The organism is Bacillus sp. LSHTCR4 (assembly GCF_057197025.1).
Genome location: NZ_JBXUNO010000002.1, coordinates 515,364 through 573,034, shown reverse-complemented (window position 1 = coordinate 573,034; position 57,671 = coordinate 515,364). Strand labels below are relative to the sequence as shown.

63 protein-coding genes and 1 tRNA gene are annotated in these 57,671 nt (G+C 36.5%); 10 read left to right on the top strand and 54 right to left on the bottom strand.

What is annotated here, in order from left to right; translation table 11 throughout:
* Positions 1-76: 76 nt before the first annotated feature.
* From AC2CGR_RS16655 to AC2CGR_RS16645, 3 genes are all read right to left on the bottom strand, one after another.
* Entirely contained in the window at positions 77-1,354 is a 1,278-nt protein-coding gene (locus tag AC2CGR_RS16655; RefSeq protein WP_087965967.1) for an MFS transporter, read from the bottom strand.
* 115 nt (positions 1,355-1,469) lie between these two features.
* A complete protein-coding gene (gene sodA, locus AC2CGR_RS16650; protein WP_001052031.1) occupies positions 1,470-2,081 on the bottom strand; it encodes a superoxide dismutase [Mn] in 612 nt (203 codons plus the stop codon).
* 221 nt (positions 2,082-2,302) lie between these two features.
* Positions 2,303-2,376, bottom strand: a tRNA-Ile gene (locus tag AC2CGR_RS16645).
* A 242-nt stretch (positions 2,377-2,618) separates the two neighbouring features.
* Between AC2CGR_RS16645 and AC2CGR_RS16640 the strand changes: the two genes are divergently transcribed.
* The 3 genes from AC2CGR_RS16640 (at position 2,619) to ispG (ending at position 5,082) form a co-directional block, all read left to right on the top strand.
* Positions 2,619-3,377 carry a DUF1189 domain-containing protein gene (locus AC2CGR_RS16640; protein ID WP_002194538.1) on the top strand — a complete coding sequence of 253 codons (759 nt, stop codon included), beginning with the start codon at positions 2,619-2,621 and terminating at the stop codon, positions 3,375-3,377.
* A gap of 71 nt (positions 3,378-3,448) precedes the next feature.
* A complete protein-coding gene (locus AC2CGR_RS16635; protein ID WP_000825409.1) occupies positions 3,449-3,814 on the top strand; it encodes a hypothetical protein in 366 nt (121 codons plus the stop codon).
* Between the two features lie 164 nt (positions 3,815-3,978).
* Positions 3,979-5,082, top strand: a complete 1,104-nt coding sequence (ispG, locus tag AC2CGR_RS16630) for a flavodoxin-dependent (E)-4-hydroxy-3-methylbut-2-enyl-diphosphate synthase (protein WP_002194540.1) — start codon at positions 3,979-3,981, stop codon at positions 5,080-5,082.
* An 80-nt stretch (positions 5,083-5,162) separates the two neighbouring features.
* Here the strand turns inward: ispG and AC2CGR_RS16625 are convergent, their stop codons facing one another.
* The 4 genes from AC2CGR_RS16625 to AC2CGR_RS16610 all read right to left on the bottom strand — a co-directional run bounded on the left by AC2CGR_RS16625 (position 5,163) and on the right by AC2CGR_RS16610 (position 8,252).
* Positions 5,163-5,576 carry a Fur family transcriptional regulator gene (locus AC2CGR_RS16625; protein WP_001054512.1) on the bottom strand — a complete coding sequence of 138 codons (414 nt, stop codon included), beginning with the start codon at positions 5,574-5,576 and terminating at the stop codon, positions 5,163-5,165.
* A gap of 13 nt (positions 5,577-5,589) precedes the next feature.
* On the bottom strand, positions 5,590-6,423 hold the full coding sequence (locus tag AC2CGR_RS16620) for a metal ABC transporter permease (protein ID WP_000613823.1): 834 nt from the start codon (positions 6,421-6,423) through the stop codon (positions 5,590-5,592).
* Entirely contained in the window at positions 6,423-7,193 is a 771-nt protein-coding gene (locus AC2CGR_RS16615; RefSeq protein ID WP_001059652.1) for a metal ABC transporter ATP-binding protein, read from the bottom strand. The genes AC2CGR_RS16620 and AC2CGR_RS16615 overlap by 1 nt, the downstream gene beginning before the upstream one ends.
* Positions 7,194-7,373: 180 nt before the next feature.
* Positions 7,374-8,252: a YitT family protein gene (locus AC2CGR_RS16610; protein WP_000435966.1), complete on the bottom strand. Its 879-nt coding sequence runs from the start codon at positions 8,250-8,252 to the stop codon at positions 7,374-7,376.
* Positions 8,253-8,400: 148 nt separating this feature from the next.
* Between AC2CGR_RS16610 and AC2CGR_RS16605 the strand changes: the two genes are divergently transcribed.
* Complete coding sequence (locus AC2CGR_RS16605) at positions 8,401-8,655, top strand: DUF2624 domain-containing protein (protein ID WP_071726639.1); 255 nt, start codon at positions 8,401-8,403, stop codon at positions 8,653-8,655.
* A gap of 25 nt (positions 8,656-8,680) precedes the next feature.
* Here the strand turns inward: AC2CGR_RS16605 and AC2CGR_RS16600 are convergent, their stop codons facing one another.
* Entirely contained in the window at positions 8,681-9,577 is an 897-nt protein-coding gene (locus AC2CGR_RS16600; RefSeq protein ID WP_484481005.1) for a deoxyribonuclease IV, read from the bottom strand.
* A gap of 230 nt (positions 9,578-9,807) precedes the next feature.
* The gene (locus AC2CGR_RS16595; RefSeq protein WP_131100743.1) at positions 9,808-11,118 is read right to left on the bottom strand and encodes a DEAD/DEAH box helicase; all 1,311 of its coding nucleotides are present in this window, start codon (positions 11,116-11,118) and stop codon (positions 9,808-9,810) included.
* Positions 11,119-11,298: 180 nt separating this feature from the next.
* Here AC2CGR_RS16595 and vrrA point away from each other — a divergent pair, with 180 nt between their 5' ends.
* Both vrrA and AC2CGR_RS16585 read left to right on the top strand, forming a co-directional pair.
* Positions 11,299-12,045, top strand: a complete 747-nt coding sequence (gene vrrA, locus AC2CGR_RS16590) for a VrrA/YqfQ family protein (RefSeq protein ID WP_087965959.1) — start codon at positions 11,299-11,301, stop codon at positions 12,043-12,045.
* A gap of 89 nt (positions 12,046-12,134) precedes the next feature.
* Positions 12,135-13,085 (top strand): 4-hydroxy-3-methylbut-2-enyl diphosphate reductase, encoded by a 951-nt coding sequence (locus AC2CGR_RS16585; protein WP_000706669.1) that lies wholly within the window; start codon positions 12,135-12,137, stop codon positions 13,083-13,085.
* A 40-nt stretch (positions 13,086-13,125) separates the two neighbouring features.
* On the opposite strand, the gene AC2CGR_RS16580 is transcribed toward AC2CGR_RS16585, so the two are convergent.
* The 32 genes from AC2CGR_RS16580 to gpr all read right to left on the bottom strand — a co-directional run bounded on the left by AC2CGR_RS16580 (position 13,126) and on the right by gpr (position 44,151).
* Positions 13,126-14,247 carry a Nif3-like dinuclear metal center hexameric protein gene (locus AC2CGR_RS16580; protein WP_000036225.1) on the bottom strand — a complete coding sequence of 374 codons (1,122 nt, stop codon included), beginning with the start codon at positions 14,245-14,247 and terminating at the stop codon, positions 13,126-13,128.
* Positions 14,244-14,951, bottom strand: a complete 708-nt coding sequence (locus AC2CGR_RS16575; RefSeq protein WP_087965956.1) for a tRNA (adenine(22)-N(1))-methyltransferase — start codon at positions 14,949-14,951, stop codon at positions 14,244-14,246. Before AC2CGR_RS16575 ends, AC2CGR_RS16580 begins: the two co-directional genes overlap by 4 nt.
* Before the next feature lie 165 nt (positions 14,952-15,116).
* On the bottom strand, positions 15,117-15,473 hold the full coding sequence (cccA, locus tag AC2CGR_RS16570) for a cytochrome c550 (protein WP_000828141.1): 357 nt from the start codon (positions 15,471-15,473) through the stop codon (positions 15,117-15,119).
* Positions 15,474-15,858: 385 nt separating this feature from the next.
* Positions 15,859-16,986, bottom strand: coding sequence for an RNA polymerase sigma factor RpoD (gene rpoD / locus AC2CGR_RS16565; RefSeq protein ID WP_000764060.1), 1,128 nt, complete (start codon positions 16,984-16,986; stop codon positions 15,859-15,861).
* Positions 16,987-17,045: 59 nt separating this feature from the next.
* Complete coding sequence (gene dnaG, locus AC2CGR_RS16560) at positions 17,046-18,842, bottom strand: DNA primase (RefSeq protein WP_000528216.1); 1,797 nt, start codon at positions 18,840-18,842, stop codon at positions 17,046-17,048.
* A 353-nt stretch (positions 18,843-19,195) separates the two neighbouring features.
* Positions 19,196-19,327, bottom strand: a complete 132-nt coding sequence (locus AC2CGR_RS16555; protein ID WP_087965954.1) for a hypothetical protein — start codon at positions 19,325-19,327, stop codon at positions 19,196-19,198.
* Between the two features lie 367 nt (positions 19,328-19,694).
* Positions 19,695-20,507: a pyruvate, water dikinase regulatory protein gene (locus AC2CGR_RS16550; protein WP_000368943.1), complete on the bottom strand. Its 813-nt coding sequence runs from the start codon at positions 20,505-20,507 to the stop codon at positions 19,695-19,697.
* A 29-nt stretch (positions 20,508-20,536) separates the two neighbouring features.
* Positions 20,537-21,169: a transcriptional regulator CcpN gene (gene ccpN, locus AC2CGR_RS16545; RefSeq protein WP_000583759.1), complete on the bottom strand. Its 633-nt coding sequence runs from the start codon at positions 21,167-21,169 to the stop codon at positions 20,537-20,539.
* 107 nt (positions 21,170-21,276) lie between these two features.
* Positions 21,277-22,023 (bottom strand): DNA repair protein RecO, encoded by a 747-nt coding sequence (gene recO / locus AC2CGR_RS16540; protein WP_000487010.1) that lies wholly within the window; start codon positions 22,021-22,023, stop codon positions 21,277-21,279.
* Positions 22,024-22,056: 33 nt separating this feature from the next.
* The gene (locus AC2CGR_RS16535) at positions 22,057-22,200 is read right to left on the bottom strand and encodes a YqzL family protein (RefSeq protein WP_000883924.1); all 144 of its coding nucleotides are present in this window, start codon (positions 22,198-22,200) and stop codon (positions 22,057-22,059) included.
* A 176-nt stretch (positions 22,201-22,376) separates the two neighbouring features.
* On the bottom strand, positions 22,377-23,282 hold the full coding sequence (gene era, locus AC2CGR_RS16530; RefSeq protein WP_087965953.1) for a GTPase Era: 906 nt from the start codon (positions 23,280-23,282) through the stop codon (positions 22,377-22,379).
* On the bottom strand, positions 23,275-23,673 hold the full coding sequence (locus tag AC2CGR_RS16525; protein ID WP_001086294.1) for a cytidine deaminase: 399 nt from the start codon (positions 23,671-23,673) through the stop codon (positions 23,275-23,277). Before AC2CGR_RS16525 ends, era begins: the two co-directional genes overlap by 8 nt.
* Positions 23,674-23,772: 99 nt before the next feature.
* Positions 23,773-24,126 (bottom strand): diacylglycerol kinase family protein, encoded by a 354-nt coding sequence (locus AC2CGR_RS16520; RefSeq protein ID WP_078417922.1) that lies wholly within the window; start codon positions 24,124-24,126, stop codon positions 23,773-23,775.
* Positions 24,123-24,593 (bottom strand): rRNA maturation RNase YbeY, encoded by a 471-nt coding sequence (ybeY, locus tag AC2CGR_RS16515; RefSeq protein ID WP_000054692.1) that lies wholly within the window; start codon positions 24,591-24,593, stop codon positions 24,123-24,125. Before ybeY ends, AC2CGR_RS16520 begins: the two co-directional genes overlap by 4 nt.
* Positions 24,590-26,734, bottom strand: coding sequence for an HD family phosphohydrolase (locus tag AC2CGR_RS16510; protein WP_484481004.1), 2,145 nt, complete (start codon positions 26,732-26,734; stop codon positions 24,590-24,592). The genes ybeY and AC2CGR_RS16510 overlap by 4 nt, the downstream gene beginning before the upstream one ends.
* 193 nt (positions 26,735-26,927) lie before the next feature.
* Complete coding sequence (locus AC2CGR_RS16505; protein ID WP_000840516.1) at positions 26,928-27,887, bottom strand: PhoH family protein; 960 nt, start codon at positions 27,885-27,887, stop codon at positions 26,928-26,930.
* 3 nt (positions 27,888-27,890) lie between these two features.
* A complete protein-coding gene (gene yqfD / locus AC2CGR_RS16500) occupies positions 27,891-29,090 on the bottom strand; it encodes a sporulation protein YqfD (protein ID WP_087965951.1) in 1,200 nt (399 codons plus the stop codon).
* 176 nt (positions 29,091-29,266) lie between these two features.
* Positions 29,267-29,560, bottom strand: a complete 294-nt coding sequence (gene yqfC / locus AC2CGR_RS16495) for a sporulation protein YqfC (RefSeq protein WP_000732265.1) — start codon at positions 29,558-29,560, stop codon at positions 29,267-29,269.
* Between the two features lie 108 nt (positions 29,561-29,668).
* Positions 29,669-30,112: a GatB/YqeY domain-containing protein gene (locus AC2CGR_RS16490; RefSeq protein ID WP_000054573.1), complete on the bottom strand. Its 444-nt coding sequence runs from the start codon at positions 30,110-30,112 to the stop codon at positions 29,669-29,671.
* Between the two features lie 15 nt (positions 30,113-30,127).
* Positions 30,128-30,301, bottom strand: coding sequence for a 30S ribosomal protein S21 (rpsU, locus tag AC2CGR_RS16485; protein ID WP_000048061.1), 174 nt, complete (start codon positions 30,299-30,301; stop codon positions 30,128-30,130).
* Between the two features lie 429 nt (positions 30,302-30,730).
* Positions 30,731-32,083, bottom strand: coding sequence for a tRNA (N(6)-L-threonylcarbamoyladenosine(37)-C(2))-methylthiotransferase MtaB (mtaB, locus tag AC2CGR_RS16480; protein ID WP_000108686.1), 1,353 nt, complete (start codon positions 32,081-32,083; stop codon positions 30,731-30,733).
* A 6-nt stretch (positions 32,084-32,089) separates the two neighbouring features.
* Positions 32,090-32,839, bottom strand: coding sequence for a 16S rRNA (uracil(1498)-N(3))-methyltransferase (locus tag AC2CGR_RS16475; protein WP_001190163.1), 750 nt, complete (start codon positions 32,837-32,839; stop codon positions 32,090-32,092).
* Between the two features lie 144 nt (positions 32,840-32,983).
* Positions 32,984-33,922 carry a 50S ribosomal protein L11 methyltransferase gene (gene prmA, locus AC2CGR_RS16470; RefSeq protein WP_000872108.1) on the bottom strand — a complete coding sequence of 313 codons (939 nt, stop codon included), beginning with the start codon at positions 33,920-33,922 and terminating at the stop codon, positions 32,984-32,986.
* A 28-nt stretch (positions 33,923-33,950) separates the two neighbouring features.
* Positions 33,951-35,066 carry a chaperone protein DnaJ gene (dnaJ, locus tag AC2CGR_RS16465; RefSeq protein WP_000043936.1) on the bottom strand — a complete coding sequence of 372 codons (1,116 nt, stop codon included), beginning with the start codon at positions 35,064-35,066 and terminating at the stop codon, positions 33,951-33,953.
* Between the two features lie 194 nt (positions 35,067-35,260).
* The gene (dnaK, locus tag AC2CGR_RS16460) at positions 35,261-37,096 is read right to left on the bottom strand and encodes a chaperone protein DnaK (RefSeq protein ID WP_000034700.1); all 1,836 of its coding nucleotides are present in this window, start codon (positions 37,094-37,096) and stop codon (positions 35,261-35,263) included.
* Between the two features lie 26 nt (positions 37,097-37,122).
* Positions 37,123-37,689: a nucleotide exchange factor GrpE gene (grpE, locus tag AC2CGR_RS16455; RefSeq protein ID WP_000392709.1), complete on the bottom strand. Its 567-nt coding sequence runs from the start codon at positions 37,687-37,689 to the stop codon at positions 37,123-37,125.
* A 114-nt stretch (positions 37,690-37,803) separates the two neighbouring features.
* Entirely contained in the window at positions 37,804-38,820 is a 1,017-nt protein-coding gene (gene hrcA, locus AC2CGR_RS16450; protein ID WP_061687119.1) for a heat-inducible transcriptional repressor HrcA, read from the bottom strand.
* Positions 38,821-38,953: 133 nt separating this feature from the next.
* Entirely contained in the window at positions 38,954-40,093 is a 1,140-nt protein-coding gene (gene hemW, locus AC2CGR_RS16445) for a radical SAM family heme chaperone HemW (RefSeq protein WP_029439953.1), read from the bottom strand.
* 52 nt (positions 40,094-40,145) lie between these two features.
* Positions 40,146-40,520, bottom strand: a complete 375-nt coding sequence (locus tag AC2CGR_RS16440; protein WP_001293546.1) for a winged helix-turn-helix transcriptional regulator — start codon at positions 40,518-40,520, stop codon at positions 40,146-40,148.
* Between the two features lie 131 nt (positions 40,521-40,651).
* Complete coding sequence (gene lepA / locus AC2CGR_RS16435) at positions 40,652-42,475, bottom strand: elongation factor 4 (RefSeq protein WP_029439954.1); 1,824 nt, start codon at positions 42,473-42,475, stop codon at positions 40,652-40,654.
* A 210-nt stretch (positions 42,476-42,685) separates the two neighbouring features.
* Positions 42,686-43,048, bottom strand: a complete 363-nt coding sequence (locus tag AC2CGR_RS16430; protein WP_131102644.1) for a YqxA family protein — start codon at positions 43,046-43,048, stop codon at positions 42,686-42,688.
* Complete coding sequence (gene gpr / locus AC2CGR_RS16425; protein WP_087965941.1) at positions 43,048-44,151, bottom strand: GPR endopeptidase; 1,104 nt, start codon at positions 44,149-44,151, stop codon at positions 43,048-43,050. The genes AC2CGR_RS16430 and gpr overlap by 1 nt, the downstream gene beginning before the upstream one ends.
* Positions 44,152-44,332: 181 nt before the next feature.
* Here gpr and rpsT point away from each other — a divergent pair, with 181 nt between their 5' ends.
* A complete protein-coding gene (rpsT, locus tag AC2CGR_RS16420) occupies positions 44,333-44,590 on the top strand; it encodes a 30S ribosomal protein S20 (protein WP_001274011.1) in 258 nt (85 codons plus the stop codon).
* Positions 44,591-44,673: 83 nt separating this feature from the next.
* Here the strand turns inward: rpsT and holA are convergent, their stop codons facing one another.
* Positions 44,674-45,684, bottom strand: coding sequence for a DNA polymerase III subunit delta (gene holA, locus AC2CGR_RS16415; RefSeq protein WP_131100749.1), 1,011 nt, complete (start codon positions 45,682-45,684; stop codon positions 44,674-44,676).
* 345 nt (positions 45,685-46,029) lie between these two features.
* Between holA and AC2CGR_RS16410 the strand changes: the two genes are divergently transcribed.
* Entirely contained in the window at positions 46,030-46,164 is a 135-nt protein-coding gene (locus AC2CGR_RS16410; RefSeq protein ID WP_000997609.1) for a YqzM family protein, read from the top strand.
* Between the two features lie 26 nt (positions 46,165-46,190).
* Here the strand turns inward: AC2CGR_RS16410 and AC2CGR_RS16405 are convergent, their stop codons facing one another.
* The 3 genes from AC2CGR_RS16405 to AC2CGR_RS16395 form a co-directional block, all read right to left on the bottom strand.
* Positions 46,191-48,512 carry a DNA internalization-related competence protein ComEC/Rec2 gene (locus AC2CGR_RS16405; protein ID WP_131100752.1) on the bottom strand — a complete coding sequence of 774 codons (2,322 nt, stop codon included), beginning with the start codon at positions 48,510-48,512 and terminating at the stop codon, positions 46,191-46,193.
* Positions 48,513-48,526: 14 nt separating this feature from the next.
* Entirely contained in the window at positions 48,527-49,084 is a 558-nt protein-coding gene (locus AC2CGR_RS16400) for a ComE operon protein 2 (RefSeq protein WP_000439783.1), read from the bottom strand.
* 63 nt (positions 49,085-49,147) lie between these two features.
* The gene (locus AC2CGR_RS16395; RefSeq protein WP_087965935.1) at positions 49,148-49,747 is read right to left on the bottom strand and encodes a helix-hairpin-helix domain-containing protein; all 600 of its coding nucleotides are present in this window, start codon (positions 49,745-49,747) and stop codon (positions 49,148-49,150) included.
* 77 nt (positions 49,748-49,824) lie between these two features.
* Between AC2CGR_RS16395 and comER the strand changes: the two genes are divergently transcribed.
* Positions 49,825-50,652, top strand: a complete 828-nt coding sequence (gene comER, locus AC2CGR_RS16390) for a late competence protein ComER (RefSeq protein ID WP_087965933.1) — start codon at positions 49,825-49,827, stop codon at positions 50,650-50,652.
* 323 nt (positions 50,653-50,975) lie between these two features.
* Here comER and AC2CGR_RS16385 read toward each other — a convergent pair whose 3' ends face one another.
* From AC2CGR_RS16385 to AC2CGR_RS16350, 8 genes are all read right to left on the bottom strand, one after another.
* Complete coding sequence (locus AC2CGR_RS16385) at positions 50,976-51,725, bottom strand: class I SAM-dependent DNA methyltransferase (RefSeq protein ID WP_001105569.1); 750 nt, start codon at positions 51,723-51,725, stop codon at positions 50,976-50,978.
* Positions 51,722-52,078, bottom strand: coding sequence for a ribosome silencing factor (rsfS, locus tag AC2CGR_RS16380; RefSeq protein ID WP_000653200.1), 357 nt, complete (start codon positions 52,076-52,078; stop codon positions 51,722-51,724). The genes AC2CGR_RS16385 and rsfS overlap by 4 nt, the downstream gene beginning before the upstream one ends.
* Positions 52,075-52,644: a bis(5'-nucleosyl)-tetraphosphatase (symmetrical) YqeK gene (gene yqeK, locus AC2CGR_RS16375; protein WP_001078362.1), complete on the bottom strand. Its 570-nt coding sequence runs from the start codon at positions 52,642-52,644 to the stop codon at positions 52,075-52,077. The genes rsfS and yqeK overlap by 4 nt, the downstream gene beginning before the upstream one ends.
* On the bottom strand, positions 52,634-53,203 hold the full coding sequence (gene nadD / locus AC2CGR_RS16370; RefSeq protein WP_087965932.1) for a nicotinate-nucleotide adenylyltransferase: 570 nt from the start codon (positions 53,201-53,203) through the stop codon (positions 52,634-52,636). Before nadD ends, yqeK begins: the two co-directional genes overlap by 11 nt.
* 137 nt (positions 53,204-53,340) lie before the next feature.
* Positions 53,341-53,634 (bottom strand): ribosome assembly RNA-binding protein YhbY, encoded by a 294-nt coding sequence (gene yhbY, locus AC2CGR_RS16365; RefSeq protein ID WP_000955224.1) that lies wholly within the window; start codon positions 53,632-53,634, stop codon positions 53,341-53,343.
* Positions 53,635-53,639: 5 nt separating this feature from the next.
* Entirely contained in the window at positions 53,640-54,473 is an 834-nt protein-coding gene (gene aroE / locus AC2CGR_RS16360) for a shikimate dehydrogenase (protein WP_087965929.1), read from the bottom strand.
* Positions 54,474-54,488: 15 nt separating this feature from the next.
* On the bottom strand, positions 54,489-55,595 hold the full coding sequence (gene yqeH, locus AC2CGR_RS16355) for a ribosome biogenesis GTPase YqeH (RefSeq protein WP_000140795.1): 1,107 nt from the start codon (positions 55,593-55,595) through the stop codon (positions 54,489-54,491).
* 3 nt (positions 55,596-55,598) lie between these two features.
* The gene (locus AC2CGR_RS16350) at positions 55,599-56,111 is read right to left on the bottom strand and encodes a YqeG family HAD IIIA-type phosphatase (protein WP_000765309.1); all 513 of its coding nucleotides are present in this window, start codon (positions 56,109-56,111) and stop codon (positions 55,599-55,601) included.
* A gap of 247 nt (positions 56,112-56,358) precedes the next feature.
* Here AC2CGR_RS16350 and sda point away from each other — a divergent pair, with 247 nt between their 5' ends.
* Complete coding sequence (gene sda, locus AC2CGR_RS16345; RefSeq protein WP_000850094.1) at positions 56,359-56,514, top strand: sporulation histidine kinase inhibitor Sda; 156 nt, start codon at positions 56,359-56,361, stop codon at positions 56,512-56,514.
* Positions 56,515-56,660: 146 nt separating this feature from the next.
* Here the strand turns inward: sda and AC2CGR_RS16340 are convergent, their stop codons facing one another.
* Positions 56,661-57,449 (bottom strand): phosphatidylserine decarboxylase, encoded by a 789-nt coding sequence (locus AC2CGR_RS16340; protein ID WP_087965927.1) that lies wholly within the window; start codon positions 57,447-57,449, stop codon positions 56,661-56,663.
* Positions 57,450-57,671: the final 222 nt, after the last annotated feature.

Below are 57,671 nucleotides of genomic sequence, written 5' to 3'. Positions count from 1 at the left end.
AAAGGGACACCTTCATACAGGTGTCCTCACTGCTGTCTTACATCTTTTTCTATTCTAGCATAAAACAAACGAGAAGTTAACCTTCTGGTTCAGTTTGATTCTGCGTGGTCCCTTGCGCTACAACACTTGTTTTCCTCGCGTTTCCCTCATCATATTTGACATTTTTAACTGCAAAATAAATAAGAAAATGTCCAGCACCTAAAATACATAGTAAGAAAGGTAAACTCTTTTCAGGCGGAAAGAATAATACAGCACATAAAAAACTTAAAACTGAACAAATTCTTCCAGCATTTAACCATAATTCTCGGACAACTACATACTCTACACGCCACTCTCTCGCATTTTTCGCTCTACCAATTACATCATATGTCATCGATCCATACGGAACGAGTAAAATAGGATATGCAATTGCAATGCATGCTGCATAAATAAGTAATTTTGTGTATGTAACATTGAATATAACTAAAAATACGACAGCATATAAAATAATGCCTCCAAGTAAAATTGCTTTTTTTCGCCACTCTTTCTTTAACATACGGGCGACTAAGTAGTAACATACAAATGATACAGCAGAATTTACTAAGCTATATTTACCTAATGCGAGCTCACTATCGGTTGCTAAGTACACGTATACTGAAATAACAAAAATAAATGTTCCCTCTCTCAATCCTTGGAAAAAATGAGCACGTGTAATTCTTCCCCAGTTTTTATCAATCCGTCGTTCTTTCAAAACTTGCGTGACCTCATAACGACCTTCACATTCTCTCTTAGATAAAAAAAAGCTTAAAACGACAGCAATTGCAAATAGCACTAATGAAAGAAAGAATATGACCGTATAGCCACTCCATTTTTCCATACGCGAAATTGTGTATCCAGCTGCTATCGGTCCAATCATGCCAGAGAAGGATGTAAGAAGTCCAAGAAACCCGTTAAAGAAATCTCTTGTTTCTGGTTCTGTAATCTCAAATGTTAATAAGTTAAACGCGAGCCAGTAAAAACCATATCCGACTCCTAAAAGAGCCCCCATCAATAAAATATAGTGAGAAGCGCTTTTCCCCGCTACTAAAACAACGATAAAAAAAATAGCTAACGTGCCTACGCCTATTCGTAACAAGATTGAGCGATCAATACGCTTCGCTAATTTCCCACCTATAAGAAATGTGAGAGGCTGTAATACAACGCTGGCCAAATTATACAAGCCAAGATTCACATAATTTTGTGTTTGTTTCCATAAATAAATGTTAACAAACGTATTCGATAAAGAAATTGCGAGCGTGTATAAACCTCCGATAAGGAGCAATAACACTAAATCCCGATTCACTTCAACGTCACCAATTATATGTTTCCACTTCATACACAACTCTCCTTTACTTCATGTTCTAGTCTTCCAAAGACAAGCTCAATTATGTAAAAGGAAAGCATAGAAAAAAGCTAGGAGCATTCTCCTAGCTTTTTTATCATTATTACAATTATTTTGCTTCTTGGTAACGTTTTTCAGCAGCGTTCCAATCTACAACGTTCCAGAATGCACCAATGTAGTCTGGACGACGGTTTTGGTAATTTAAGTAGTAAGCATGTTCCCAAACATCTAAACCGATAACTGGAGTTTTACCTTCAGTTAGAGGAGAATCTTGGTTTGGCGTGCTTGTTACTTCTAACTCACCATTATTTACTACTAACCAAGCCCAACCAGAACCGAATCGAGTTGCGCCAGCTTTTGCGAATTCTTCTTTGAACGCATCGAAGCTACCGAATTTCGCTTCAATTGCAGTTGCAAGTTCACCTACTGGTTGTCCGCCGCCGTTTGGAGATAAGATTGTCCAGAAGAATGTGTGGTTAGCATGTCCGCCACCATTGTTACGTACTGCTGTACGGATTGCTTCTGGTACTTCGTTTAAGTTTGCAACTAATTCTTCTACGCTTTTGTCAGCTAATTCTGCATGACCTTCTAAAGCAGCGTTTAAGTTTGTGATGTACGTGTTATGGTGTTTTGTATGATGGATGTTCATTGTTTCTTTGTCAAAGTGAGGCTCTAAAGCATCATACGCATAAGGTAAATTTGGTAATTCGTGTTTTGCCATTGTTATATTCCTCCCAGTTTATGTATTGCCACTTAAGTGACATACAACTTCATTCTACCCTAATTGCCATAGGGTGCAAACAAATAAATCACATTGTCTTGCTATCATTAAAGTAGCAAAATTCCCACTTCTTTTCAATTAAAATGCTCATATATTTCATAAAAAAAGCTCCCTTCTACAAGGAAGCTTCCTGCTGACATAATAAACATGTGAAATGGATATGGACCCTGTAGGACTCGAACCTACGACCGGACGGTTATGAGCCGTCTGCTCTAACCAGCTGAGCTAAGGGTCCACAATTATGTATGTAACAATACATCAAATAAAGGAATTCCTATCGGATATATTCTTTAAGAAATGTAAGATAAATTTACCATATAGAAAAGAAAAGTGTCAATTGTATTTTTCTCATTTAAAAGAAGAAAATTAATAAAAAGAAATTTAGTTATCTCTACTATATGTAAATATAATATATCTTGAGATTCCCTAGATTCCTACGTTACAATGATTTTATACATACATAAAGGAAGTGAATCTATGTCCATATTTACCCAATTAGTCAAAAGCGTATATTCGCCTAAAGATATGGCGCTATTCCGTTTTCAAAAAATCGGAAAAACCATTTTGTATATTATGCTACTTTGTCTAATCACTACTATTCCAAGAACATTCTTTTACGGTAGCTTTATCCAAGAAAGTGTTACTATGGTAAATCAAGCAATTGAAAAAGATTTACCTGATTTTAAAATCGAAAACGGTGAACTAAAAGCTGATATTGAACAACCTATTCAAAAAGAAGAGGGAGATGCTCTTTTCGTATTTGATCCAAATACAACAGATATCGAAAAATATCAAAATAAAACTGGTTTATTTATTTTAAAAGATAAAGTAGTTTCTATAGGAAATGGTCAAACGCAAACATACTCCTACAATGATTTATTAGGGACATCTCTTGAGAAGAAAGATTTGCAAGATTTCATTTCTGTATTCGATAGTATCTATCCAATTTTATTAGCTGTTATCGGCGTATTAGTATATCTATTCCAATTGTTCATTACTTTCTTAGGAATTACTTTACTTGCGTTTATAGGTTCTGCTATGAGTGGTCAACGTAAATTATCCTATAAGCAAGTATGGACGTTAACTGCTTACAGCTACACAATTCCAACAATCTTCTTTATGATTATGGATTTATTCAAAATCGTTGTACCTGGTTCAACATTCATTTATATCGCGGTTGTTTTAATTGTTCTATACTTAACAATTAAAGAAGTTCCAAAACCGAAAGAAAAATAAGAACGAAAAAATGCCTAAATAGGCATTTTTTTTTTGGACAAGCATATATTCCTAGCAAAGGAGTGAAGAATATGAAGAGATTAGGTATATTCTTATTCGTGCTTGTTCTTGGTTATATATTTTATTACGATATAAAAATCGGTACTTTACCGATGTTAAGTTCATATAAAAAAACAAATGCGGCCCAAACGATAAAACAAGAAAGTACAAATACAAAACAAAATAAAGAGAACAAAGCAGAAAAAGAAACAGATGTAACTTATAAAACAATTGAAGTCAAAACAGGTGAGACAGTTCTTTCTATTACCGAACAAATTAATAAGAAAAAGATCCCTTCCATTGAAAAGGTAATTGATGACTTTAAACAACTAAACAAAAGTACCTCTGCTACAAAAATACAAATTGGAAAGTCTTATAAATTCCCGTTATATCAATAAGCGATCACTTAATCCTTGTCAATTACATAAAGGCGCTGATACAATAGTAAAAGTGAAACCGAGCACTTCGGTTTCTATAGCCCTGTATCACGTATACTATCATTGATATAAGGGACTAAATAAGAAACTTCTTTTATAAGGAGAGCGATCTATTCGTGAATGAAATGACTCATCGTACAAAAACACGTCCAGTTAAAGTCGGTAATTTAACAATTGGCGGTAATAATGAATTAATTATACAAAGTATGACAACAACAAAAACACATGATGTTGAAGCAACAGTTGCTGAAATTAAACGTTTAGAAGAAGCTGGCTGTCAAGTCGTGCGTGTTGCTGTTCCAGACGAACGCGCAGCAAATGCTATTGCTGATATTAAAAAACAAATCAACATTCCACTTGTTGCTGATATTCATTTTGATTATCGCCTTGCTTTAAAAGCAATTGAAGGTGGCATTGATAAAGTACGTATCAATCCAGGTAACATTGGTCGTCGCCATAAAGTAGAAGCTGTTGTAAATGCAGCAAAAGAACGCGGTATTCCAATCCGTATCGGTGTAAACGCAGGTTCATTAGAACGTCACATTTTAGAAAAGTACGGATACCCAACTGCAGATGGTATGGTCGAGAGCGCCCTACATCACATTAAAATTTTAGAGGACTTAGATTTCCACGATATTATCGTATCTATGAAAGCCTCTGATGTTAACTTAGCAATTGAAGCATACGAAAAAGCTGCACGTGCTTTTGATTATCCATTACATTTAGGTATCACAGAATCTGGAACATTATTTGCCGGAACTGTAAAAAGTGCCGCTGGTCTTGGAGCAATCTTAAATAAAGGTATCGGAAATACACTACGTATTTCATTAAGTGCTGACCCAGTTGAAGAAGTAAAAGTTGCGCGTGAACTATTAAAGTCATTCGGCCTTGCGTCTAATGCAGCAACACTTATTTCTTGTCCAACTTGCGGTCGTATTGAAATTGATTTAATTAGCATCGCTAACGAGGTGGAAGAGTACATCTCTACACTGCAAGTACCAATTAAAGTTGCAGTACTTGGCTGCGCTGTAAACGGCCCTGGTGAAGCTCGTGAAGCTGATATCGGTATTGCCGGTGCACGCGGAGAAGGATTATTATTCCGTAAAGGGCAAGTTGTTCGTAAAGTACCAGAAGAAATAATGGTAGAAGAACTAAAAAAAGAAATCGACGTAATTGCTGCTGAGATGGCTGCTGAACGAGAAAAAGAAAAAGAAACACAAGAACAATAAAAAGAAGGTTGCCCACAATATTTGTGAGCAACCTTCTTTTCTACGTAAAAAAGCTCGTCAGTTATAGAACTAACGAGCTTTTACTTTGCACATTTCGGACAACGTCCGTATATTTCAAACTTATGACCTGTTACTTCATAACCGTTAAAATCTTTATTCATAAAATCCATTGGGCAGGAAGTAATCTCTTTCGTCCCCCCGCAATCTAAACAAATAAAATGATGATGATGTTCCATAATAGAACATGTAAAACGAAAATGTTTTTCACCGTTTAATTCCGTTTGTTCTAAAACACCGATTTCAGCAAACACCGTTAAGTTACGATAAATCGTATCAAAGCTAAGACCTGGATAATCATCCTTCATATGCTCTAAAACGTCTTTCGCCGTTAAATAGCGATTGTGAGCTGCAAATAACCTCAGCATTTCTTCCCTTTTCCCAGTATGTTTGTATCCTTTATCTTTCATTAGGCGTAAAGCTTCTGTTAGATTCATATCTATCCCTACTTTATGCAGTTTTTTTCTTCTTCCATAAAATCGCACCAATTAAAATAAGAACTGCTATCATAACAATTGTACCACCTGGCGCTAGATCCAGTTGATACGAAGCAAACATTCCACCAATTACTGCAATTTCACCAAATAAAATGGAGAAGAAAATTGTTTGTTTAAATCCATTTGCAATACGAATACTTGCTGCAACTGGTAATGTCATTAATGATGATACGAGAAGAACCCCTACTACACGCATTGATACTGCAATGACAAGAGCAACCAATATAATGAAAATAAAATGAATCCACTTCGCACTCAAACCGGTTGATACAGCGTATTCTTCATCAAAAGATAGTAAAAATAACTCTTTGTATAATAAAGTAATCGTTACAATAACAACAATTGCTACAATGCCGATAATTATTAAATCCGTACTTGTTACAGCACTTACACTACCAAATAAATAACTAAATAAATCTGTGTTAAATCCATTTGCAAGTGAAATAAAAATAACGCCAATCCCCATTCCTGCTGAAAGAATAATTGGAATTGCTAATTCTTGATAATGTTTATATACAGTACGTAATTTTTCAATAAGTAACGCCCCACCAATAGAAAAAATCATCCCCATATATAACGGATTTAAAAATCCCCCTGTGAAAATTGTTTTTTCTAGTAGTAAACTTGCCGCAATACCCGATAATGTCACGTGGCTTAATGCATCCGCAATAAGCGACATGCGGCGAATAACAACAAATACACCGATAAGCGGCGCAACAAGTCCTATTAAAATCCCTGCATATAAAGAGTTACGTAAAAAGTCATATTGTAAAAAATCTTGTATCATTATATCCTCCCATGATGCTCATGCTCGTGTTCTAAACGATGAACATGATGTCCATATAAGACGGACATTTCTGCATCTTCTAACTCTCGGAACTTTTCTACATTTCCATGGAAATGTAAATGTTTGTTTAAGCATGCAACATGTGTTACTTTCTCGGTAACAGCTCCCATATCATGCGTAACGAGAATTAATGTGATTCCTAGCCTTTTGTTTAAATCCTCTAATATCTCATAAAAACTTTCTACATTCTTCACATCGATTCCAACAGTGGGCTCGTCCAAAATAAGTAATTCAGGATCACTAACGAGCGCACGAGCAATAAATACGCGCTGTTGTTGTCCACCAGAAAGTTCCCCGATATTACGTCCTTGAAACTCACTCATCCCTACATCAGCAATCGCTTTTTCTACCTTTTTCTTATCATTTTTCGTAAAAAAGCGAAACAGCCCTTTTTTCGAAACGAGTCCCATTGACACAACTTCAAACACAGTTGCCGGAAAACCAGAATTAAAGCTATTTGCCTTTTGCGACACATAACCAACTTTGTTCCATTCTTTAAACTTCTTACTATCAACACCAAACAAACGAATGCTTCCCTGTTTTGGCTTTAACACGCCTAATAAACATTTTAGCAAAGTGGATTTTCCTGAACCATTTGGCCCAACTAAACCTAAAAAAGCTCCCTTCGGAACTTGCAAATTTATATCTTCTAACACATTTCGATCTTCATATCGAAATGACAATCCTTCTATTTCTAATATATTGTTCATAGCATCTCACCTATTTTAATTCAGAATGATTCCGATTTATATCTATTTGAATTATAGTACAGCTTATTATAGTTGTAAACCAATCTGCCTAAAATATATCTACTTTTTCAAGAAACCTTACTATTATAACAAAAAGCAGAGAAAAATTCTCTGCTTTCAAAAGATATTATAATTAATTTTTTAGTGAATAGCCGATTTAAACTTACCACCATTGGTCTCTTGTGTACTCATAATCGTAACAAACGCATTCGCATCAATTTCATACACAATTGATTTTAACTTTGTTACTTCTAGACGTGTTACCACTGCATAAATAACTTCTTTTTCTTTATCCGTGTAACCGCCTTTCGCTACAAGCTTTGTAGTTCCACGACCAAGACGATGCAAAATCGCATTTGATACTTCCTCATATTGATCTGATACAATTAAAACAGCTTTCGTTTCATCTAAACCTTGAATGACTGTATCAATTGTTTTGAATGCAATGTAGTACGTCATAACAGAATACATCGCTTGTTCAACACCAAATACAAATGCTGCCCATGCAAAAATGAATAAGTTCACAAACATTACAAATTCGCCTACGGAGAAAGGTAATTTCTTCGTTAATAAAATACCCATAATTTCTGTTCCGTCCATTGATCCACCATGACGAATAACGAGCCCTACACCAAGACCTAAAATAAGACCACCAAACACTGTAGCTAAAATTGGCTCTGTTGTAAATGGCGGAACAGCATGTAACGTTGATTCAATAAACGCTAAAGCTACAATACCGAACGCCGAAGATAGCATGAACGTTTTTCCAATTTGCTTATAACCCGAATACATAAACGGGATATTGAGAATAACGACCAAAGTAGAGAAACTTAACCACCAAATATTAGGAGTAAGATAATCTAATATAAGAGAAATACCAATAATTCCACCATCAATAATTTTATTTGGCATTAAAAATAATTCAATCGCTACTGCTGCGCATGCTGCCCCAAAAATAATCATAACTAAACGATACATAAGATGGATAACACTTTCTTTTCGATGTTGCTTTTGCTCCATAAGTCCTCCCTATACTCTTTTCTATAGTTTTGTCCTTATATTATAACATACGCTTCTTTTTCTCATGAAAAAAGTAACTCTATACGAATATGTACAAGCTATGTACTCATATATTTCGATAGAAGAACTTGTGAAGGAGGATAACTCGATGAACCTCATTAAACAACTGGTAAATAAAAAATTAAATCATATTTCTACAAAAGAGTTATTGAAATATAGTAAAGAATATGAAGTTCCAATTACAACTGCGCAAGCTGATAAAATTGTTGTACTTATGAAAGGAAAGAATATTAACATTTACGATAATGACGAAAGACTAGAGCTCTTAAAACAAATAGCAAAAGTAACCTCCCCTGCTACCGCCCAACAAGTAAATACTTTATTTCAGCAACTACTAAAATAAGGAGGGGATATCCCCTCCTTATTGCTTATTGCGCTTTAATTTTTTCAAGAAGCCCTTCATCAAAAGTACCATTTTTCAGCATTTCGATTTCTAATTTATATGGTGGCTTCTTATCTTTTTTATCTTCACCTACATATGGTGTTTCAAGAATTTTTGGTACGTGCGTTAACTGCGGATGATGCACAATATGATGCAACACTTTATAACCGATATGACCGAAACCGATATTTTCATGACGGTCTTTTCCTGCGCCACGTACATTTTTACTATCATTAATATGAAGTACTTGTAAACGATCGATACCAACAATCTTATCAAATTCGTTTAATACACCGTCAAAGTCATTTACGATATCATATCCTGCATCGTGCGTATGGCACGTATCAAAGCATACGGATAGTTTTTCATTATATTTTACACCATCAATAATCTTTGCAATTTCTTCAAAGCTACGGCCGCATTCTGTTCCTTTTCCTGCCATCGTTTCTAACGCAATGTTAACCGTCTGGTCTGGTGTTAATACTTCATTCAGCCCTTTAATAATTTGTTGAATACCAGCATCCGCTCCTGCACCAACGTGCGCACCTGGGTGAAGGACGATTTGTTTTGCTACACCTAACGCTGATGTTCTTTCAATTTCCATGCGAAGGAAGTCTACACCTAATTGGAATGTTTCTGGCTTCGTCGTATTTCCGACATTTATAATATATGGAGCATGTACGATAATTTCCTCAATACCGTTTAGTTCCATATGTTTTCTTCCTGCTTCTATGTTCAATTCTTCAATTGGTTTTCTTCGTGTATTTTGCGGTGCACCTGTATAAATCATAAACGTCGTTGCACCGTATGAAACAGCCTCTTCACTTGCTGCTAATAACATTTTCTTACCACTCATGGAAACATGAGATCCAATCTTTAACATACAATCACCTCTTCAATATACAATAGATATAATGATAGCATAATTTGTAGAAATATGTAGTGAATTGTTTGTTCACAAAAAACGCATTACACAAATTTATATGACTATTTAAACAGACTATACTCTTCATTTACATTATCTAGATTATGTGAAACTTTAATCCATATTTTCTATCCATATTGATTACGACTCTCACAAATCGCTGGATAAAAAAAGATAAGGGAAATCCCTTATCTTTTTTTGTTGCTATATTTTCTCTTCACTTTGTCACGTTCTGTTGCAAGTTTACGTTTATAGTTTGGTTTTACTTTTTTCGGTTTTTTAACAACTTTCGTTGCCATAACATCAAGTTCATCATTTGGTTTTTTACGGCTCTTACGACGACGACGTTCACCTAAATCCGCCCACTCATCTCCGCGTAAATCTACATGTTTAAACTCGATATGACGTTGTTTTTCTAAACTATCTAACGCTTCTTCATTTGCTGGATCATAAATTGTCACTGCAATACCTGAATGGCCTGCACGTGCTGTTCTTCCAACGCGGTGAACGAAGAAATCTAAATCTGATGGAAGTTCGTAGTTAATAACATGACTAATTCCTTCAATATCGATACCACGTGCTGCTAAATCAGTTGCAACAATATATTGGAATTCAAGGTCACGAATTTGTTTCATCATTTTTTTACGATCACGAGGTGATAAATCACCATGAATTCGTCCAACTTTTAAGCCACGTTCCGTTAATCCGTCAGCAACCTGATCCGCCATTTTCTTCGTATTCGTGAAAACAACTGCTAAATACGGTTTAAATTGTAGCAACATTCTTTTCACTAAATCGATTTTGTTACGATGTTTAGAAGGCACTAAATAATGCTCAATATTTCCAGCCGCAACTTGTTTTGGATTAATATGAATATGCTCTGGATTTTCCATGTATTTCTTCAGAAACGGTTTTAGTTTTTGGGGAATTGTTGCAGAGAAAACTAACATTTGCAAGTTTTTAGGCATGCGTGCTGCAATTTTGTCTACATCATGAATGAATCCCATATCAAGCATTAAGTCTGCTTCATCGACAATAATCGTATTTGCTTTATGAACAAACAGTGCTTGTTCTTCTACTAAGTCTTTAATACGTCCTGGTGTTCCAACTACAATATGAGGCTGTTTTTTCAACTTTTCAATTGATCGTTGTTTATCAGTTCCACCAATTAAACAACGCGCTGTAATCGTTTGATCTTCCTCACAGAACTTTGTTAATTTCACGATTTCTTCGTAAATTTGTTGTGCTAACTCACGAGTAGGCGCTGTAATAACAAGTTGTACTTCTTCACGACCTGGGTTAATTCTGTTCAATGTAGGAAGTAAGTATGCATGTGTTTTCCCAGAACCTGTTTGGGATTGTCCAATTACACTTACACCTTTTTTCACGACCGGGAAAATTTTCTGTTGAATTCCTGTCGGCTCTGTAAAGCGTAGTTCACGAACTGCATCTATTAAAAATGGTTTAAAATCATACTGTGTAAAAGTTTGTTGTGTCATAAGTTACACCTTCTTTCTAAATTTCTACTGCGCGCACAAATCAGTCAAGTCTACATTATATCGAAATCTACAAGTAAAATCCATCTTTAGTTTAGGTTTTTACTTCAAAAACTAACCTTCTTCCCACTTATTGCATATTGTATGTGTATATACCTAACTGAAGAAAGGAGGATTTCTCACATGTTTCCAAAATCCCCCATGAGGCAAATGTATCCGAATCCAAGGCAACAACCTTATACACCATATCCAATTCCACAACTACCACCAATGGCACAAAAAAAGAAAGGGTTTCTCGCTAAACTCTTTAAAAAACACGATCCAACCGAATCTTTCATGCAAATGGTTCCGCCTTATCGACAAATGGAAGGACCGCCGCCAATGATGCACCAGCAACCGCCACCCCAATATCGACAGCAATATCAACAACATTACCCACAGCAATATCAACAGCAACAGCAATACCAACAGCAATATCAACCATACATGCAGCAGCATCCCGAGCAAATGATTCCCCCTCAAATGTATGAATCAAACGAAACGCGCGACGGTGCAGCAACTACAGCCGCATCAAGTAGCGGCATCGGTAGTTTTTTTTCGAATTTAATTTCGAATCCAACTAATATGATAAATAATATCGAAAAAGTATCACAAGTCGTTCAATCTGTAAGCCCTGTCGTCGAACAGTACGGTCCCATTATGCGTAACCTACCAAGCATTGTTAAAATCCTCACCTCCGGAAAAAGTACGGAAGAAAATCCAACCGAAGATCAAGCTGAAGACGTAACAGAAAAGGTTGAGGTAGCAACTCCACCTCCTCCACCAAAAAAAAGAAAAAGAAAAAAAATGGTGATTGAGCCAGTCATTGAAAAAGAAGTACGAGAGGAGCCTGTTCAAAAAATAGCAACAAAACCAAAACTATATGTGTAACAATCCTTTGTTTTCTATCCACTCCTCCTTTATAATGTAAAGGACTATGCACAAAAGTATCCCTTGTTTAGAAGGAGAGGATTACTCATATGAAAATTGTTAAAATTTCCCCTCGTGGTTATTGCTACGGTGTTGTGGACGCGATGGTTATTGCACGTAACGCCGCATTAGATACATCATTACCAAGACCTATTTATATTTTAGGTATGATTGTTCACAACAAACATGTAACAGATGCATTCGAAGAAGATGGCATCATCACATTAGATGGTCCAAGTCGATTAGACATTTTAGATAAAATCGATTCTGGTACTGTTATTTTCACTGCACACGGTGTTTCTCCAGAAGTTAAACAACGTGCAAAAGAAAAAGGTTTAACAACAATCGATGCCACTTGCCCAGATGTTACAAAAACACATGACCTTATTGAAGCAAAGAAAGCTGAAGGTTACCATGTCATTTATATCGGCAAAAAAAATCATCCAGAACCAGAAGGCGCAGTTGGTATCGCACCTGATATCGTTCATCTTATCGAAAGAGCCGATGATTTAAAAACATTAGAAATTCCAACGGATAAAATTTTAGTTACAAATCAAACAACGATGAGCCAATGGGATGTTCAACATTTAATGGAGGACATTCAGAAGAAATTCCCAACAGCAGAGTTCCATAAGGAAATTTGTTTAGCAACTCAAGTTCGCCAAGAAGCGGTTGCCAAACAAGCTGATGTTGCAGACTTAACAATTGTTGTTGGTGATCCGAAAAGTAATAACTCAAACCGTTTAGCACAAGTATCACAAGAAATCGCTGGTACGAAAGCATACCGCGTTGCAGACGTAAGTGAAATCAAATTAGAATGGCTACAAGGTGTAGAAAACGTAGCTGTTACAGCAGGTGCTTCTACTCCAACACCAATTACAAAAGAGGTTATCGCTTTCTTAGAACAATATGACCCAATGAATCCCGCTACATGGGAGAGAGTCCGAAAAGTACCGTTACAAAAAATATTACCTCGTGTAAAAGTGAAAAAAGAACAATAATAAAAACCGTTGCCTATATGAGCAACGGTTTTTATTTTTCTTATACAAATGTAAATGGATCTGTATGTAACTGTGAAGCATGAATGTTTACATTCAGTTTCTTTGCATCTACTTTTTCTTGTAATTGCTTTTGTACACCTTGCTTCATTACCTTTTCAACGTTATGTCCTGGATCAACTATATTTAAACCGAGCATCATCGCATCATGAGCCACATGATAATACATGTCACCCGTTACATATACATCCGCTCCTTTAAATTTAGCTTGATTGATGTATTTGTTACCATCGCCACCAAGTACAGCTACTTTACGCACTTTATCATCTAATTTTCCAACAACTCGTGCACCCTTTACATCTAATGATTTCTTTACATGTTCTGCAAACTGTCCAAGTGTCATTTCTTCTTGTAAATATCCTATTTTTCCAAGCCCTAATGTTTCACCTTTGTTATCAAGTGGATACACATCATATGCTACTTCTTCATATGGATGTGCCGTTACCATTGCTTTAATCACTTTTCGCTGTAATGAAGCTGGAATAATCGTTTCGATTCGCACTTCTTCTACGCGTTCTAACTGTCCAGTTTCCCCGATATAAGGATTTGTCCCCTCTTGAGGTATAAACATACCTGTACCCTCACTACTAAACGTACAGTGGCTATAATTGCCGATATGACCAGCACCTGCATCTCCTAATGCTTTTCTTACTTCTTCTGCATGAGTTTCAGGCACAAACACAACAATTTTTTTCATTTCTTCCGCATATGTCGGTGCCAAAACTTCTGTATTTTGCAACCCTAACGCCTCAGCAAGTAAATCATTTACCCCGCCCTTAGCAACATCCACATTTGTATGTGCGGCATAGATTGCAATATCATTTTTCATACACTTTTCAATAATTTTCCCATATGCCTTATCTGTATGAATCGCTTTTAGCGGGTTAAAAATTAAAGGGTGATGCGCAATAATGACATTCGCTCCTAATTGAATTGCTTCATCCACAACTTCTTCCGTTACATCTAACGCAATTAATACGTGCTGCACGGGTTTATTAAGCGCTCCAATCTGCAGGCCAATCTTATCTCCTTCCATAGCCAAATGCTTCGGATACATACTTTCAAACAAAGAAATAATTTCATGGCCATTTGGAATTTTACTCATGATAAAACCTCCCCTATCATTTTCATTTTCGCTTCTACTTCCGCACGCTTCGCTTTTGTTTCTTCAGAATCAGCCGCACGTTCTAACTGCTTTAAAATATTTTGGAAGTTTTTTAATTCTCCTTCCCACTTTTCAACGAAAGCTTCACTTTTTTCTTTTATTAAAAATGGTCCCATAAACAATTCAACCTGTTTATTTTCAGAATAAGGAACCGCGATATCTCCTCGTTCCCCTACTAGAATCTCGTAAATTTTCCCATCTTCTTTTACGATTTTTTCATGGATAAGCTCCCATCCATTCTCAATAAACCATTCGCGAATGTGATGTGCTGCAATATTCGGCTGCAAAATTAAACGTGTTACACCTTCTAATTTTTCTTTACCACTTTCTAAAATATCACGAATTAACGCTCCGCCCATTCCGGCAACCGTAATTACATCTACTTCTCCTGGTGCGATAACAGCTAATCCATTCCCCTTACGCACATCTACTTTATCTTGTAAACCACTTTCAGCTACAGTTGCTTGGGCAGAGCGAAACGGTCCATCTACAACCTCTCCTGCAACTGCTTTTGTAGCAATATTATTTATAATTGTATAACACGGTAAATACGCATGATCCGATCCAATATCAGCAACTGTAGATCCTACTGGTATTTCACGCACAACTTCTTCTAATCGTTTTGAAAGCTTTACTTCATTCATGTATTTCCATTACTCCTTCTCTTGTCAGTCTGTCTCCATGATAATGAATTTATAGTAGTTGTTGCAAGCCCATAACAACAATTCACATCTCTATCATTCATCGTATTTTAGAAAATATAGAAAAACAAGCCCTTTGCATAAGCAAAAGGCTTGTCATACGGAACTTTATTTTTTCTTCGATAACCAATCAGCTACTTTAGCGGCTTGATCAGCTGGAACTATATTGGCAGGCATATTCCCTTTTCCTTTCGAAAGAATTTCTTTAATTTCATCCTTTGAAAGTTTTCCACCAATTTTTTGTAAATTAGGTCCTACCGCCCCTTGTAACTGATCACCGTGGCAGCTCGTACAGCTTTGCTTCACAATATCCTCTGGCTTGGATGCTGTTTGTGCTGGCTTCCCACCATTTTTTGCATCAGCTAACTCTTTAGATTTATTTAGCCCCTGAAATGAAAATACAAACATAACGATAATACCCAATGCTGCAATAAGAGCGAACGGAATCAGCGGATTACGTTTCATATCTCTTCTCCCCCCTCTATACCCCTAAATAGTTAGATGATTCAGTCATTTCCATTGTACTTGAAAACGCTCTATCAGAAAAGAGTAAACTACTAATCGTTAAAAATATTCCATAAATTCAGTTTATTGTTTTTTATTGTTATGTCGCTTATTATTTCGATAATTATTAACGTTTCTCATCATATTTTTCACTTTTCTACATATATTTTTGTATAAAATAAACAAAATTAATCGAAAAATCGAAAAATGAGCATTTGCAAATCAAAAGACAATTCTGTAAAATAAATTACAAGAAATTGTAATCGTTGCTGACAGCTAAAGTTTAACAAAAATTAACAAAATAAAAAAGTTTACTTCACAAAGGTGAAGTAAACTTAAAGGTAGCCTATTCTAAGAAATCCTTAAGACGCTTACTACGGCTTGGATGTCTCAATTTACGAAGTGCTTTTGCTTCAATTTGACGGATACGTTCTCTCGTTACGCCGAATACTTTCCCAACTTCTTCAAGCGTACGAGTTCGTCCATCATCTAAACCAAAACGAAGACGTAGAACATTTTCTTCACGATCTGTTAGTGTATCTAACACATCTTCTAATTGTTCTTTTAGCAATTCATACGCTGCATGGTCCGCAGGCGATGTTGCTTCTTGGTCTTCAATGAAATCACCTAAATGGGAGTCATCTTCTTCACCAATCGGTGTTTCAAGAGAAACTGGCTCCTGTGCAATTTTCAAGATTTCACGTACTTTTTCTGGAGCAAGATCCATTTCTTCACCAATCTCTTCAGGAGATGGTTCACGTCCTAAATCTTGTAATAATTGACGTTGTACACGAATTAACTTATTAATCGTTTCAACCATATGAACTGGGATACGAATTGTTCTTGCTTGGTCTGCAATCGCACGTGTAATTGCTTGGCGAATCCACCAAGTTGCATACGTACTAAATTTGAAACCTTTACGATAATCGAACTTTTCAACCGCTTTAATTAGACCCATATTCCCTTCTTGGATTAAGTCTAAGAAAAGCATACCACGGCCCACGTAGCGCTTTGCAATACTTACTACAAGACGTAAGTTTGCTTCTGCAAGACGACGTTTCGCTTCTTCATCGCCTTCTTCAATACGCGTTGCAAGTCGAATTTCTTCTTCTGCAGATAGTAAATCTACACGACCAATTTCTTTTAAATACATACGAACAGGATCGTTGATTTTAACCCCTGGTGGTACACTTAAATCATTGAGGTCGAATTCTTCTTCCGATTTTGCTATTTGGCGATTATTAGGGCCTTCGTCGTTGTCATTGTCGCCAACTAAGTCAATCCCTTGTTCACCTAAATATTCATAGTATTCATCCATTTGATCGGATTCAATTTCAAATCCATTCATGCGTTCTGCAATCTCTTCATATGTAAGAACGCCACGTTTTTTTCCGAGCTCAGTGAGTTGTTCTTTCACTTGCTCAAGGGTCATTTCAGTTTCAATTTGTTTAGAACGAGCTGGTTTGTCAGCCATCTGTTCCCCTCCTTACGCGAGATACAAACATTCATTATACTAAAAATTTATCAAAAAAGCTATTTTCTCGCTTTTTGATTTTGTAAATATGCTACATAATATTTAGCAGCCTCTACAGGATCTGTTTTTTCCATTTGTTTTATCTTGAAGATGATTTCCATCTTTTCAAGTTTTTCTTGATGACGTCTAAGCGTCTCCAAATGGCCTTGTAACACTTCTTCTGTGTATTCTGGATTAATAAATTCATCCGTCGAAATATCAGTAATAATATTTTTCAACTTTTCATCAGAGAGCCAACTTAAAAATGTTCCGACTGAAGGTTCATTTCCCTTTTCATAATATGCGTATAGTTCATATAAAATCCCTTTATGTTCTTCTGTATGAAAATCTTCTATGTGGGATTCCATACGAACAGCCACTTCTGGACTTTGCAACATATGGTAAATAATTTCTCTTTCTGCCCTTTCAAAACCTGTTAACTTCGGTTTTGTTTGAACAATTTGAGACGGCTTAGAAACCTGCTTTACTTGTTTTTGCTGTACCTTTTGTTCTTTGCGATATTGGTGCAATTGATTCAAAAGTGTTTCCATTGAATACGAAAATTCTTGCGATAATGACTTCAAATATGATTCTGCCTGCATCGCATCCTGTAACAACGATAACTCTTTTAAAACACTTTTCACATACTCTTCTTTGCCCGACTCATCTTGCAAATTTTTCCCTAAACGCAAATAATTTATTTTAAAACCAACAAAACTTATACTTGATTTCACAAGATTTTCAAAAGCAGTTGTCCCATATTGTTGCACATATTCATCAGGATCAAGCTTATCTGGCAAGGATGTAACTTTCACTTGGCAACCAACTTGCAACAATAATTGCCCTGCTTTCATCGTCGCTTCTCGCCCTGCTTTATCACCATCATAGCAAAGAACAACAGTTTCAACGTTACGTCGCAGAAGTTTTGCTTGTTCTTCAGTTAAAGCTGTTCCCATTGTCGCAACAGCTTCTTCCACACCACTTTTTACCGCAGCTAGTACGTCAGCATACCCTTCAAAAAGGACCACTTGCCCACGTTTTCTAATAAACGGCCTTGCTTGGTGGAAGTTATACAACAATTTACTTTTGTGAAAGATCGGTGTTTCTGGGCTATTTAAATATTTCGGAGTGTCATCTCCTAACGCCCTTCCACTAAACGCTATCACTTTACCTTGTAACGTATAGATCGGAAACATAACTCTTCCACGGAAGCGATCATAATGACTACCATCCTTCTCGCTTCTTATGAGAAGACCAGCTTGTTCCATACTTGACAGCGATAAACCTCTTTTTTGTAAAATTTTCGTTGCTGCATCCCAAGCAGGTGACGCATAACCAATTTCAAACTTCTCAATCATCTCTTTTGTAATACCACGTTTTAACAAATACGAAAGTGCTTCATTACCTTCTTCTGTATTTACTAATAAATGATGATAATACTTTTTCAAAAGTTCATGAGCCTGTTGCATGATGACAGTGTCATCAGATATGTCTTCTTGTTGTCCTTGCCCTGATGTATACTCTGCAACCGCAATTCCATTTCTTTCACCTAGCTTTTGAACAGCCTCGGTAAAAGCCAGCCCTTCCATTTTCATTAGAAAGGAAAATACATTTCCACCTTCTCCACATCCGAAGCAATGAAAAATTTGCTTATCAGATGAAACAGAGAATGAAGGAGAATTCTCACCATGAAACGGACAAAGGCCGAAATAGTTACGTCCCTGTTTTCTAAGTTGAACGTATTCACCAATCACTTCGACGATATCGGATGATGTTCGAATCTGTTCAACAACTTCTTCAGGAATTCTGTTCCCCATGACTCCATCTCCGTGTCGTATTTTGTATTCGATATAAATTAAAAAATTCCTTTATAATTCGACAATATTTTTTCTAAACTTATTAGAAAGTGTTGTCGATCATATTATCAAGCGATTTTGCAGACTCTTTTCTGCGTAACTTCGCAGATACGTACCTACTATATAAAATTGTATCCATTTGCTCATCTATTACAAATGTACCTCATGGAGACACTACATATGCACTTTTTCACAAGAAGACTAGCAAGCACGATATCCTATGTGATCACGAGATCTGTTTCTTTTGCATGTTGATACATATAAAGAAATCAACTTTTGCTTATTCAGCATCTACATAGATCCAAATTCCCTTGCTACTTCCTTAAACGATGAGCATACGATGTGACAAACAAAATTTTGACATGAAACTCGTTCCAACTTGCACCATTTTCAGCATTCACAGTATATGCATCTGCACCAACTAATACCATATCGATGTTTTGCATATTTCTGTATTCTACATCCCTTCTGCGAATCCTTCCATAATGTGCGTTTTCTTGTATAGATTTTGTCGATTTAACGTAATTACATGTCTTTTCTTAAATCCTATCCCTAGTTTATTCTGAAAAATTAAAGTCTAAACGTAAAATATAGGTTTTTATCACAATTTTTTATTATAATATATTTTCTTCAACTACGCTACATATCCCTTTATTTTTTCATCTTCTATTTCAGGATAGCGAAACCCTAACTTTAACATAATAAAAAGACAGAAGAATATAAGTATAACCACTTCGCTATCATCTATTACGAAATCAGCAGGCACTGTGTTTCTCACGAGCGAAAAAAGCACATTCACCTTTGGTAAATGTGCTAAAACATTTTTTGGTTTTGCACTGCATTCACAATAATGTTAGCTGTTTCTTCAATCGCTTTGTTCGATACATCAATTACTTGACAATTTATTTTACTAACTACATTCTCAAAGTGATCAATCTCTTCTTTAATACGATTAATATTGGCATATGTTGCTCCGTCACTCAGTCCAAGTGATTTCAATCGCTCTTTTCGAATATGATTTAACTTCTCTGGCGTAATTTTCAAACCGAAGCATTTTTCTTTAGCCACTTGATATAATTCTTCAGGCGGATCTACTTCTGGTACGAGTGGTACGTTGGCAACTTTCAAACGTTTGTTATGAGCTAAATATTGAGAAAGTGGTGTTTTTGATGTGCGCGAAATCCCAATTAACACGATATCTGCTTTTAAAATACCACGTGCATCTCTACCATCATCATACTTCACAGCAAACTCAATCGCTTCAATCTTTTTAAAGTATTCTTCATCTAATCTACGAACAACACCAGGCTCATATCTAGGTACTTGCCCTGTAATTTCTTCAATTTGATCGATTAGAGGCCCGATAATATCATATGCCTCTACACCTTCTTTTGCAGCCTCTGTCACTAAATACTGGCGCATGTCAGGCTTTACTAACGTAAAACAAATAAGTGCTTGATTGCTCTTAGCAATCGAAATCACTTCTTTTAATGTCCCTGTATCTTCAACATACGGTACACGTCTAATATCAGGAGCAAATGGGAATTGCCCCATTGCTGCTCGAACAACCAAATCAGCCGTTTCTCCTACAGAGTCAGATACGACATATACGATTTTATTATCCATTACATTACCTCACTTTAAACAAATTACACTTATTCGTTATTTACTAAGTTTACAAACGCACGTGTAATATTTGTTTTTGTAATTCGTCCAACCACTTCTAAACCTTGTTTCGTATCTTTTACAACTGGCATCGCATCAATCTGTCTTTCTATTAATTCCATCGCAATATCATATAAAGAATCTTCTCTACGACACATCGCAATGTTTGGCATCCTTGTCATGATAATATTAACCGGAAGTGAGGTTAAATCCTGCTTTCCTAAGCTAGCTCGTAATAAATCTTTACGAGATACAACACCTACTAATAGAGTCGATTGATCTACAACGAATAATGTACCTACATCCTCTAAAAACATAGTACAAATCGCATCGTATACTGATACATTTTTATCAATTACGACTGGTCTAGATTGATAATCTTGTACTTTAATTTTCTTAACAGCTTCAGATAATAACTGCCCCCCAGTTTTACCCGTATAAAAATAACCTACGCGTGGACGTGCTTCTAAATAACCAGCCATCGTTAAAATTGCTAAGTCTGGTCTTAGCGTTGCACGTGTTAACCCCAATTGCGCAGCAATTGACTCCCCTGTAATAGGACCGTGATCTTTTACAATCTGAATGATATGTTCTTGCCGTTTATTCAGCTCTATGATAATCACCACCTTTAATGCACAACGAAAAAAGTTATACTATCTCTTAAATATTATATACTAAATATGCTATTCGAAAAAGAAAGGATGTAAAAAGGACCGTATACGGCCCCAAATTATATTTGAAACTTATCAAGTTGTTCTAAGAAACGTCTTGATTTCAAATAAATCCCGCAATATTCATCATAATATGTATTCAATACTAAACGCATTTGTTTTTTTGTGCTATCCTTCACTGATACATTGCCAAGTCTATGTAAATCGAAGTGGTAGAAAAGACGCAATAATTTATGAACGGCTTCCCCCACTGGTATACGATACTGATCTTGCTCAGCATGACGTGAGCACAGAAAACCGCCCTCCCTAACAGAGAAGGCGACAAAATCTGTTTCTTGATGACAAATCGCACATGTATCAAAGTATGGGCGCATCCCTAATACCGGAAGCATTTTTGTTTGATAAATTAATGATAATACTTCTGGATCAACACCCTCACACATATAATGCAACGTTTGATATAACATTTCAAATAAATATGGATTATGTTTTTTATCTTCTGTTGCTTTATCAGTTAACTCAACAATAAATGATGCATAAGCAGTTAAAAATATATCCTCGCGAATTTCTTTCATAGTTGAAATAATCTCGCCTTGTTGCAAAGTTCCAAGTCCAGATCCCATTTGAATAAGGAAATGACCATGTGTCATAAGCTGCGAAACAGATGCTAACCGACTTTTCGGTTTTTTCGCTCCTCTTGCCATTGCACTTACCTTACCCAATTCTCTTGAGAATATTGTAACAATCTTGTTCGTTTCTCCGTAATCTGTCGTACGGATAACGATGCCCTCAACTTTTTGAAACATGTTCGTCACCATCCAAGGTTTGAACAAAACGGGTCAAGAAATTGGAGAGTCTAGATGCGCTAGCTCCTCTTCATGTTGATCCATCTCATCGTTTACGTCTTTTTCCATTTCTTTCAAAAGCAAATACGTCTCAATGCTTCCTGTTTTGGAGAAAAACTTCCAGGTAAAATCTAGCATAAGAATCCACCTTTCTCAATAAGCGTAGCCTATAAACCAATTTCCTTTGTTGTTATTAAATTGACCCATTTTGTCCATTTTCATGTGAGAAAAATTTTTCCTAATTTATCAAAACTCGTAAAAACCAATAATCAGCGGATGAACAAAACATCCGCTGATTACAGCTTTACTCTATTTTAATACTCGTCTTCGCGGAAACCAAGGTCACGAAGCTGAGACATTTTATTACGCCAATCTTTTTGCACTTTTACCCATACTTCTAAAAATACTTTAGAACCAAGTAATGCTTCAATATCAAAACGAGCTCGCTTACCGACTTCTTTTAACATCTTCCCTTGTTTTCCGATAATAATCCCTTTTTGCGACGGACGTTCCACAACAATCGTTGCATTAATATAAACTGCCCCGCCCTCGCGTTTTTGAATTGCATCGATAACGACAGCCACAGAATGCGGCACTTCTTCACGTGTTAAATGTAGTACTTTCTCACGAATAAGCTCTGCAATAATAAATCTCTCCGGATGATCCGTTACTTGATTATCTGGGTAGTATTGTGGTCCTTCTGGTAAATACTTTTTAATTGTTCCAATTAACGATTCCACATTATTACCGTCTAATGCAGAAATTGGTACAATCTCTGCAAAGTCATGTAGTTTGCGATATTGATCAATTAACTCTAATAATTGTTCTGGATGAACTTGGTCAATTTTATTAATAACTAAAAATACTGGTTGTTTCGTTTCTTTTAACTTCTCGATGATGAATTCTTCACCACGACCAAAGCCTTCAACAGCATTAACCATAAACAGAACGATATCAACTTCTTTTAATGTCGTTTGCGCCATCTTCACCATGAAGTCGCCTAGTTTATGTTTAGGTTTATGTATTCCTGGTGTATCAATGAAAATTACTTGTGAATCATTTTCTGTATATACACCTTGAATTTTATTACGAGTTGTTTGTGGCTTGTCACTCATAATAGCAATTTTTTGACCAATAATACGATTTAAAAATGTAGATTTCCCAACATTCGGTCTGCCAATAATAGAGACAAAACCTGATTTATAACCTTTTTTATTCATGTAAATCCTCCGCTAAAAATGCTCCTGGTAACAATTCTCCGACTGTTGTCTCTTGAACGTCACCATGTAAATTTGATAGGTATACTTTCGTATCCTGTTTACATAATTCTACCATAACTTGTCGACATGCTCCACAAGGAGGTACTGGACGCTTTGTATCCGCCACAATCGCGATAGCTACAAACTCTTTATCTCCTTCAGAAACCGCCTTAAATAAAGCCGTTCTTTCTGCACAGTTACATAAGCCATATGATGCATTCTCAACATTACATCCACGATATACTTTTCCATCCTGTGTTAATAATGCTGCACCTACTTGAAATTTAGAATATGGTACGTACGCTTGTTTACGCGCTTCGATTGCTTCTTGAATTAATTGTTTACTATTCATATTCCCGCATCCTTCCTGTTCACAGCTGTGAATAGATACACTCTCTTATTAAAGGCCTTTACGGCACCTTCAAAGCTTAATAAAAGCTTTGGAATGCAACTATACCACATACGGTAAAAAGATAATAGCACCAATTATAACGGCTATTATCGCAAACAATAAAACCGCTCCCGCTGCGACATCCTTTGCAACTTTCGCAAACGGATGTATATCGGTAGTCGCTAAATCTACTGTTTTTTCCACAGCCGTATTTACCATCTCTAAGCTCATTACAATTCCTATTACAATAAGTAATATCATCCACTCTACTTTCGTAATATGGAAATAAAAGCCGCAGCATATAACAATGACTGCGGCTACATAATGAATTTTCATATTTCGTTCATGACGAAGACAAAAGAATATACCGACTATAGCATACCCAAAACTATCTATAAGTTTTCCTTTTTTCATCGTCCTAATCCAAATGCTTCTAAAATTTCTTTTTGTCTTCCGAACATTTCTTTTTCATCCTCTTCTGTCATGTGGTCATAACCAAGTAAATGTAAAAAGCCATGTAACGCTAAAAAGCCAAGTTCACGATCAAAAGAATGTCCATACTCTTCCGCTTGTTCTTTCGCTCTCGGAATCGAAATAATAAGATCGCCTAACATACGCGGCATCTCTACACCTACAATTTCCATTTCTCCTTCTCCCATTTCTTCCATAGCAAAAGAAATGACATCAGTAGGCTGATCCTTATCTCGGTAATCACGATTAATCTCGCGAATGCGTTCGTTATCTACAAATGTTACTGATAACTCTGCACCATCCTCTATTTTTTCCATTTGAGCTGCTTTTCCTAATATCTCACGAATTAAATTCACATACTCTTCTTTCACTTCTTCTGTTTCATCAATGAAATCAATTAATAAACTCATTCTTTCTCCTTATCTTCCGGTGGTTCCGGATATGTAATACGCGAATGGAAAATACCATTTAACGTTTCACATAACGTTTTTCCAACGATTTGTAGTTCCTTAAATGTCAAATCACATTCACTAAATTGCCCATCTTGCAGGCGATCTTTAATAATACTTTGTACTAAATTATTAATTTGATCTGGCGTTGGGTGATTCATAGAACGTACCGCTGCCTCAACACTATCCGCAATACCAACGATTGCCGATTCTTTAGAAGTTGCTTTTGATCCCGGATAACGGAACATCTCTTCTGTATATTTTTCTTTATCTTCTTTAATCGCCTTATAATAAAAATATTTCAGGAGCGTTGTACCATGGTGTTGTCCAGCAATATCGATAATTTCTTGCGGAATATGGTATTCTTCGAGCATCTTTACTCCATCGGTTACATGAGCAATGATAATATCTTTACTCGTCACAGGATCTAATTTATCATGCGGATTTTCAATTCCCATCTGGTTTTCAATAAAGAATTGTGGTTGTACTGTTTTTCCTACATCATGATAGTACGCCCCTACACGCGCTAATACACCATTTGCTCCAACTGCTTCACAAGCTGCCTCAGAAAGATTCGCTACCATTACACTATGGTGATATGTGCCTGGCGCTTCTAATAAAATTCTGCGCAACAGCGGATGATTCGGACTTGATAATTCCATAAGCTTCATACTTGATACAATTCCAAGTCCACTTTCTAAATATGGTAATATCCCCATAGCCAAAACGGATGAGATAATTCCTGAAAGGGAAGCCATTAATAATTGGGTACCAATTTCAAGAGGCGAAAAATTCCCATTACGTAATAATAATAACGCCGCCAAGACGACTACATTTAAGATTGAAACGAGTATACCAGCTTGTAAAATCATCGTACGACGATTTTTTTCTCTTAAGAAAATGCTCACTGATAATGAACTTAATAACACATAAATGCCTACACTATAATTTAGTGTACTTGTTACTCCTTCATTAAACATAATACTTCCGCACACAGAAAAAATCATACTTGTTAAAAATACAAATCGATCGCCAATCATTAGTTTTACAAGTATCGTTCCCATCGCAACTGGGACAACATACGCAATTCCTGCATATTCAAGCTTTTGAAACAAACTAATAATTTTCATTAAAACAATCGTGATAGACAAAATTGTAATATACGCTAAAATGTACGGTTTGTCTTCTCTTTTCCGCTGTAAAAATACTTCAAACTGTTTATGCATAAAGTATAGTAACACACCAATGAGCACCGCTAATCCAACATAAGGCTGAAAACTATTACCTTTTTCTAATAAACCGACTAATTTCAACTGATTATACATATCACTTGAAATTGTTTCACCTTCTCTAACAATAACTTGTCCTTGAAGAATATAAACAGGTGGAACTAAATCTTCTTCTGCTTTCTTCTTCTCTTTCGTTACAGCCGGATCATAGAAATAATTTGCTGTAATCGCATATGATCCTAGTGCATTCACAGCTTCTTTCAATCCGCTATTCACATTCAGGCTTTTCATTTCATTAACAAATCGCTCTTTCGCTGCCATTTCTTCGGACATTTTAATATTTCCACCCATGATAACGCTAACAGACGTTAAAGCCGCATTCTTTGCTAATTCTAATTGATCCGGTTCTGCATTAATAAAGTATAATAAATTCTCATCCGATAATTCCTTCGTTAAATTAGATGGCAACTTCTTCTTCAACTTTTCTAATTTATTCGCATCGGTCATCTTTTTTTGCTCTTCAGGTCCAGCAGCTTTCATTTCCTGAATTACTTCATTCACCTTAGCAAAAACATCATTTACAATATCTACTCTATTTTGTTTATATTCACTTCTATATGTATATTGATCCCCGACTTTTTGAGCGGCCTCTTGTTTTTTTCTTTCCGTTATAACCTTATCTTCAATTTTAATAGGAGAATGAATTGTTTTTTTCGCAATAGAATACATCTCAACATCTAATTGCTCTGGTTTCACATTATTCATAAGTGCAAAAAACAGCACTGCCCCTAATAAAACGTAAGAAATCCAACTTAGTTTTTTCGAATGTTGTAAATTACGAAACCACTTAGAAATTTCTTGAGATCTTAACATGATTTCAATACCTTCTCCTCTCTAGAAATAAAGTGAAACTATTTATAGCTTTCATTTCTTCTAGCCAACGATACTTTTAGGTAATATTTTTGTACACCAGTACCTATAGTTTATTTCTCTTATCTTTTATGATAGTAAAAAATATGCCGTTCGCCAACCTTAATACAAAAAGAAATGATCCTGACAAATAGGATCATTCCATTTTATCATATGCCTCAATAATACGTTGCACCAGTGGATGCCTTACAACGTCCGTTTGTTCTAATGTAATGAATGAAAGACCTGATACACCAGATAAAATGTTAGCGGCTAGCGTAAGCCCTGATTTTACCCCTTTTGGTAAGTCTACTTGTGAAGGGTCCCCCGTAATAACCATTTTAGAACTAAAACCTAATCTAGTTAAAAACATTTTTATTTGTGCACCCGTTGTATTTTGCGCTTCATCTAAAATAACAAATGAATCATCGAGCGTACGTCCTCTCATATAAGCAAGAGGCGCGATTTCAATTACACCTCTCTCCATCATACGCTGCGTATATTCTTGTCCAAGAATATCGTGCAGAGCATCATACAATGGACGTAAGTACGGATCTACCTTCTCTTTCAAATCACCTGGTAAAAATCCTAAACTTTCTCCAGCTTCTACAGCCGGTCTCGTTAAAATGATTTTCTTTACATACCCTTGCTTTAAAGCTCTTACAGCCATTACTACAGCTAAGTATGTTTTCCCAGTCCCGGCAGGGCCTATTCCAAATACAATATCATTTTTCTTCATTGCATGAATATATCTTCTTTGTCCCATCGTTTTTACACGAATGGATTTACCTTTTGCCGTTTTAAAGATTTCTTCTTCATATAACTCTTCAAATTGAGCAATTTTCCCTTGTTGTGCGAGCTGAATTGCATACGCAACATCTCTTTCTGTAATTGACACACCTTTTCGAATAACAACAAGTAGTTGTTGTAAGATTTTTTCTACGAGTGTCACAGTTTCAACTGCTCCAGATGCATGAACAGTTTCACCTCTAGTTACAATCGATACATTCAGTTCCCGTTCAATTACTTTCAAATGAGCATCATTGACTCCAAAAAGAGCGATTGCTTCGTTAGTATTTTCCAATTGTTGGTTCATTTCTACTAATTGTTCTGCCATTACTCAGTCTCCTTGAATATCGGATTCGGATATAGGTTGTGGCTCTGCAATATTTTCAATCACAGTATAATGCAATGTGACTTTTAGTTGATCCGCCTCAACCTCTTTACTCAAAATCTTATCACTTACAATCATAGCATGTTCATCCAATTTTTTCTTTAGTTCTTTTTCAGCCATCTCTTTTGCTACTTTCATTGCCTGTTTTTCTGTATATTCTCGGTTCGCCTCTTCCTCTTCTCGCACTATATCTTTTTCGTATGCAATCGGCAGTGTAAAACCAAATAATTTCACATCATGTTTTACACTTTCCGTACGAGAACGTTTATACTTATCATGCTGAAATCCCCATATTTTTATTTTTGTACTCCCAAATTTAAGGTAATGCTCATTATAAGTATTTCCCGTATATACTTGAAATTGTGTCTTCAGTGGTACATTCACCTCTGATGTGTACCACGTTTCTCCATATACAATACCTTTCGCCGAAACAATCGTTGGACTCTCCTCATTACCGTATATCCCTGATACGAGAAGCTGCCCTTTTTCTACATGATCATTTTTTAAAACGACTGGTTTTCCAATTTCAACAAATGTTTTTGTAACAATCGCTTCTTTTTTTGCTACTAAATTTTGCGGCCTTTGTTCTTTTTCTTTTTTCGGCTCATTTTTTTCAACAATTTTAAAATGGTACGTCGTTCCCCTTACTTCTAGTCCTGCCCAAGTAATCGCATTAATATTGTCCGTCAGATGACGTTGTACATCTTCTACACTAGGCATTTGGAATTGTAATTTTCCTTTTTTAATACCCATTTTGTCCAATTCTTTCATCAATATATATTCTGTTTCAGGTTTCGCTCCTGTAATTTCAATTTTCCAAACCATATTCGATAATGCAATCATGCCAAAGAAGAAAATTAAAAAACCAATTAAGAATCCACTATTTTTAATTAAGCGCTTATTCCAAAATGGAAAACCGTAACGCCCAATAAAATATAGTTTACACTCATTTTTTCTATAAATCGGCTTTATTTTTTTCACATCTCGTAATAGCATACAAAAGACTAACGTTTCATCGGCGATTTTCTTAACGTCCCAAACTAATAATTTTCTACGCACACATTCGTTAACGAACCGCTCCGCTCCTCTACCTTCAATTCGTACCTTTACATATCCAAGCCACTTTATAAACCATTTATTTTTCATCTACTACCTTCACTACCTTTCCAAAAGTAGACACACTACTTTTCACTTTAATTAGCAAAATAGCTCGTACGAAAATGAAATAAAGAGTTTTATTTTCCATAAATAGCGGGATAAACTACATAGTAGGGGTAAATCATTAAAATAAAGAAGAAAAACTTCACATACGGAAGTTTCCCTCACTTCTCTTTCTTTTCGTCTTCTAAAAACGTCACTTGCTCAATTATCCCTTCAAGCAAAAGTTCTTCCGGAAGGATTGTTTTAATAACAAAGGACTGCCCCTTAATCAATAATTGACCATGTTTTAACAACAATCTTACTTCTTTATCTGAAAACACTAATAACCCTCGATGATTTTCTATATAGATATGCACTTGCCCAACAAGTGTGATCCGAGGTAGATCCATTAGCACATCCACTGGCAGGTCTATTTGCTTCGTTAACCAATTCTTCATTTGTTCTAATTTTTTCATCTCAAAAGACCCCCTCTCATCCCATATGTATGAAAAAAGAGCTTGTAATATCACGTCCAAACGGAAAAAAAGCATAAAAAAACGTCTCATACGAAATGAGACGTTTTTTTATGCTAATAGCTGGATAACCAGCTTATTCACAAGTGATCCATCTGTTTTACCTTTTACTTTCGGCATAACAGCAGTCATCACCTTACCCATATCTGCTTTAGAAGTCGCACCAACTTCAGAAATAACTTGCTTGATTACATCAACTAGTTCTTCTTCCGTTAATTGCTCTGGCAAATACGCGCTTAAAATCTGAATTTCACTTTGCAGTTTATTAACAAGGTCTTCACGACCAGCTTTTTTAAATTCAAGGAGGGAGTCCTTATGCTGTTTTACTTCACGAGCTAAAACTGTTAGTTCCTCTTCTTCAGTAAGAGTATGCTGTAGTTTAATACCTTCATTTTGTAAAGCAGCCTTAACCATACGAATGACGGTTAATTTTTCTTTTTGTTTATTCTTCATCGCTTGTTTCATATCATCGTTTAAACGACCGAGAAGACTCATAACTTACACCCTCTCTTAGAATTTACGCTTTCTTGCCGCTTCAGATTTCTTCTTACGTTTTACACTTGGTTTTTCATAAAACTCGCGCTTTCTTGCTTCAGCAAGTGTACCAGTTTTAGAAACCGATCTTTTAAAACGGCGAAGTGCATCCTCCAAAGACTCGTTTTTACGAACGACTGTTTTTGACATTCTCTTTCCCTCCCTCCGAAACATCACACTTACATACTAACTTCAGCATGCAAAAAGAAACACTTCTTCAGCATGTCTTTTACGATTATAATACATTTTATCACTTCAGGTCAACTATTTGGCAGAATAAAAGAAGAATAGATGCTCTTCCTTTTTCAAAAACTATGCGGATAGCTGTTATCCTTTCCCCTGAAGGCAACTATATTTTTGTCATTACACCTTTTTCATGCAGGAATGTACGAAACAACTACTCATTTCGTACATTTTCAGTACTTAACTTCTCCACTAAAAAAGAAAGCATGCAAATCGTTTCCGTTTGCATGCTTTTTTATCCCGCTATTTGCCAGGCAGTAAGACCCCCATCTCAAAATTCAACGAAACCAAAGAAGTTAGGTGGGGATTAGGCTGCCCGCTGATTATAGTTTCACTTTATGCGCTTGCTGATTCCTTTTTTACATCATCTTCAAGAACACGAACAAATTGCGCTTCGTTATATGGATAACCAGCTTTTGTGATTTTCACTTTCACTAGTTTACCGATTAATTCTTCCGATCCTTCAAATACAATTTTCAAGTAGTTATCTGTATAACCTACATATAAGCCTTCACGGTCGCCCTCTTTAAATTGTTCTTCTGGAATAATTTCAAGTACTTCTCCTTCAAACTGTGATGCATACTCTTTCGCTAATTGATTAGATAACTCAATTAAACGGTGAACACGATCATTCTTCACATCTTCAGGGACTTGATCTTCCATACGTGCTGCAGGTGTTCCTGTACGTTTTGAGTACGGGAATACGTGTAACTCAGAGAAGCGATTCTCTTTAATAAAATTGTATGTTTCCATGAATTCTTCTTCTGTTTCACCTGGGAAACCAACGATTACGTCTGATGTAATCGCAAGACCTGGTAACGCTTCTTTCAAACGATCTAAGCGCTCTTGGAAAAATTCCATCGTATACTTACGACGCATACGCTTTAATACAGTATTAGATCCAGATTGCAACGGAATGTGTAAATGTCGTACAACTACCTCAGACTTATCTAACACTTCAATTACTTCATCTGAAATCTGACTCGCTTCAATAGAAGAAATACGAAGACGTTTTAATCCGCCTACTTCCGCTTCCATATCACGAAGTAATCCAGCTAAGTTATAATCTTTAATATCTTCACCGTACCCACCTGTATGAATACCTGTTAATACGATTTCTTTATAACCTGCATCTACTAATTGCTGCGCTTGTTTAATAACTTCTTTACCATCACGAGAACGCATTAAACCACGCGCCCAAGGAATAATACAGAATGTACAGAAGTTATTACAACCTTCTTGTATTTTTAAAGATGCACGTGTACGATCCGTGAAGTAAGGTACATCCAGTTCTTCGTATACACGTGTTTTCATAATGTTGCGGACAGCATTAATTGGCTGACGCTCTTTACGGAATTCTTCGATGTATCCTAACATCTTTTCACGATCTTGTGTACCAACTACAATATCTACACCTGGAATCGCCATAATTTCCGCTGGAGATGTTTGCGCATAACATCCCGTTACACAAATAACCGCATCTGGGTTTTGACGAACAGCACGTCTAATAACTTGACGACTTTTCTTATCTCCCGTATTTGTTACTGTACATGTATTAATAACATATACATCAGCTTTCTTTTCATATTCAGTTCTTTCATATCCACCTTGTTTAAACAATTGCCAAATGGCTTCTGTTTCATAGTGGTTTACTTTACAACCTAACGTATGGAACGCAACAGTTGACATTGATCATCACCCCATCAATTCAAAATGATACGAAGCAGCACTTAACGCGTATAACGGCGCCGTTTCTGTTCTTAAAATTCTTGGTCCTAAACTACATGGTACAAATTTATGTTCACGAAGCGCTGTAATCTCTTCCTCAGCTAAACCGCCTTCTGGGCCAAATACAATCAATAGCTTTTGACCTGGTTTCATCATCGTTAAAGCTTTCGCAAAATTAGATTTCTCGCCTTGTTTTGCTTCCTCTTCGTAAGCAACAAGGCAAACATCATACTCACCACTCATTGACAGCAATTGTTTAAACGATGCTGGGGCGTGTACTTCTGGAATTTCACTTCTATGTGATTGTTCCGCAGCTTCTTTCACAATTTTTCTTAAACGCTCAACTTTTTTATCAGCTTTTTTCGCATCCCATTTTACGATAGAGCGAGATGCTTGAAATGGTAAGAATGCAGCTGCCCCAAGCTCAGTTCCTTTTTGAAAAATTAACTCTAGCTTGTCTCCTTTCGGCAGTCCACTTGCAATCGTCACGAAAACAGGAAGTTCACTTGACGTCTCTACCCATTCTACAATAGCCGTATTAATAAATTCACTGGTAATTTCATCAATTGAACATACGGCTGTTTTTCCATTTACACAGCAATAAATGTGATCACCAGCTGACATACGCATCACTCTTGCGATATGATGTACGTCATCACCTACAATGCGAATACTTGTCTCATTTACATATTTCTCTTCTACAAAATAACGTTGCATATAATCACCTTAGTAGAGTTTCGTTCCTTTCGTAAGCCAATACTTACGAAAAAAACGAAACGTTATCATTTTTCATATAACAAACGGCAAGTCCCTCACCTTATAGTGAGAGACTCCCCTTTTCATTATAGACTAAAATCTATATTACGCATTTCGTGCAATAATTGCTACCCAATCTTCCATTCGTAACACTTCTTCAATTGTAAATCCAGCTTTTTCTAGTGCTTCAGAAATTACTTTTTCCTTTGCAGCAATAATGCCCGATGTAATAAATAATCCACCCGACTTCACAACTCTTGCTGCATCTTCAGGGAATAAAAGAATAATTTCTGCTAATAAGTTAGCTACGATTAAATCAACAGGACCTTCAATACCCTCTAAAAGACTATTTTGTCCAACAGTCACGATATCATCTGTTTTATTTAAACGTACATTCATTTCTGCACTTTCAACCGCAACCGGATCTAAATCATATGCTTGAACAGAAGACGCACCTAGTTTTGCTGCTGCAATACTCAGTACACCAGAACCTGTTCCTACATCAATGATCGTGTTACCTGGCTGCACTGTTTTTTCTAAAGCACGGATACACATCGTTGTTGTTGGATGAGTTCCTGTCCCAAACGCCATACCTGGATCTAATTCAATAATTTTTTCTTCCGGAGAAGATGGTGTATATTCTTCCCAAGTCGGTACAATTGTGAATGTATCAGAAATTTGTACTGGATGGTAATATTTTTTCCAAGCAGTAGCCCAATCTTCTTCATTGACTTCGTTAACGGTAATATTTCCAGTACCAATTTCGATGTCGTAAGATGGAAGCACATCAATAGATGATTTTACACCTGCAATTGTTTCATGTAAAGAATCCGTTTGCGGGAAATATGCTTTTATTAACACACCTTCTGCCGGATACTCATCTGGGTTCAATGCATAAATTTCACCATATTGTTGCTCGCGCTCTTTCGTCAACTCCGCTGGGTCCTCAATCGCAACTCCACTAGCACCAGCTTCATGTAAAATATGAGAGACAGCTTCTACTGCTTCTTCTGTTGTATGAATACTAATTTCTGACCATTTCACAATTTACCAACTCCATTTTTTATTTCCATTATTCCCCTTTGAAAGCACGTTTAAGCTTTCCGAATAAACTATCATCCTGCTCTTCTTGTCCTGCAAATTCACGTAATAAATCTTTTTGATGTGAAGTTAATTTCGTCGGTACAACAACACGCACGACTACATATTGATCTCCTTGACCGTATCCACGTACGTTCGGAGCACCTTTTCCTTTTAAGCGGAATTCTGTTCCTGTTTGTGTTCCTGCTGGAATTTTCAGCTTCACTTTACCATGAACAGTAGGAACTTCTACTTCAGCACCAAGTGCCATTTGCGCAAACGTTAATGGCATTTCGCAAATAATGTGATCTCCTTCACGCTCAAAGAATTCATGACTTCTTACATGAACAACAACATATAAATCTCCTGCTGGCCCACCATTTACGCCCGCTTCACCTTTTCCAGATACACGGATTTGTTGACCATTATCGATACCTGCTGGAATTTTAACGTTAATTTTTTTACGTTTACGTACTTTACCAGAACCGTGACATGTCGTACATTTTTCTTTAATCATTTGACCAGTTCCTGAACAATGGCCACAAGCTTGACGATTTACAATACGACCAAACGGTGTATTTTGTTCTACACTTACTTGACCTGATCCTGAACAATGTTTACATGTTTCTTTTGAAGTTCCTGGTTTTGCTCCGCTACCTTTACAAGTATCACATGGATCTTCTACAGGAATCTCGACATTTAACTCTTTACCAAAAATCGCTTCTTCAAAATCTAAAGTGACTTGATATTGTAAGTCAGCACCTTGACGCGGAGCATTTGGATCACGACGTCTGCCGCCACCGCCACCAAAGAATGAACTAAAGATATCTTCAAAACCGAAGCCACCGCCGAAGTCTCCGCCGCCGCCAAAGCCACCGAAACCTTGATTTGCACCAGCATGACCAAATTGATCATATTGCGCACGCTTTTGATCGTCGCTTAATACTTCGTATGCTTCTTGTACTTCTTTAAACTTTTCAATTGCATTTTCTTCTTTACTTACGTCTGGATGGTATTTTTTAGCCAAACGACGATAAGCTTTTTTTATTTCATCTTTTGAAGCACCCTTGCTAAGTCCAAGGACCTCATAATAATCTCGTTTACTCATAAATTTACAACCCCCGAATCTTTCACATAAACGTAATTTTAACACCGAAAGAAAGTGCTTTGCAACAAAGTTTCCTCACTTACAGTATGCAAAGTAAAAAACTTAAGAACCTCACACTTTTCTCCTCATTCGTGAAAAAAGCCAAAGCCAAGGCACGCTTGACTTTGACTTTTTGTCATCTTACTTATTTATTATTACTTATCTTCTTTTACTTCTTCAAACTCAGCGTCTACTACATTGTCTTTCTTCGCGCCAGCATCTTGTGCTCCTTGTGCACCTTCTGCTTGCCCTGCAGCTGCTTGAGCTTGCTCGTATAATTTAACAGTTAATTGTTGTACGATTTCTTGTAAAGCGTCTTTTTTCGCACGGATTTCCTCAAGCTCGTTCTTCTCAATCGCAGCTTGTAATGCTTCTTTCGCTTCTGTTGCTTTTGCAACTTCAGCCGCATCCACTTTACCTTCTAAATCTTTTACAACTTTATCTGTTTGGAATACAAGTTGGTCAGCTTCGTTACGAAGTTCAACTTCTTCCTTACGTTTTTGGTCAGCGTCAGCATTTGCTTCTGCTTCTTGTACCATACGCTCTACTTCTTCATCAGAAAGACCTGAAGAAGATTGGATTGTAATAGCTTGCTCTTTGCTTGTTCCTAAATCTTTTGCACGTACGTTAACGATACCGTTCGCATCAATATCGAATGTTACTTCGATTTGTGGAATACCACGTGGTGCTGGTGGAAGGTCTGTTAATTGGAAACGACCTAATGTTTTGTTGTCAGCTGACATTGGACGCTCACCTTGTAATACGTGAATGTCTACTGCTGGCTGGTTATCAGCAGCTGTTGAGAATACTTGTGACTTACTTGTTGGAATTGTAGTGTTACGCTCGATTAATTTCGTGAACACGCCACCCATAGTTTCAATACCTAAAGAAAGTGGAGTTACGTCTAATAATAGTACGCCTTCTACATCACCAGTAAGTACGCCACCTTGAACTGCAGCACCTAACGCTACAACTTCATCAGGGTTTACCCCTTTATATGGTTCTTTACCAGTTTCACGTTTAATAGCTTCTTGTACAGCTGGGATACGAGTAGATCCACCAACAAGGATAACTTTATCTAATTCGCTTGGAGCAAAACCAGCGTCTTTTAATGCACGACGAGTTGGCTCTAATGTTCTTTCAACAAGACCTGCTGAAAGCTCTTCGAATTTCGCTCTTGTTAATGTTAATTCTAAGTGTAATGGGCCAGCAGCTCCAGCACTAATGAATGGTAATGAAATTTGTGTTTGTGTTACGCCAGAAAGATCTTTTTTCGCTTTTTCAGCTGCATCTTTCAAACGTTGAAGTGCCATTTTATCTTGGCTTAAATCAATGTTATTTTCTTTTTTGAACTCAGCCACTAAGTGGTCAATAATAACTTGGTCAAAGTCATCTCCACCAAGACGATTGTCACCAGCAGTTGAAATAACTTCGAATGTTCCATCTGCTAACTCAAGGATAGATACGTCAAATGTACCGCCACCTAAGTCATATACTAAGATTTTTTGCTCTTCATCTTGTTTTTCTAAACCGTAAGCAAGCGCTGCTGCTGTTGGTTCGTTGATAATACGCTCAACTTCTAAACCAGCGATACGACCAGCATCTTTTGTTGCTTGACGTTCTGCATCGTTGAAGTATGCAGGTACTGTAATAACAGCTTTCGTTACTGTTTCACCTAAGTATGCTTCAGCAGAAGCTTTTAAGTTTTGTAAAATAATTGCAGAAATTTCTTGTGGTGTATAATCTTTACCTTCAACTTCTACTTTGTAGTCTGTACCCATATGACGTTTAACAGACATGATTGTATTTGGGTTTGTAATTGCTTGACGCTTTGCAACTTCCCCAACTTGACGCTCTTCATTTTTGAAAGCTACAACAGAAGGCGTTGTACGGTTTCCTTCTGGATTTGGGATAACCTTTGGTTCTCCACCTTCCATAACAGCTACACAAGAGTTTGTTGTACCTAAGTCAATACCGATAATTTTACTCATGGCGAATCCTCCTACTTTTATGTAAATTATTGATTTACTTTTACCATTGACGGGCGAATCACACGGTCTTTTAGTTTATAACCTTTTTGGAATTCTTCAACTACCGCGTTTGATTCAAATTCACTGTCTTCTACTTGCATAATAGCTTGGTGCTCATTAGGATCAAACTGTTTACCAACAGCTTCAATCACTTCAACACCTTCTTTAGCCAACGCTTCTAGCAATTGACGATGCACCATTTCCATACCTTGTAATAAGGATTTCGTTTGCTCATCAGTTGCTTCCACTTGCATCGCTCTTTCAAAATTATCAAGAGCTGGCAAAATATCTGAAACTAGACTTTGTGCTCTATATTTTTCAGCAGCCTGTTTATCCATTTGGACACGGCGCTTATAATTTTCAAAATCAGCTTGTAGACGTAATGTGCGACCTTCCGTTTCCGTTAGTTTCGCTTGTAACTCATCTACTTTTTCTTGTAAAAGAGCAGCCTCACTTTTTTCTTCTACAGTTTCTTCACTGTTTTCTGGCGTGACAGCTTCTTCAACTTGCGCTTCTTTTACTTCTTCTACCACTTGTTCGTTACGCTCTTCCACAATATTCACCTCCTTAAAAGGTATTAGGTACCATGTTAAACACAATTACCTAAGCATTATATATTACACACAGCAATGAAAAGTTCATCACTTGAGCGAATGTATTACTCTCATTTACTTTTTAAGTCCATCTGTAAATTGTCTCGTAAATAACTGTAACAAACTAATTACCCGAGAGTATTGCATTCTTGTCGGACCTAAAATAGCAATTGTTCCAAGCTGTTCTTCTCCAATCGAATATGTTGCAGAAATTAAACTACAATCTTCCATGGCTGTCGCAGAGTTTTCCCTACCAATTTTCACTTGAATACCTACTTGTTTATGACGCAAAATATCATAAAACTCGGCTTCGTTATCAATCATCGTCAGCAAGGACCTTACTTTGTGAATGTCATGGAACTCTGGCTGGGAAAGCATATTTGCTTTTCCTCCAAAGTATATCTTTTCCGATAAAGGAACTTGAAATGTACCATCTAACATTTTTATTGCACTATCGTAATTATGAACATACCCACGCAATACCGTAACAATCTCCTTAAAGATTTTATTATGGAGTTCTGACATTGGTACGCCCGATAGCTTTTCATTTAAAATATTAACCATTTTTTCTAAATCTGATAAATCAACAGATTCCGGAACGGTAATCGTTTTGCTTTGTACATGCCCTGTATCCGTTACAATAATTGCGACTGCAGTTTGACGATCAAGCGGAACAATTTGTACGTTTTTAAGTTTATTTGTGCTTAACTTCGGTCCAAGAACAATGGCCGTATAATTTGTAAGCTCTGATAAAATTTGAGCCGATTGTTGTGCAATCTTTTCAGCTTCAAAAATTCTTTCAGCAAATAAATCTTTAATTTGTACAATTTCATCTTTCGGTAAGTTTTGCGGCGCTAAAAGATGGTCTACATAAAATCGGTATCCTTTTTCAGAAGGAACACGTCCAGAAGAACTGTGCGTTTTCTCAATAAATCCTAGCTCCTCTAAATCAGCCATTTCATTTCGTATAGTAGCTGAACTAAATGTGATTTCATCTTTTTTAGCCAACGTCCTTGACCCAACAGGTTGCGCTGATCCAATAAAGTCATCAATAATTGTTTGTAAAATTAAGAGCTGACGTTCCGTAAGCATCTCATCATCACCTCTGTTAGCACTCTTTGTCTTCGAGTGCTAAATCTATTAATAACTTACCAAAATTGACATTCAATTGTCAACGGAAACGTCACGAAATAATGAAACTTTTTCACGTTAATGGAACATTTAATTAGTCAATCAAAAATGATTGGAATACTTCATTCCCTAATAATTTTCCTTTTCGCGTTAAACGAACATATCCATCGCTTTCTTCAAGCAATCCTTTTTCTTGGTTACTTTGTAACTGCTTCGCGAAAACTTGATCCATCTCCATATTAAATTTCTTTTGAAACGCTATTTTAGATACACCTTTTGTTTTTCGGAGTCCTAAGAACAACTCTTCTTCCATTTTTTCTTTCTCCGTCACCACGTGAACATCTAAATACGGAAATCCGGTTTCATCGATTTTATTGAAATATTGCTTGAGCGGCCCTACATTTTGGATACGTTCTCCATTTACATAACTATGCGCTCCAGCTCCAAATCCATAATACTCTTCATTATTCCAGTATGTGAGATTATGTCTACTTTCATTATCATCTTTTGAAAAATTACTAATTTCATACTGGGTATAGCCGTGTTTCTCCATTTCATCCATTACCATTTCGTACATTTTCGCTTCATGGTCTTCGCCTGGTAGTCTTAATTTCCCTTTATTCATTAAGTTATAAAACACAGTTTTCGGTTCCACAATTAATGAATATGCTGAGAAATGTTGTACACCAAGTGTAAAAGCAATATCTAACGTTTCTTTTACATCTTCTATCGTCTGTCCTGGCAGAGCATAAATAATATCTACATTTATATTTTTGAAGCCCACTTCCTGCGCTTCTCTAATTGCTACAAACGCATCTTCTCTCGTATGCTTGCGTCCAATTTTCTCAAGCAATTCATCTCGAAATGTTTGCACACCAAAACTAATTCGATTCACTCCACCTTCTAGCAATACATTTAATTTCTCTTTCGGCAAATCACCTGGATTCGCTTCAAATGTTAATTCACAATTCGGGGCAAACGGACGTAAACGACGATTTATAATATCTAATAATTTCTTTGTCTGCCCCATATTTAATGCTGTTGGAGTTCCCCCGCCAACAAAAATTGTTTTCATACTATCAAACGGTACCTTTTGAACTGTATTTATTATTTCTTTCTCTAGATACTCTAAATATTGATCGACCGGCTGGCGCTCAATAAACACTTTATTAAAATCACAATAGTGACAAATATGCTGACAAAACGGAATATGAATATATGCAGCTTGCACCAAAAATAACTCCTACCTTTCTAAAAAGAAAACCTCCGCGCTCGGGAGGCTTCTTTTACTTCTCTAACGTATTACGAATTTGTTCCATTCGCATTTTTCCCCAATCATACATCATTTCAACGATTGGTAAAAGCGACATGCCTAATTCCGTCATATAATATTCCACTCGTGGAGGAATTTCTGGGTATACTGTTCGATCGACAATCCCATCTTCCATTAACTCTTTTAATTGGTTTGACAAAACTTTATGAGAAATGCTCGGAAATAATCGTTGTAATTCACTAAAACGATGAGGCCCTTCCACACCAAGATGCCACAATATTACAACTTTCCACTTTCCACTAATAATAGAAAGCGTCAATTCCTTTTCACAATTAAAATTGCCATTTTGTATTTTTTCTTGAATATCTTTTCGAATATTTTCGGACATTAACAAACTCCTAACTCTATATGAACTAAAAAGCTCTCTCACTATTGTAAATGAGAGCTACTCAGATGTCTAAAAAGTAATTATACATAAAAAAGAAGCCGCACAAACGACTTCTTTTTCCATTCCAAATATTAGTTGTCATCCATTTTCAGTACAGCCATGAATGCTTCTTGCGGTACTTCTACAGAACCAACAGACTTCATACGTTTTTTACCTTCTTTTTGCTTATCAAGAAGTTTACGCTTACGAGAAATGTCACCACCGTAACATTTCGCAAGTACGTTTTTACGCATCGCTTTAATTGTAGAACGTGCTACAACTTTGTTTCCGATCGTCGCTTGAATTGGCACTTCGAACTGCTGTCTTGGAATTAAATCTTTTAATTTTTCTACAATCACTTTACCACGGTCATACGCTGAATCACGGTGTACGATAAATGATAGAGCATCGACTTGTTCATTATTTAAAAGAATATCCATTTTCACAAGTTTAGATGGTTTGTAACCAATTAACTCGTAATCAAATGATGCATATCCTTTTGTGTTTGATTTCAATTGATCGAAGAAATCATATACGATTTCTGATAGCGGGATTTCATATGTTAATGTAACACGTGTTTCATCTAAATATTGCATATCAATAAACGTTCCACGTTTACCTTGGCAGATTTCCATTACAGCTCCAACATAGTCATTCGGAACCATAATTGAAGCCTTCACAAACGGCTCTTCTACACGATCGATAGACTGTGGATCTGGCATATTAGATGGGTTATCAACAATAACATCTTCACCGTTTGTTAAATAAACTTTATAAATAACGCTTGGCGCCGTTGTAATTAAGTCAATTTTAAATTCACGTTCAATACGCTCTTGAATGATTTCCATGTGAAGAAGTCCTAAGAAACCACAACGGAAACCAAATCCTAGCGCTTGAGATGTTTCTGGTTCAAACTCAAGAGCAGAATCGTTTAACTCTAACTTTTCTAATGCATCACGTAAGTCGTTGTAACGTGCAGAATCAATCGGATATAAACCACAGAATACCATTGGGTTTAATTTACGATAACCTGCTAACGGCTCAGCTGCTGGACGTTTCGCATGTGTAATCGTATCACCAACGCGTGTATCACCAACATTTTTAATCGATGCTGCTAAGAAACCTACATCACCTACTGTTAACTCGTCACGTTGCGTAGTTTTCGGTGTAAATACACCTACTTCTGTCACTTCAAATTCTTTACCAGTTGCCATCATACGTACTTTATCGCCAACTTTTACCGTTCCATTTACAACACGGATATAAGCAATTACACCGCGGTACGGATCATATAAAGAGTCAAAAATCATACATTGTAAAGGCTCTTCAGAATCACCTGTTGGTGCTGGTACTTTTTCAACGATTTGTTCTAAAATATCTTCAATCCCAATCCCAGCTTTTGCAGAAGCAAGTACAGCTTCTGATGCATCTAAACCAATTACATCTTCTACCTCTTGGCGTACACGCTCTGGGTCTGCACTTGGTAAGTCGATTTTATTAATAACTGGTAAAATCTCTAAATTATTATCAAGCGCCAAGTATACATTTGCTAACGTTTGCGCTTCAATACCTTGCGCTGCATCCACTACAAGAATCGCGCCTTCACAAGCCGCTAAACTACGAGATACTTCGTACGTAAAGTCGACGTGTCCTGGTGTATCAATTAAGTGAAGAATATATTCTTCGCCGTCTTTTGCTTTATAGTTTAATTGTACTGCGTTTAATTTAATTGTAATACCACGCTCACGCTCTAAATCCATAGAGTCAAGCAACTGAGCTTTCATTTCACGTTGTGTTAACGCGTTTGTTTTCTCTAGAATACGGTCTGCTAACGTTGACTTTCCGTGGTCAATATGAGCAATGATAGAGAAATTACGAATTTTGGACTGTCTTTTTGCTCTTTCTTCTTTGTTCATCTATGTTCTCAACTCCTAATAGTCTCGCCAATATACACTAGCACTGATTATATCAATAGAGCAGCAAAGATTCAATGAAAACTCGTGCTGCTTACAATACAAATCATTCTATCTATATCTTATGCGAACAAACCATAAGAGACAAACCTTTTTCAAATTAAAAAACGGCTGTCTTACAAATTTGTAAAACAACCGTCCTCCGTTTGACTCTTAACTAAAAATTCCTTTTACTTTCCCAACAACTATATCTGTTCCAAACTTTGTTATTTCGTAGGCAACACTTGCTATCGCCATGCCCATTCCTTCTACAATATTAAAACTTTTTAAGCTTTCTAATTGTTTTTGTTTTTCAGTAGCGGAAAACGAACTCTCCAAAATTTCTGATTCAGCGGCATCACCTTTTGTTCCTGTCATATGAGCGATTTGTTCATACGACATTTGCTGATAACCTTTCATACTTTTCAATCCGTGATTTGCAAGTGCCACCCCTGCTACTAACATAAGTAAGCATATGGCCACACTACATATACATAAAAGCGAAAAGCGGCTTAAATGATTATCATCTCTTCCCATCAATGTGTATATGCTCCTGTATTATCTTGGTCAATTTGATGATGCAGCGCTGCATTTAAACCACTTGCTATTACATTTGCCATATCCTCTATGAAGGCATCCACTTCTTTCGGAGTCACCATTAAATTGTGACCAAGAGGAGATAACACTTCATAAATTAATTTTCTTTTCTCTTCATCTTCCAGTGTACCTACAGCACCTAAAAACATATTTCGGCTCTTTTCATCCGGCATATCCTCTTCTGTTAATTTTTTCTTTTCTCCAAATGTAAAACCAGCTGGCAACAAAGAGCGGGAAGGTTTGTTGCCTTCTTTCATCTCTCGGCCAAAATGTTTCAAAATAAAATCAATTGTATCGCTTGTAATCGAAACGGCATCCACCACAGTCGGAACACCAATTGCGATAACAGGAATACCTAATGTTTCTTTACTGAGTTCCTTACGTTTATTCCCAACACCCGATCCAGGATGAATTCCTGTATCAGAAATTTGTATCGTACTATTTACCCTTTCAATAGAACGAGCAGCTAATGCATCAATTGCAATGACAAAGTCTGGCTTTGTCTTCTCAATGATTCCATAAATGACATCGCTCGTTTCAATTCCTGTAATCCCCATTACCCCCGGCCGAATTGCACTAACAGGCCTAAAGCCTTCTTCTACACTTTCAGGCTGCAATTGAAATAAATGTCTCGTTACCAATACATTTTCTACAACTATCGGTCCAAGCGCATCTGGCGTTACATTCCAATTCCCAAGACCAACAATTAAACAACTCGCTTCTTTCGTAACGCCAACCTCTTCTAAGAAATACGAAAATTCTTTTGCAAAAATACGCTCTACTTTTTGTTGCAGCTCCGTATCTTGTTGACGTATACCTTGTACTTCAAGCGTTAAATAATTTCCAGGTTTTTTACCCATCGATTCCGAGGCAACTTCATCGATCGTTACTTTCGTAATGTTAATACCTTCTTCTTCCCTCTCTTTTACAATAACTCCTTGTATCCCTTGTTGCTCTTCTTGACGCTCTTGCAACATTTGATGCGCCTCTACAGCAAGGTCCGTTCTAACACTATATTTACTTAAATCTAATGGTTCTTTCATCGTATCTCCTCCGTAATTCATAGTAAATATCGTTAGATTTCCCAAAGTTATATAAGGTCATTCTTTCCTTTACGTGAAATTTCATGGATATACTATTGCAATTCTCTTCACCGTTTGATAGAATATCACTTGTTCTATGTTATGAATCGAGTCATTCGATTGCACCAGGGAGGTGAAAAGTATGGCAAACATCAAATCTGCTATCAAACGCGCTAAACTTAGCGAAGAGCGTCGTGCACATAACGCTTCTATCAAGTCTGACATGCGTTCTGCTGTTAAAACTGTAGAAGCTTTAGTTACTAATAACGATCTTGAAAATGCTAAAGAAGCTTTCAAAACTGCTTCTAAAAAACTTGATAAAGCAGCTCGTAAAGGTCTTATCCACCAAAACGCTGCAGCTCGTCAAAAATCTCGCTTAGCGAAACAAGTAAACGCGTAAGGCGTTTAAAAAACGATCCATTCGGATCGTTTTTTTATATACAAAAAAGTTCACGTCCTTAGCACGTGAACTTTTTTGTTTCATCACATATGATTTAACCGCATTAAGAAAAACTCAAGCACAAGTTTCTTATCCATTTTTCCCGTTTTCATACTATAGTCAGCTTCCGCTAATTCTATTATCACTTTTTTTAATTCTTCAAAAGAGAAAAACTTCGTTTGATTCATCGCTAATTTTACACGATATGGGTGCACACCAATATGAGACGCAATTTGATTTTGTCCATAACCACGTTGCTGTAACTCTTTCACTTGATGCAGTAAACGGAATTGACTTACTAATAACGCAAGCAATTTAATAGGTTCCTCCTGCTGCGTAAATAATCCATCCAAAATTTGCATCGCACCCGCGATATCTTTTTTTACCACTTTTTCTGTCAAAGCAAACACATTTTGTTCAACTGATTTTGGTACAAGCTCTGCAACGAGTTTCGGTGTAATCTCTCCGCCCATACCGACGTATAACGTTAACTTGTCCATTTCCTTCGCCAACATTGTTACATTACTTCCCACAAGCTCTAACAACAAACTAACAGCCGCATTATCAATATGCACATGTACTTCATCCGCCCGAGCAACAATCCACTTCTGAACGTCCTGCACTTGCATTGCATTTGCCTCTGCTACATCCGCTGTTTTCTTTAATAGTTTTGTAATTTTTTTTCGTTCATCAAGCTTTTCGTAAGGCGCAACAAAAACAAGAATAGAAAATGGAGAAGGTTCCCCGATATATTCTTCTAAAATTTTTATATTTTGTTCTAATTTCTCTTTTTGTGAAGTTAAAAAGAGCGGTGATTTTATTAATAGCACTTTACGTTCTCCGAAAAAAGGAAGTGTACGTGCATCCTCAACCACATCTTCTAAATACGCTTCTTCTAAATCATATGTCACAACATTAAACTCGCGATCTTCCTCTTCAAGCGCTTCTGTTGTAATAAGCTTTATCGTTTCATTTATAAAAAACGCTTCCGTCCCATACAGTAAATACAACGGGGCAAACTGCTTTTTTTTAATCTTTTTATGTATATCACTCATACTTTTTCCTACTCCCTAACTTGGCAATATATATTTATACTAATGCCCTAGCTTTTGTTTTACAAGTACAAAGGAACAGGCAGTATAACCCGTCCCTTTATTTATATTAAACGCCACGCAATAAGCCCCGGGTTTCTTATTGGTGTGCGGTAATCACCTTCCCTTTATTATTCGCAATAAAAATTCGAGTATAAGTGCCAACTGTTAACATGCTTGGAAACAAAAACTCACGTTACTTCATAATCTAAAAGTAGTAAAAACGCTCTATTTCTCTTCATATGGAAATTGTAGATTTTTTTCTGACAATATTTTATACTAAAGTGGAATGTTGGGGAGGGATTCTAAATGAATGATTTTGAACAAAACGTTCAAAGTAAACGCAATGACGCTATTGATTCAGGGGTAGGATTTATCGTCTCATTTGGTTTTTTCGCAACACTTTTCATCATTGCAACTGTTATTAAATTTATCGGTTCTTAAAGACTGCTGCTTACTGGCAGTCTTTTTTATCTATTATGTGTTTCATCATATGTGATTTTGCTACGAAAGGTTCCATTTTCCCCTTTAAAAACATAGGAAATAGCCCCTTGCTTATCCGTGCGCCATATCTCAATCCCCATCTTCTCAAAACGCTCTATAACTTCCTTATGAGGATGCCCATACCTATTACGCTCACCGACAGAAATAATCGCCATATTAGGCTGTACGGCGCTCAAAAAAGGTGTTATAGATGACGTATTACTCCCATGATGAGCCACCTTTAAAACATCCGCCCTTAAATCTGGATACGCAGCTACTAAAAACTTCTCTCCTTCTTCTTCTAAATCACCTGTAAACAACCACGTTAGCCCTCCTAATTTTGCCAATATTACAATTGAAGCATTATTTTCACTCCCTTCCTTTCCTGTTGGGGCTAGTACGAAAAATTCCGTTTCATTTACGCTCCAACTCTCTCCTTCTCCCACTTCCCTTATTTTCACTTCCTTTTCTAACGCCTGTTTCTTTACTATCTTTTCTAATACCGCATCTTTTTTCTTTCGGCCAAATACAACTTCTTTTACGGTTATATTTGATAACAACTCTTGTGCAGCACCTATATGGTCCGCATCTCCATGCGTTACAATTAATTTATCGATCTTTTTAATACCTTCCTTTTGTAAATAAGGGATTAAAATATCATTTCCAACAGAAAATTCATGCTTTTTCCGTTGCCATTCTTCCTTATTTGGACGAATTGTTCCACCAGTATCAATAAGGTAAATCTCTTGATCATACGAAAGGCGAATTAATATTGCATCTCCCTGTCCAACATCAAGAAATGTAACACTCCCACTTTCCCGAAAATACGGATACACGTAATGACATGTACAAATAAAAAGAAATATACCCGAAGCTATAAACATAATTCTCTGCGACATTCGCCTTTCCCAAACCATCAATATACTAACTATACTCACACAATATAGAGCTACAAGAAGTATAGATGTTTGCCCGAAATTAAGGCGAGTAAATGGTAAGCTTTCACAATAAATCAAAAAATCATTAGAAAGATTCAAACCTATTGATAGTACATCCGCAAGTCTTTTTGCAAGAAACGGGATGATCGGTATACATATCAAAATAACAATACTACACGGCAATACAATGAGAGATAAAAACGGAACGTATAAGATATTTAGAAAAATACTATATGGAGAAAAATAACCGAAGTGATATAACAAAATCGGAGTACTAACGAGCTGTGAAATAAGAGAAATATAAATAGAATTTCGAATTACTCCATTACCACTCTCTAGTAAGAGCGGGGCAGATAAAAGTAAAGCAAAACTACCAACGAAAGAAAACTGAAAGCCAATATTAAACACGAGATATGGATCAAATATAAGCATACATATAGCTGTTATACTTAAAGCATCTAAGCTAGATAAACGAATAGAACACATAAAAGCAATTAACATTAAAACTCCTGTTATAGAAGCTCTTATAACAGACGGTGACGCTCCTGCTAAAATCATATACAAAGGAATGCAGAAGATAAGACATACTGTTGCTCCCTCCCTTGTCACACCACTTCTTAGCAAAATAAAATACACGATCACCATCAACAATACGATATGCGATCCTGAAATCGCCAACAAATGCACGAGACCGAATTGTTGATATTGCTCTTCAACTTCAAATGTCATTTGGTGTCTATCACCAAATACTAATGCATTCATAAAAGCGCCTGATTGCTCTGGAAACATTTCTGTAACTCCCGAGATCGCTTGTTGCCTCAAAAAAAGAATCCATTGCACAAATGACAACGATGTTTTACGGCATTCAGAAATATATGTAGCTTCCAATATGAAATGAATATTTTGTTTATATAAATAATCACGATAATTAAACCCATGAAAATTCCGAGCTATTTGTGGTTCTTTCCTCTCACCTTCGAATACACATGATACTCCTGCATGTAATTGTCGCATTTGTTTCTTTTCCGAGGCTGATTTCATTTTGTAACTTAACTGCACTATATTTTTATTCTGATCTTCAACTTGAAATGAGAGGCGATCCCCGTTAATAAGAGGTGTAGTATGTATCACTCCTCTTGCAGCTTCGTAGGACTCTCCCAGAGGCTTGTTTTGCCCTTGAACATACGCGGTGTACATAGCGCCACTAAAACACGCTATCATACAATAAAAGAAGGTTTTACGCGAAGTACGATATAAACAAAAGAAAATATATAAAACGAGACAACAAGTCAGCAATACAACTGAAAAGGAGAAGGCAATTGCAATCCCTATTATAAATGAGATTGCAACATAGCCCCATTGTCCTTGCAACTCATACTCACTCCTTATAGCATCATTTTTGCTTTCGTGAATACATGCTGTAATTCTTCCATTGATAAGTTCTCTTTTTCTAAAGATGCAAATAGTTCTTTTAACTCCATATGACGTTTTTGATCCTCTAATGCTGCAATATCATATTCTAGCGGAACGTGTTTCACCGTTACATTCGCTTTTTCAAATAACTCTACGGCATACGGATGATTTTTATAATCCTGTGCATAATAAACTGCTGTAATACCACTTTGAATAATCGCCTTACAACATTGTAAACAAGGAAAATGCGTAACATAAATTTCCGCTTCCTCCGTTTTCACACCAAATTTTGCACATTGTAATAAAGCATTCATTTCTGCGTGAATTGTACGAACACAATGATTGTCAATAACGTAGCATCCATCATCTATACAATGTACGCCACCTTTAATTGAACCATTATATCCACCAGCAATAATTCGTTTATCACGAACGATTGTCGCTCCTACTGCAAGCCTTGTACATGTACTACGTAAAGATAACAAATGGCTTTGCGTCATAAAATATTGATCCCATGAAATTCGTTCCATATTCTTCACCTACTTTTTTGTCTACTTGTAGTGTAGCGAATGAAGAAAAACTTCGTCAATCTTTTACGGAATAATAATTTGATCTTTTATTCTCTCCAAAGACTTCACACCAATCCCATCAATCTCTAACAAATCTTCTATTTTTTGAAACGGACCATGTTCCTCTCGATATTTCAAAATACTTTCTGCTTTCCGAGAACCAATACCTGTAATTTTTTCAAGTTGTTCTTTAGAAGCTGCATTTATTTGAACTTTTCCCTCTCCCTTTGAAACAGCAGCTACTTCTTGCACTTGTTCGTTTTTATTCGGTACGTAAAGAATCATTTGGTCTTGTACCATTTGTGCTAAATTTACCTTCATCCTATCTGCCTCAGGCAAAAAACCACCTGCTTTTTCAATAGCATCCTTGACCCGGTCCCCTTCTTTCATTTCATACACCCCCTCTTTAACAACAGCCCCTTTCATATCAATTACAATTATTTTTTTCTGCTGCTTTGTATCCGATATTTTCGGTTTACTTTTCTTCTCTATATCTCTCTCTTGAACATCCGTTGTAATAACTGATCGCTCTTTATGCTCATTCGTTTTCCAGAAAATAAGAAAAAGCACAGTTCCAATAATAGCAACTAATCCTAACCATTTCTTTGGAAAATCCCACATCATTTTTCACCTCTAATCATAAATTTATAACATCATTCATATTGTTTAGGAGAAAGCTGTTACGAAGGAGGGATGAAACATTGAACATAGGAATTATAGGGACAGGAAACATGGGGAATATACTAATCGATGCATTTTTAGAAACCCGTGCTGTCAAACCTTCGTGCCTTACGATCATTAATCGAACGCCCGCCAAAGCATATCATATAAAGGAAAAACACCCTTCTGTTCATATAGCCAAAACTATTGATGAGGTAATCGAACGATCACATCTTATTTTTATTTGTGTAAAGCCAATAGATATATACCCGATCTTGCAAAAATACGCTGAACATTTTTCTCATGAAAAGTGCTTAGTTTCTATCACAAGTCCAATATCTCCATCACAATTAGAAACACTTGTACCTTGCCATGTTGCCCGTATTATTCCGAGCATTACAAACCGCGCCCTGTCCGGCGCATCACTATTTACATTTGGAAGCAACTGCTCTGAAGAATGGCAACAAAAACTATTTCGCTTATTCAAAAACATTTCTACTCCCCTTGTAATAGAAGAAGATATAACGCGCGTTTCATCTGATATAGCAAGCTGCGGCCCTGCATTCTTTAGTTATTTATTACAATGTTTCATTAACGCTGCTGTAGATAAAACAAATATTACACATGAGGAAGCCACTACTTTAGTAAGTGAAATGGTCGTCGGAATGGGGAAACTACTCGAAAAAGGGATTTTCACATTGCCTACTTTACAAGAAAAAGTATGCGTTAAAGGCGGCGTTACAGGAGAAGGCATTCGGGTTTTAGAAGAACATGTTGGGGATATGTTTCATAAATTAATCGAGCGGACACACGAGAAATTTGATGAAGATTTAAAATGCGTTGATCAGCAATTCAATAAACACACATAATAAATACGTCATCGTCATTCCAAATCCTTTTTATAAATACTTACTTTTTTACATTATATTTTCACTTAAACTAGCATTTTTACACTTTACGTATATAATCTTCTTATTATCCTAGAACTAAAATTACAACTTCTTTACAAAACAAAAGCAACCTTCTTGGTTGCTTTTGTTTTACCCCGCTATTTACCGGCCAGTAAGATCCCCACCTCAAAACTCAGCGAAAGCAAAGAAGTTTAGTGGGGGTCGGGCTGCCCGTAAAAGCCCGATTGGTTCAACTAATAATCAGCGGAGGGTGAAGACCCCCCGCTGATTAAAGTTTCACTTTATCCGTTTTTCTTCGCCATGAAGAAAATACGCTCTGTTTGTTCTGTAACTTCAAGTCGCTCAAAGTCACCAGTTACACGAAGCACTGTAAAACCAGCTTCTTCAAGCCATTTCGTTAACTCTTCAATCGGATATGCACGTTGTACGTGACATTCGTCAAAACGATGGTACACATCTTCTTCTGGGTCTTGAACAAAGAATGTTAAATCATGTTCTACACTATTTGATTCTTCACCAGGGAAACAATTCCAAATAAGAGATATTTCTTCTCCATTCACTGTGTATGTTTCATTTTGAAATACATGATGTATTTTATATAAAGAATGTACATCAAATAAAAACAAACCATCTTGACGTAAATGATGAAACACTCTTCGAAATGTTTCTTGCACTCCATCTTCTTGCAATACATAGTTTAATGAATCACAAAAAATCGTTACACAGTCAAACTCACCTGGAACATCAAGCTCTCGCATGTCTTGTTGGTAAAAAGGAATAAAATATCCTGCCCCGCCTAGTTTTTGCTGTGCGACTGCTAACATTTCTTCTGAAAGATCGACACCGATTACATCGTAACCTTTTTGTACAAGCGGAAGCGTTACATTACCAGTACCGCATGCTACATCAAGAATCTTCGCCTCTTTCATATCCGCTTGCTGTAAGCTTTCCTCTGTGAATTCCACCCATTTATCATAAGGGACATCATTCATTAGTTCATCGTACAGCAATGCAAATTGCTCGTAGTTCATTGGCCTAACTCTTCTGTAATATCTTCACGTGGCACATCGCCCCATAGACGCTCTAAATTATAGTGATTACGCTCATCTTTATGGAATACATGAGCAACTACATCTCCAAGGTCAACCAATACCCAGCGAGCTTCGTCAAAACCTTCCATACGTTGTACATCGATTTGGAACTCGTGTGCTTTCGCTTTAATTTCACGTGCAATTGCTTGCACTTGCTTATCTGAGTTACCGTGACAAATAATGAAATAATCTGCAATTGGTGAAATACCTTGCATATTTAGGACAACCATATCTTCTGCTCTCTTATCATCAGCTGCTTTTGCTGCTAATACTAATAAATCTTTATCTTTCATTTACTCATTTCCTCCTTGATAACTGCGTTGTATGTTTGGAATGTTAATGGATAAATCGTTTGATCTTTTTCCATTAAAAATTGAATTGTTCTCTTTAAAGCAAATAATAAAGCTTGATCTATATCCGTATATGCGAGTTTACGAGCTTCCTCCACCCCCGGAAACTTTCGCCCAGGCTCAATGTAATCAGCTACATAAATTACTTTATCTAACATCGTCATTTTCTCATGACCACTTGTATGATATGTAATAGCTTGCAGGATTTCAGGATCCGTAATGCCTACTTCTTTTTCTACTAAGTATGCCCCAACAGGTGCATGCCATAACTCTTTGTTATAACAAAGTAAATCTTTCGGCAAATCTTCACTTTTAATGATCTCTTCCATCTCTGAAATCGCTCTACACTTCGCATAATCATGGAATATAGCTGCAACTTCAGCCTTTTTTTCATCCACACCGTATAACTTAGCAAGTTCAATCGCTGTTTCCATTACACCGATTGTGTGTATATAACGTTTTTCATGCATTTGTTGTTTGACAATATGAAGTGCTTTCTCACGATTCATACAACCCATTCCTCTCGATATATGCCTTTACTTTTTCAGGAAGTAAATATTTACATGTTTTCTTCTCTTTATATCTCTCACGTAATAAAGATGAAGAAACTGCAAACTCCGGAATTTCCACAGTGGTGATAGGATAATGTGTATGCAATGTATACCCAGGTCTTGCAACCCCAACAAACGTTACAAGATCAAGTAATGCTTCAATGTTATACCACTTCGGTAAATACTCAACCATATCTCCACCAATAATAAAGTGAAACTGCACATCCGGATGCTTCTTCGTCAATTGTAGCATAGTGTCATACGTATAAGATGGGCCATTCCTGCTAAGCTCTTCTAAACAAATGGAAAAATGTTCCTCTGCCTCAGTCGCAAGCTCTAACATTTGCAAACGACTTTCTACACTTGTAATATTCCGCCCTTGTTTATGCGGCGGAATTTGGTTCGGTAAGAACCATACTTCTTCTAAATTCAAAGCGTGAAATACTTCATTTGCAATTAGCAAATGTCCATAATGTGGCGGATCAAATGTACCGCCAATGATGCCAATTTTCCTCAAAAGAAACGCCCCTTCCTTTTACGTACAGCAACTCTCTTCTGTTAGGAATGAAGAGAGTTGCTATTAATAAAAGTTCAATTGGTTTCGCTCTCTACATCATTACGCATCAACGATAAAAATAGCGCATACTAATCTTTTTATCGAGGAAGCTTAATTTGTTTATTTTCTCTTGACTCTTTGTATAAAACGATTGTGCTTCCAATTACTTGAACGATTTCAGCGCGTGCACCTTTTGCAAGTTCTTCTGCAACTTCACGGCGATCGAATTCACAGTTTTGTAGTACACTTACTTTAAATAGCTCACGAGCTTCTAAAGTATCTGCGATTTGTTTAATCATATTTTCATTTACTCCGCCTTTTCCTACTTGAAAAATTGGTGTTAAATGATGTGCTTGTGCACGTAAAAATCTTTTTTGTTTTCCTGTTAACATATATGTTAGCCTCCAAGCTTTCTTATAACTAATTGTTTCATTCGTTCGATATTTGGCGTGCGCCCTGTCCACATTTCAAATGCAAGCGCTCCTTGATAAACAAACATATCAATACCATTTTGAATCATTGCACCTTGCTCTTTCGCCTCACATAAAATTTTCGTTTCAAATGGGTTATAAATTATATCTGATACAATCGTTCCCTTTTTCAACGAAGAAATTTGTAACGGTGTATATTGGACGCGTGGATACATACCTATTGTTGTCGTCTGAATGATAATATCATAATTCTCTTGTTCTTCTGTTGCTTTTTCTAGCGATAAAGCAACAGAATGAACAGTAGCCGTACATGCAGCAATAAGTTCTTTCGCCTTATCTACTGTACGATTCGCTACATCAATCTCTTTCACACCTACATCAGCAAGTGAAAAATAAATAGCTCTACTAGCACCGCCTGCGCCAAGTAATAAAATACGTTTCTCTTGAAGTGGTTCACTACTAATGGATTGCAGTGCTCGGACAAACCCAATTCCATCTGTATTGTAGCCAATCAATTTCCCATCCTTATGAACCACCGTATTTACTGCACCAATTTGTTTTGCTAGCGGGTCAATCTCATCCAAATAATTCATAATCGCAACTTTGTGTGGAGTTGTTACATTAAATCCTGAAATACCTAACGCTTTTAAACCTCTTACTGCTTCCCCTAGCACTTCCTCTTTAACAAGAAAGGCATGATAATGGGCATCCATATTCAAGTGTTCAAATGCATCGTTATGCATAACGGGTGATAGTGAATGTCCAATTGGATTTCCGATTACACCATATAATTGTTTCATAAATCCCTCTCCATATTAAATTAAAGATTTACGCAATGAAACACTTACTCCTTTTGGTACGTGTGCAACAATTTTCGCTCCCGGTTCGTTCACAGTAACCCATCCTAATCCAGAGAATACAACGTCCGTTTTTGGTTCACGAATATTAAACTCGTATTTCACTAGCTCTGGCATATTTTCTAATTCTTCTGGTGTTGGCGGGCTTAGTAAATCCCCAGCATGATTTTTATACAATTCATCTGCTTTCTCAAGCTTTGTACGATGGATTGTTAAACGATTTGAGAAGTGACAAGTAAATGCGCGACGACCGCCACTTACGTAATCAAAACGTGCCAGTCCGCTAAAGAACAATGTTTGTTCTTCATTTAATTGGAATACCATTGGCTTAATTTCTTTTGTTGGTGTAATAAGCTTTAAGCTTTGTTTTCCAACATAATGAGCCATTTGATGGTGGTTAATAATACCTGGCGTATCATATAAAGAAGATTCTTCGTCTAACGGAATATCAATTAAATCAAGCGTTGTTCCTGGGAAATGAGATGTTGTAATTACATTTTCAGTCTCATCACTAAATTCTTTAATCATACGATTAATAAATGTTGATTTCCCTACATTTGTACATCCAACAACGTAAACATCTTTTCCGCCGCGGTAATACTCAATCGCATCTGCCAGCTCAGCAATCCCTTGTCCCTTCGCTGCACTAATTAAAAAGACATCTTCTGGCTTTAATCCTAGCTGCTTTGCACTATAGCGCATCCAATGCTTTACTTTATCATGTTTTACTGACTTAGGAATTAAATCAGCTTTATTCCCAACAAGTAATACTTTATTATTTCCCACGAAACGATGTAAGCCAGGTAACCAGCTACCATTAAAGTCAAAAATATCTACAATCTTAACTACTAACGCATCCGATTTTCCAATACCGTTTAGAATACGTAGGAAATCATCATCTGTTAATGATACATCTTGAATTTCGTTATAATGTTTCAATCGAAAACAGCGTTGACAAATTACTTGTTCTTTTTCTAAAGATGAGGCAGGAGCATATCCCACTTCATTTTTATCTTCTGTTTGAATTTCTACACCGCAACCAATACATTTAATTGTTTCAGTCAAACTTTATTCCTCCCAGTTAATTAAACCTTTTTTCTTCATATTTCTCATAATTCTTCGTTCAATTTTTCGATTAAAGCGCGTTACTAATCCGTCCGTTTGTGCTACCGGTACAACTAAAATTGTATGAAGTCCAACTCGGTTTCCACCTAGCACATCCGTTAGTAATTGATCCCCAATTACTACAACTTCATCCGGCTGCAACTGCATCTCTTGTATTGCACGCTTAAACGCACGAACAAATGGCTTACGCGCACTATGAATAAATGGAATGCCTAATGGATCAGCAAAGTCTTTCACTCGTTGCTCATTATTATTTGAAACGACCGTTACTTGAATGCCTTGCTCTTTCATTTTCAAAAACCATTCTTCAAGTTGTGGCGTTGCATTTGGACGATCCCATTCAATTAAAGTGTTATCTAAATCAGTAATAACACCTTTAATTCCACGTTTTTTCAAATCTTCTGGTTGAACATGATATACATTTTTCACATATTCATTTGGTAAAAATAGTTTCAATTTCTTTCACCTCTTTGAGGAGTTTTCATAAAAATTTTTCGACAACATATTTCGATATATGGCCTGTGGATAAAATTGTACACATTTTCCACATTAATTTTTCAGTCAATTTGGAATTTACTAACAATCTATACACATTTTATCCACCTAGGTTTGTGGATAACCACTCGTTTGTGACTGTCATATTTTTTTGGTACATTAAATGCAACAACGAATCAATCCTTATATTATTAGGAGGTGACTCACCTTGAAAACAAAACATATGGAACAGTTATCTACTGAGTTACTCACTGAGTCTTATTATAAAGCAAAAGAACTAAAATTAAATCCCGACTTCATTTTACTTATAAAACAAGAAATTATTAGACGCTCATTAGAGGACAAGCTAGTCAAATCGTCTTGATTACATATAAAGTGAAATTTTAATTAACTAACTTGTAAAAAGAGCCATCCTGCGATGGCTCTCGAATAAACAAGTACTCCCATCTAGGGAATTTCATCATTACGCATCTTTGTCCATAAATCTTGCTTACAGTTATGAAATCTTTTTTACTTATGAGCCAATCGAGTAGCAATCTTTTCACCAAGGCGAAGCTCTTGTCCACTCTTCAATTCTTGTACTACTTCTATCATATCTTTTTCAAACAATAACACAACTGTTGAACCGAATGTAAAGTATGCCATTTCTTCACCTTTTTGAACAGTGTCTCTTTCATGCAGCAGCTCAATACTATTTACAAACATAGCTCCTACTTTTACAAGCGCCATATGTTCACCGTCACTATTCACTTCTGTAACAGAACGATAATTTTTTGACAATGGTTCTTTCCCGTATTCCATACCAGCTGCATTTACCGGATATGATTTTCTACCGAGTACAAATCTTTCAGTCACAGAACCAGAAAGCGGACTATGAATACGATGATAATGACTTGGGCTTAAATAAATAACCATGTATGTACCACCTGCATATCGCTGTGCACGTTCTTCATTACCTAGCATATCCACAATCGAATAACGTTTTCCTTTAATATCAAATGTTTTTGTGTCCTCAATAGGACCGTGATCAGCAAAAACACCATCAACAGGACTAACGATACTTGATGCATCTGTATCAATACTACGCTTTCCTTCTTTTAGCTTACGCGTAAATAATGCATGCAATGTTCTATATTCCTTCAAACCCTTTTCCATCTCATCTTGATTAATTTGAAACACTTTCGCATACGATGGAATAATGATAGAGCTTAAACGAGATTGTGCAAATTTACGTAATATATAAGAAGTAAAACGACCATTTGTAAGTTCGATCATAAGTCGATATAATGTACGTCGCAAATTGCGGAACCTCCTAATCAGTCTATAACTTTAGCTTCCCCTTCTTTACCTTCTATATCATATGTAAAATTGGTTCTTATTCCCATATAACATATAGAACTGTTTCAGTATACATGCAGAAAACTAAGTATGGTATTATTCTTAAATTGTTTAGCACCTTCTAATATTACAGATAGAATCCGTCATTTTCAACAGTGAACATGGATTTCTTCTGAACACAAC

Excerpts from the sequence above, each read along its gene's own strand:
- AC2CGR_RS16550 (WP_000368943.1), bottom strand. The coding sequence starts at position 20,507 with ATGGATAATAAAATCGTATATGTCGTATCTGACTCTGTAGGAGAAACG.
- cccA (WP_000828141.1), bottom strand. The coding sequence starts at position 15,473 with ATGAAACGTAATCCGCTGATTCCGTTCGCTCTTATTGCAGCATTGGGT.
- yqfC (WP_000732265.1), bottom strand. The coding sequence starts at position 29,560 with ATGAAAAAATTAGAACAAATGAAGAATTGGTTAACGAAGCAAATAGAC.
- dnaK (WP_000034700.1), bottom strand. The coding sequence starts at position 37,096 with ATGAGTAAAATTATCGGTATTGACTTAGGTACAACAAACTCTTGTGTA.
- AC2CGR_RS16640 (WP_002194538.1), top strand. The coding sequence starts at position 2,619 with ATGTCCATATTTACCCAATTAGTCAAAAGCGTATATTCGCCTAAAGAT.
- AC2CGR_RS16635 (WP_000825409.1), top strand. The coding sequence starts at position 3,449 with ATGAAGAGATTAGGTATATTCTTATTCGTGCTTGTTCTTGGTTATATA.
- yhbY (WP_000955224.1), bottom strand. The coding sequence starts at position 53,634 with ATGTTAACAGGAAAACAAAAAAGATTTTTACGTGCACAAGCACATCAT.
- mtaB (WP_000108686.1), bottom strand. The coding sequence starts at position 32,083 with ATGTCAACTGTTGCGTTCCATACGTTAGGTTGTAAAGTAAACCACTAT.
- AC2CGR_RS16475 (WP_001190163.1), bottom strand. The coding sequence starts at position 32,839 with ATGCAACGTTATTTTGTAGAAGAGAAATATGTAAATGAGACAAGTATT.
- AC2CGR_RS16525 (WP_001086294.1), bottom strand. The coding sequence starts at position 23,673 with ATGAATAGTAAACAATTAATTCAAGAAGCAATCGAAGCGCGTAAACAA.
- AC2CGR_RS16625 (WP_001054512.1), bottom strand. The coding sequence starts at position 5,576 with ATGAATCTAACAGAAGCTTTACGCCTAATGAAAGATAAAGGATACAAA.
- ispG (WP_002194540.1), top strand. The coding sequence starts at position 3,979 with ATGACTCATCGTACAAAAACACGTCCAGTTAAAGTCGGTAATTTAACA.
- AC2CGR_RS16385 (WP_001105569.1), bottom strand. The coding sequence starts at position 51,725 with ATGAACTACGAGCAATTTGCATTGCTGTACGATGAACTAATGAATGAT.
- lepA (WP_029439954.1), bottom strand. The coding sequence starts at position 42,475 with ATGAACAAAGAAGAAAGAGCAAAAAGACAGTCCAAAATTCGTAATTTC.
- AC2CGR_RS16595 (WP_131100743.1), bottom strand. The coding sequence starts at position 11,118 with ATGACACAACAAACTTTTACACAGTATGATTTTAAACCATTTTTAATA.
- AC2CGR_RS16585 (WP_000706669.1), top strand. The coding sequence starts at position 12,135 with ATGAAAATTGTTAAAATTTCCCCTCGTGGTTATTGCTACGGTGTTGTG.
- AC2CGR_RS16490 (WP_000054573.1), bottom strand. The coding sequence starts at position 30,112 with ATGAGTCTTCTCGGTCGTTTAAACGATGATATGAAACAAGCGATGAAG.
- AC2CGR_RS16620 (WP_000613823.1), bottom strand. The coding sequence starts at position 6,423 with ATGATACAAGATTTTTTACAATATGACTTTTTACGTAACTCTTTATAT.
- dnaJ (WP_000043936.1), bottom strand. The coding sequence starts at position 35,066 with ATGAGTAAACGAGATTATTATGAGGTCCTTGGACTTAGCAAGGGTGCT.
- AC2CGR_RS16430 (WP_131102644.1), bottom strand. The coding sequence starts at position 43,048 with ATGGGAAGAGATGATAATCATTTAAGCCGCTTTTCGCTTTTATGTATA.
- AC2CGR_RS16410 (WP_000997609.1), top strand. The coding sequence starts at position 46,030 with ATGAATGATTTTGAACAAAACGTTCAAAGTAAACGCAATGACGCTATT.
- rpoD (WP_000764060.1), bottom strand. The coding sequence starts at position 16,986 with ATGGCTGACAAACCAGCTCGTTCTAAACAAATTGAAACTGAAATGACC.
- AC2CGR_RS16535 (WP_000883924.1), bottom strand. The coding sequence starts at position 22,200 with ATGCTAGATTTTACCTGGAAGTTTTTCTCCAAAACAGGAAGCATTGAG.
- AC2CGR_RS16580 (WP_000036225.1), bottom strand. The coding sequence starts at position 14,247 with ATGAGTAAAATTCCAAATGGCCATGAAATTATTTCTTTGTTTGAAAGT.
- vrrA (WP_087965959.1), top strand. The coding sequence starts at position 11,299 with ATGTTTCCAAAATCCCCCATGAGGCAAATGTATCCGAATCCAAGGCAA.
- AC2CGR_RS16655 (WP_087965967.1), bottom strand. The coding sequence starts at position 1,354 with ATGAAGTGGAAACATATAATTGGTGACGTTGAAGTGAATCGGGATTTA.
- era (WP_087965953.1), bottom strand. The coding sequence starts at position 23,282 with ATGAATAAAAAAGGTTATAAATCAGGTTTTGTCTCTATTATTGGCAGA.
- AC2CGR_RS16615 (WP_001059652.1), bottom strand. The coding sequence starts at position 7,193 with ATGAACAATATATTAGAAATAGAAGGATTGTCATTTCGATATGAAGAT.
- AC2CGR_RS16400 (WP_000439783.1), bottom strand. The coding sequence starts at position 49,084 with ATGGAACGAATTTCATGGGATCAATATTTTATGACGCAAAGCCATTTG.
- dnaG (WP_000528216.1), bottom strand. The coding sequence starts at position 18,842 with ATGGGGAACAGAATTCCTGAAGAAGTTGTTGAACAGATTCGAACATCA.
- recO (WP_000487010.1), bottom strand. The coding sequence starts at position 22,023 with ATGTTTCAAAAAGTTGAGGGCATCGTTATCCGTACGACAGATTACGGA.
- AC2CGR_RS16605 (WP_071726639.1), top strand. The coding sequence starts at position 8,401 with ATGAACCTCATTAAACAACTGGTAAATAAAAAATTAAATCATATTTCT.
- AC2CGR_RS16520 (WP_078417922.1), bottom strand. The coding sequence starts at position 24,126 with ATGAAAAAAGGAAAACTTATAGATAGTTTTGGGTATGCTATAGTCGGT.
- AC2CGR_RS16505 (WP_000840516.1), bottom strand. The coding sequence starts at position 27,887 with ATGGCAGAACAATTAGTAGAAATGAACCAACAATTGGAAAATACTAAC.
- holA (WP_131100749.1), bottom strand. The coding sequence starts at position 45,684 with ATGAGTGATATACATAAAAAGATTAAAAAAAAGCAGTTTGCCCCGTTG.
- AC2CGR_RS16555 (WP_087965954.1), bottom strand. The coding sequence starts at position 19,327 with ATGCAAAACATCGATATGGTATTAGTTGGTGCAGATGCATATACTGTG.
- AC2CGR_RS16575 (WP_087965956.1), bottom strand. The coding sequence starts at position 14,951 with ATGAATGAAGTAAAGCTTTCAAAACGATTAGAAGAAGTTGTGCGTGAA.
- AC2CGR_RS16510 (WP_484481004.1), bottom strand. The coding sequence starts at position 26,734 with ATGTTAAGATCTCAAGAAATTTCTAAGTGGTTTCGTAATTTACAACAT.
- rpsT (WP_001274011.1), top strand. The coding sequence starts at position 44,333 with ATGGCAAACATCAAATCTGCTATCAAACGCGCTAAACTTAGCGAAGAG.
- AC2CGR_RS16600 (WP_484481005.1), bottom strand. The coding sequence starts at position 9,577 with ATGTTAAAGATTGGATCTCATGTTTCCATGAGTGGTAAGAAAATGTTA.
- yqfD (WP_087965951.1), bottom strand. The coding sequence starts at position 29,090 with ATGAAAAATAAATGGTTTATAAAGTGGCTTGGATATGTAAAGGTACGA.
- rpsU (WP_000048061.1), bottom strand. The coding sequence starts at position 30,301 with ATGTCAAAAACAGTCGTTCGTAAAAACGAGTCTTTGGAGGATGCACTT.
- AC2CGR_RS16395 (WP_087965935.1), bottom strand. The coding sequence starts at position 49,747 with ATGATGTGGGATTTTCCAAAGAAATGGTTAGGATTAGTTGCTATTATT.
- hrcA (WP_061687119.1), bottom strand. The coding sequence starts at position 38,820 with ATGCTTACGGAACGTCAGCTCTTAATTTTACAAACAATTATTGATGAC.
- rsfS (WP_000653200.1), bottom strand. The coding sequence starts at position 52,078 with ATGAAAGATAAAGATTTATTAGTATTAGCAGCAAAAGCAGCTGATGAT.
- sodA (WP_001052031.1), bottom strand. The coding sequence starts at position 2,081 with ATGGCAAAACACGAATTACCAAATTTACCTTATGCGTATGATGCTTTA.
- aroE (WP_087965929.1), bottom strand. The coding sequence starts at position 54,473 with ATGAAACAATTATATGGTGTAATCGGAAATCCAATTGGACATTCACTA.
- ybeY (WP_000054692.1), bottom strand. The coding sequence starts at position 24,593 with ATGAGTTTATTAATTGATTTCATTGATGAAACAGAAGAAGTGAAAGAA.
- AC2CGR_RS16610 (WP_000435966.1), bottom strand. The coding sequence starts at position 8,252 with ATGGAGCAAAAGCAACATCGAAAAGAAAGTGTTATCCATCTTATGTAT.
- gpr (WP_087965941.1), bottom strand. The coding sequence starts at position 44,151 with ATGAAAGAACCATTAGATTTAAGTAAATATAGTGTTAGAACGGACCTT.
- AC2CGR_RS16440 (WP_001293546.1), bottom strand. The coding sequence starts at position 40,520 with ATGTCCGAAAATATTCGAAAAGATATTCAAGAAAAAATACAAAATGGC.
- yqeK (WP_001078362.1), bottom strand. The coding sequence starts at position 52,644 with ATGAATCGTGAGAAAGCACTTCATATTGTCAAACAACAAATGCATGAA.